This window comes from Nonomuraea sp. NPDC023979 (genome assembly GCF_040639085.1).
Classification (GTDB): Bacteria; Actinomycetota; Actinomycetes; order Streptosporangiales; family Streptosporangiaceae; genus Nonomuraea; species Nonomuraea ceibae.
In genome coordinates this window covers 109,742-167,412 of record NZ_JBEZZG010000017.1, presented here as the reverse complement: position 1 = coordinate 167,412, position 57,671 = coordinate 109,742, and the positions used below count along the sequence as shown (strand labels likewise).

Here is a 57,671-nt window from a genome sequence, read left to right as displayed (position 1 = left end):
GGCTCCACACAGACGAGCTGGCCGGACGGCACCACGCGGGTCGACGAGCCCGACGGCCGGGTGATGGTGACCTTTCCCGACTTCTCGGTGCTCAACATCGAGACCGACGGGACACGCACGCTCAACGACGTCAACGGGGCGCCGCTGGATCTCACCACCGGGCAGCCGCTGTCAGGCACGCCCGAGGGGGAGCCGGCGCCCACGCCGCCGCCGACCACGGTGGACCAGCTCAACGAGATCGTCGACGGGGCCGGCGCCCTCATCGACCTCGCCGGAGCCGAAGGGGTCCTGCGGGCGTTCGGCGTCGCCGCCGTCGTCGACAAGGAGTACGCGGCGCTGTCGGAGCTCGCGATGGCCTTCGGCGACGCCCTCAAGGGGGAGATCTCACCGGTCGCCTGGTTCACCCAGCCGGTGAAGATGCTCCTGGCCGTGATCAAGGCCATCGAGACGGAGGAACGCGGCGTCAGCATGCGGTCCTGGGTCTACACGGTGGCCTACGACGCGATGGGCATGGGCACCCCGCCGGAGCCCGCCTTCTCCGGCAGCCTCGGCGGCCCCGACCAGGACGCGCGGAACAGGGAGGCGTGGATCGACGGCCAGGGGCAGGCCCAGCAGCAGCTGGCCGACGGCCGGAACGGCGTCGCCCTGCACAACCGCGTCGTGCTCGTCATCGCCAAGTGCGGTGCGAACCCGGCCACGGCGGTCACCGAGCTGTGGGCCGCCGCGTGCCGGCAGTCGGGCGACGACGGCGACGCCGGGCTGCTGGCCGCCTATCCGCAGCTGTCATGGCCGGAGCCGACAGGCGCCTGAGCAGGCGCGATCAGGAACGGTGCGGGGGTCGTACGGCTCCCGCACCACCCAGGGGGAGTGCCCACCATGACCGAAGACATCGCCGCCCTGCTCGAGAACCTCATCGACGTGACCTTCGACGCGCTGATCTCCGGCGGGTCCACGCCGTGGCTGGTGGCCCGGACGGGCGCCGGCATGCCGTCCGCGAGCGCCGAGCGCGCCGAGATCCCGGCGGGCGCGGCGGACCTGCCCCGGCTCGAAGGGGGAATCTTCCCCGGCCTGCTGCATCCCAACTGGTTCATGCCCGAGTTCGCGCTGCCCGCCGAGGCCGACGCGGCCTTCGGGTTCAAGGTGACCCAGGCCGGGGTGGACCAGGACGGCGGGCCGTTCAACCGGGCCGCGCTGACGATGTCGCTGCGGGCCGCCATGCCGTCCCAGCTCGCCGCCCTGGCCGAGAGCGAGCCCGTACGACGGGTGCCGGACCTGGCCATCGAGCCCGTGCTGACCGTTCCCGTGGCCGCGCCCGACGGCTCGATCCAGCGCAGGCCCGTGCCCGGGACCGCGACCGAGGGCGCCGACGGCGGGTTCCTCCTGACCTTCGAACTGGTCGGCTCGCTGGTCGAGGCCGCGTACGTGCACCTGATGAGGGAGGGCGGGGTCGGGCTGGAGATCACGGCGAAGTACACCGCGTACCAGACGGCGCTCGTCGCCCCTCTCCAGATCGAGACGCTGCCGGTCGCCACCCCCCAGGTGCGGATGGAGCTGTTCGGTGACGGCGGCAACACGCCGGGCTTCCCCTTCGAGCCCGTCAGCCCGGCTGGAACGTACCGGTTCTTTCCGGTTGTCGCGCGGTTCAGCCGGTCGCTCCCGATCGGCGTGGTGTTCGCCACCGACGACTACCGGAGCCGCTACACGATCACCGCCGAGAACCTGACGCGGACCGTCATCGACGCCAACGACCTCAACGCCTTCGCCGGGCCGCGCTCGGAGTACCGGGAGCTGACCTCGCTGGGCGACGTCCCGGCCAAGTACCCGTCGCTGCGCCGCCTCTATTTCGGCGCGGTCAGCGGCACGGTCGTGGCGCTGCCCGCCGCCTACGGCATCCAGCGGACCGCGCAGGGGCTGCAGGCCAGTTGCGACTCCATCGTGGACACCACGCCCGGGGACGTCACCGGGTGCCGTTTCCACTTCACGTTCACGGTCTTCCCGATGGCCGACCCCGTCGACCTCGCTCAGGTGCGCGCCGACGTGCTCGGCATCCCCGAGGCCAAGGGCCGCACGTTGCGGGTCGTGCTGCCCGGCGGGCTGGACTCGCGCACGCCGCCGTCCCTGGAGGGGTTCGCCTCCGCGAAGACGGCCTTCAGCGACGCGCAGGTCCCGGCGATCAACGTCGGCGTGGAGATCGCCGACGCCGAGGGCAGCCCGGCGGTCACCAACGTCAACCTGTTCCTGCAGCAGCTCGGGTCGGCCGGGCCGCCGCCGCTGTTCGGCACCGTCGCCGTCAGGCTCGACGACGTGTTCCCCAGCCCGGTGCAGACGCAGGTCGTGCTCAACCTGCGCCAGACGGCCAGCGGGGACGAGCTCGTGACGACCGGTCCTCAGGCCGCCAACCGGGGGCCGCTCGACCTGGTGCTGCGCCGGTTCGCCGCCGTACAGGGCAACCAGGTCACGATCACCGCGCTCGGCGACCAGGCGCTGCCGGCCGGCGGCTCCGCCACGCTCGCCGGCGTGCCCGTGGGCGCGTCCGTCGAGGTGTCACGCACGCTCGCCGTGCCCACGCCCTTCCCGAAGACGCAGATGGCGAAGTACGTCGCCTTCCACACCCACACGGTGCAGCAGATCCTCCACCCGCTCACCGTCAACGCCGCCGGGCTCGACTTCGCCGCCGCCGGGGTCACCGCCGTCGACGTGCAGATCACCATGACGGCGAACCCCGCCACCCCGATCCCGTCGATCTCGCTCAACCCCTCGCACGCCGTCGACTTCCGCCACGTCGCGATCCCCGTCGAGTCCGCCGTCACGGGCCTGGACTGCTCGGTCGCGCTCACCCTCACCGCGGCCGCCGGCCTCAGGACCGTCACCGTCCGCCACGACTTCATGGAGACCCCCATCCTCATCCTCACCCCGAACACGATCGCGTGAGAGCAGGAAAGGAGGCAGCGATGCCGGAGAGACCGTCACCGGCGGGGCCGATCTTCGGGCCCGACACGGTCGTCGTCGAGGTCGACGGCCCCACCGGGGGTGTGCACGTGCGCCCCGACGCGGGAAACCCCGCGCTGCGGGCCGCCGGACTGCCCGCCCGGTACTACGTCCAGCCCGCCCGGATGGCGCTGGCGCGCCGCCAGGCGTCGCCCGACCTGGACTTCTCGGCGAGCGTCCTGGTCAAGGGGGCGCCCGGGACGCCGGAGTACGTCGGCGGCTCCTGCACGTTCGGCGTCGCGCTCGCGCTGCCGCCTCCCGCCCTGGAGATCGTCACCCGCAAGCTCGCCCACCACGACCACCCGGATCCCGCGCCACGGATCGCCGAGCTGTTCGAGCGCGGCGCCAAGGAGCCCGCCCCCTCGCTGACCCCCGTGCAGGTGACCCGGAGCGTGCTGTCGTGCGTGATCGAGGGTGAGCCCCCGCTGGTGATGACCGCCCAGCACGGGGCGACGGGCAGTGTCGAGGCGCAGGGACACAACACGTTCCTGGTGTCGTTCACCCCCGCCGCCGCCGAAGCCGTCGTGAGAAACCTGCGGGACGGCGCGGCGCCGCCCTTCACGATCCGCAACCGGCTGACCGAGCAGTTCACCACCGGACCGGCCGTCCTCACCGCGCGGGTCGACGTCGACGCCGACAAGCTGTACGACCTGCTCCGGGACGCCGCGGGGCCGGGCGGAGCGCTGCCCGAGGACGTCGCGCTCGACGCCGTCCACACCGCGGCCCTCGCCCGCGGCGCGGTCACCACCCGGATCACCGACGCCGGGCACGGAAGCCTGGACGCCAGGACGACCCGCTGGCTCGGCGAGACCGACGAGATCAAGGCGGCCGTGCTCGGGCTCGTCAGGCAGGAGCTCTTCGACCTCGGCGGCGGACCGGGCACCGCCACGCTGAAACGGGACCACCCGCGTACGGGAACGGCGCTGAGCCAGGTCGTGACGCTGCACGGGCCCGTGTCCGCGGCGCGGACGGTGGAGGGCGACCTCCAGGAGCTGGCCTCCGCCGCCAGGACGGACCTCGGCAAGTACCTCGTCGTCGTCGACGCGGGCGCCTTCTGATCGGGACCTCAGGAAAGGAACGGCAGATGACTCAACTGCCCCAGGTACGCCGGACCGTCTTCGGCGGCGAGAAGATCGGCATGGGCTTCAACAGCGAGTCCGGATCGGCCCTCCCCTCCCCGTTCGAGGGTTTCACCCTGCAGGCGGGCGCCCCCGGCGGGGCGGGGCAGCAGGTCATCCCCACCGTCACCGTCGTCACCACGCACGAGGAGCTCCAGAACGCCCTGGGGATGTCCTTCACGGCCAACGGCCGCTACGGATTCTTCAAGGAGTCGCCGAAGGGCATGTTCGCGCAGAGGACGCGGTACAACGCGCTGTCGTCCTTCCTCGTCGCCCGCGTGGTCGTGAAGAACCCGATCGAGCACGGGAAGGACTTCCGGCTCTCCAAAGAGGCGACCGACCTGCTGCACCCGACCCGCCTGCCGGAGTTCAGGCAGAAGTTCGGCGACAGCTTCGTCCGCGGGCTGCAGGGGGGCGGGGAGCTCTGCGCCGTCGTCCGCATCACCTCCATGTCCGTCGCGACGCAGGCGTCCCTCGCCGCGACTCTGCAGGCGGAACTGGACGGGCAGCAGGGCCCCGGATCGTTCGACGCGGCGTTCCTCCAGGCCAACACGGCCAGCGACACCAGCGCCGAGAGCGCGGCCGTGATGTTCCGGCACACCAGCCTGGGCCCGGAGACCTGGTCGCCGGAGTCCGTCGACGAGGTGATCCAGCACTTCAGGGAGTTCCCGGAGTTCGCCAGGAGCCGCCCCACGGCCTACGAGACCGAGGTGGCCACCTACGACACGGTGCCCCTGCCGATCCCCGTGCCCGACGAGTCGGCGGCCTTCGTCGCCGCCCTCGCCGACGCGCGCGCGAAGAAACTGCGTTATATCCAGCTCAAGAACGACCTGGAATTCGCCCGGGACAAACCCGCGTTCTACGACGCCGTCCCGGACGCGAACACGGTCACGGGGTCGATCAATCTTTATGACCAGTTGATAGACGCGGTCACGGAATACGCGGTCAAACTCACTACGAAAGAAATCGCCGTGCCGAATCCCTTCAATCCGGCGCTGCTGACGCCCCCTCTCGCGGAGCCGGCCCCGGTCACGCTCGCCAGGAAGACGTTCAGCAGCACCCCCGATTTCTCGCACGTGCGCCTGCACCGCATCATCCACGACCTGCAGCCGTTCAGGAGCGGGGAGCGCCCCATGTGATGGCGTCAGCCGTTCGGCCGCACCTCGTAGGTGACGTAGTAGTAGGAGGTCTCGGTCTCCGACTTGGCGAGCTTGGCGATCGACCCGGCGCCCGCCTCCGACTCGAGCACGGTGATCGAGCCCAGGAGGTCGTTGTCGGAGACGTCGTCGAAGTCCCAGAGCGAGATGTTCTGCGAGAACTCCACCGGCACGTCGACGCCCGGCGCCTGCGTCTGGTCCGCCTGCATGTCCACGGTGGTGTGGTCCGGCGGCCAGATGGAGTCGTCCAGGTCTCCTGACGTGGTGGTCGTGACGAAGAGGTTGTCCGGGTCGGAACGCGCGCTGTCGATGGCGTTCACCACGTTGGGCAGCCCCTTGACGAAGTCGGCCAGCGAGCCGCCGTCGAGCTCACTGAGCAGCTTCACCGGCGCGAGCCCGGCCAGGCCCTCGACGACGCCGGCGTCCGTTCCCGTCGCATGACGCAGGCACCATATCTGCTGGATTGTTGCGGTCGCGGTCATGTTCTCCTCCTGGATTATCCGCCGCCTTGATTTCTGAAGTCAGTTATCCGGAACAAATGTCATGCACGCTCAGTTACAAATCTATCGGGCGCCTCTGCCAGGGCAACCATGCGGGCGCAAAGCGGCACACAATATCCGGCGCGCCGCGAAAAGGCCTAATTTCTCGCCGTTTCCGGCCTCGGCAGGGGCCGAGCAGCTTCCTGAGGACGGCTTGCACGGCAGGCATAAGCTGTTGCCCATGACGCAAGAGGACGAGGATCTCGACCACCTGGTGCGCACGCGCATCCGCGCGCTGCGGGTCGCGCAGGGCTGGTCCCTGGAGGAGCTGGCCACCCGCGCCCGGATGAGCCAGTCCTCGCTGAGCCGCATCGAGAACGGCCGCCGCCGCCTCGCGCTGGACCAGCTCGTCACCCTCGCCCGCGCCCTGGACACCTCCCTCGACCAGCTCGTCGAGACCGCCGCCGACGACGTCGTCACCAGCCCGACGATCGACGCCGCCCACGGCCTGATGCGCTGGCCCGTCAAGGCCGATCCCGGCATGACCGTGATGCGCCGGCGCATCACCGAGCCGCCGCCCGCCAACCCGGCCCGCATGCGCGCCCACCCGGGCCGCGAATGGCTGGTCGTCCTGTCCGGCACGGCCGTCCTCATGCTGGGCCACCGCCGCCTGCGCCTGGAGGCCAACCAGGCCGCCGAGTTCCCCACGATGACGCCGCACGCCATCGGCGCCGAAGGCGGACCGTGCGAGATCCTGGGCATCTTCGACCGTGACGCCCAGCGCGGCCACCACCGCGAGGGCGGCGACCGGCGGGACGACGTCCCCGCGTGAGGAGGATCCGATGCTGACCGTTCGCGGCGTGTCGTACCTGGTGGACGACGCGCCACCCGGCGAGGTCGGGCGGGACCTGCGGGTGATTCGCGAGGAGCTGCACTGCACGGCGGTGATGCTGATCGGCACCGACGAGGAGCGCCTGATCCGCGCCGCCGAGCAGGCCCTGGACGCCGGTCTGGAGATCTGGGTCCGGCCGCATCTGCGTGACCGTCCCCGGCCCGAGGTGCTGGCGCACCTGGAACGGGTGGCCACGGCGGCCGAACGCCTGCGCGCCGCGCATCCCGATCGGGTGACCCTGCTGGTGGGCAGCGAGTTCTCCCACACCGCCCCGGGGATCGTGCCGCTGCCCTGGTCCTACCTGCGGCTGCTGGCGATCCTGCGGGCCCGCCGCCTGCTGCGCCGCCGCATCACCCGGAAGCTGGACGCCTTCCTGGACCGGGCGGCGCGGTGCGCGCGGCAGGTCTTCCACGGCCCGCTGAGCTACGCGGCCGCCGCCTGGGAGCAGGTCGACTGGTCCCGCTTCGACGTGGCCGGGGTCAGCCTCTACCGCTCGGGCGACGACCACGCGGGCTACGAACGGCGCCTGCGGTCACTGGTGCGCGACCAGGCCCGGCCGGTGGTCGTCACCGAGTTCGGCTGCGGCGCGTTCACCGGGGCCGACCTGCGCGGGGCGGCCTCGTTCCGCATCGTCCGCTGGTTCGCCGAGCAGCCCGAGATCCGGGGCGACCACCCACGCGACGAGCGCACGCAGGCGGCCTACCTCGGCGAGCTGATCGGCCTCTACGACGACGCCGGCGTGCACGGGTGCTTCGTGTTCACCTTCGCCATGCGGGGCTTCCCGCACCGCGACGACCCGAGGCTCGACCTGGACAAGGCCGGGTTCGGCATCGTGAAGGTGGCGGACGGCGACGACCCGGCCTGGACGCCCAAGGCGGCCTTCCACGAGGTGGCGCACCGCTACCGTTCCCTGTTACGGGAGAACCGGGCGAACAAGAAGAAGTAGAGCCGGATGTACTGCCCGACGAGGATGCCGTTGATGATGGTGCCCTCGCGGATGAAGTGCGGTGCCCCGAGGAAGATCAGCCCGATCGCCGCCGAGGTGACCAGCAGCGTGCAGTCGAAGGCCGTCTTGATGTTGCCCCACTTCCAGCCCGTCCGCTTGAAGATCGTGTTGACGAACATGTCGATCGGCATGAGCACCAGGTTGGCGCGGATCATCAGGAACAGGCCGAACGCGAGCGTCGCGTCCGCGAACACCAGGAGCGCGAACCGGCCGGCGTACGGCTCGACCACGATCCAGTCCGTCAGCATCAGGTTCAGGTCCAGGAACGAGGCCAGGGCCAGGGCCGGGATCAGCGACAGGAAGCTCCTGGCCTTGAAGTCCTTCGGCATGACCAGGTACGTCAGCCCGAGCATGACGAGTTCGAGCAGGAAGTTGAACGTGCCCTGGCTGATCGGCGGCAGCACCAGGGTCATCGTGCGGGTGAGGCTGCTCTGCGGCGAGATGCCGATGCCCGCCCTGATGGCCAGGCTGACGCCGAGCGTCAGCACGTAGATCCCGGCGGCGTAGGTGATCCAGCGCCGCACCAGGCTTCCGGTGTCAGCGACCCCGGCATCGTGTTCGTTCTGTAGCACAGTCTCTCCTCGGCTACGTGTCAGGTGACCGGCACCCGCTGACACTCGGTCGGATACGGAAACGCTGTCGTCAGACCATGAAGCCGAAGCGGTCCAGCGAGATGAACAGGGTCAGGAGCTTGTTGACGACCGGCTCGCCCTCGTTGCGGTGGCCCAGCTTCTCCAGGGCGGCGTCGATCGAGCGGGTGGCGTCCACCAGCTCGGGCAGGTCCATGTCGGCCATGACGCCGTAGATGTCCAGCGGCAGCGAGGCCCGCACCTGCCCGTCCTCGGTGACGACGCAGCCGCCGACGTAGGCGTCGAGCCGTTCGAGGTTGGCGCACATCTCGCCGCTGTCGGCGCCGACGACCACGAAGTACGGGAAGGGGGCCGGCCAGAACGTGGAGACGGCGCCGCGGTCGATCGAGACGCCCTTGAACAGGCCGTTGACGATGTGGCGCGTCCCGTCGGCGTAGCGCTGCACGACGGAGATCCGGTTCAGCCGGACGCCGTCCACCTCGGGGACGACCGCGCCGTCCCGGAACGGGACCCACACCTCCTGGGCGAACTTGAGGTGGCCGCGCCCGTAGACGTCGAAGAGCAGGACCTTGGCCCGCTCCCCGTCGGCGGAGACCTCGATCGGCGTGAGGTCGAGCTGGTCAGGGGTCAGGCCGGTGAGGCCGGGCCTGGGCTGCTTCACCATGCCGGAGTAGTCGAGGCCGGCCCGCCTGAGGAGCTTGCGATCCTGGGCCACCAGCTCGCCGCCCTTGAACACGTACCTCGGGTTGATCTTCGACAGGCTGTCGGTCAGCACGATGTCGGCGAAGCGGCCGGGGGCGAGCGAGCCGAACTCGTGGTCCATCCCGAAGGAGCGGGCGGCGTACAGGGTGCCCATCTTGATCGCCTGGATCGGCGGGACGCCCATCTCGACGGCCAGGGAGATCACCCAGTCGATGTGGCCCTTGGTCAGGACGCGGTCCACGGAGATGTTGTCCGCGCAGAGCTGGAAGTTCTCGGCGGGCCAGCGGCGCCTGACGATGGCGCGCAGCATCGTCCTGATCACCTCGGGGCTGCCCACGCCGAACTTGATCTGCGTGTGGAACCCGTACCGGACGCTCTTGTCGATGTCCTCCTCGTTCCAGACGTCGTGGTTGTTGTGGGCGCCGATCGCGGGCAGGTAGTTGAGCAGCATGTCCGGCAGCGCCGTCACCCCCCAGTGGGCGTTGACGAAGCCGCCGTTGGCGCGGCCCAGCGCGGCCTTGCGGAAGTCGTCGTCGTTGCCCGTCATGTACGACAGGTGGGCCAGCTCGCCGAGGCCGATCACCGGGTCCATCCGCAGCATGGCGGCGGTGACGTCGACCGACGTCTTCTTGCCCGGCGCGAAGGCGTAGATCCGGTACGGCAGCTTCTCGTGGTCCTTGAACAGGGCCTGGGCAGCCTCGATCGCCTCGTCGCCGGCGGCGCTGGCGAAGTCCAGCGTCTCGGCGAAGATCGTCGTGGTGCCGCTGGGCACGATCGCCTCGCCGAACGCCGCCGGGTGGGCGAGCTGGGCGTCGAAGTGGAGGTGAGCGTCGATCAGGCCGGGGATCGCGTACAGGCCCTGGCCGTCGAAGACCTCCCGCACCCGCACGACCGACTCGTCCGGGTCCAGCGCGATGATGCGCTGGTCGTGGACGAGGATCGAGCCCTGGTGGACGGCCTCGCCGTGCACGTCCAGGACGTTGAGGTCGCGCAGCAGCAGATCCGCCTCCCGCTCGCCCCGCAGAATGTCGAAGATCATCCGGACGTGGTCGTAGTGGGCCGGCAGGTCGGCCGTCTTGTCGTGGGGCATGCGTTTCCTCACTTCATCGCCGCTCTTGTCGCGTTGAGGACATGAAAGGGCACGCCACCGTTGCTGACAAGCAGCCGTTTTCGCACGGACTGTACGCTTTTTGCGTACAGTCGGGACGAGGAGGCCCCATGCTCCATTCACGCCTGCTGCAGTACCTCGACGAGGTCGCGCGGCACGGCTCCATCCGGGCGGCCGCGGCGAGGCTCCACATCGCCCCGTCGGCGATCAACCGGCAGATCCTGGTCCTCGAACAGGAGCTCGGCGAGCCGCTGTTCGAGCGGCTGCCGCGCGGCATGCGGCTCACCCCCGCCGGAGAGGTCCTGCTGGCGCACGTGCGGCGGACCATGCAGGAGTACCGCGAGGCCGTGACCGAGATCCGCGACCTGCACGCGCTCCCGAGCGGCGACGTGGTGATCGCCACGATGACCGGCCTGGCCAGCGGCATCGTCTCCGCCGCGACCGTCAGCTTCTACGCCCGCCATCCCGCCGTGCGCATCTCGATCCGGGCGCTGTCCACCCACGACATCCTGCGCGCCATGGTGGACAGCGAGGCCGACCTCGCGCTCGGCTTCAACATCCCCGCCTCCCCGCAGCTGGAGACCTGCTGGCAGCTCGACACCCGGCTCGGCGCGGTCGTCGCGCCGCAGCACCCGCTGGCCCGCCGCGAGTCGATCCCGCTGGCCGACTGCGCGGCCTACCCGCTCGTCTTCGCGGACCGGTCGATGCTCATCCACGGCATCATCGCCGACACCTTCGCCGAGGCCGGGCTCAGGGTCGAGCCCGCCTTCCACACCAACTCGATCGAGACGATGAAACGGCTCGCCGCCTCGGGGGCGGCCGTCGCGTTCCTCAGCCGGTTCGACATCGCCGAGGAGCAGCACAACGGCAGCCTGGCCTACCGGCCGGTCCGGGACCGCGCCTTCAGCAACAACATCCTCTCCCTCGTCCGGCGCGGGAAGCACGGCCACGGCCCGGCGGCGCTGCTGTTCGCGGAGGAGATCGTGGCGACGCTGGAGTCGGTCGTCTCCTCGGCGGGCTGACCCGGCCGGGCACGACGCGCCGACGCGGGCCTGGGGGCTGCCCGCCCGCCCGTTCGTCGGCTACGGTCGGGAAACGCATGCCGAGTGCCGCGCTGCGCAACCTCGCGCCGCCTCGCGCCGCCCGCCGTGGCCGTTCCCCAGCCCGTTGGAACGTGCCACCAGACCCCCCCAAGCAAGGAACGGAGCCCCGACGTGACGAGCGAGCCACGCCCCATGACACGCGAGGACCGCAAGGTCCTCGCCAGCACCCTGGCCGGCACCACCATCGAGTGGTACGACTTCTTCATCTACGCCCAGGCCGCCGGCCTGGTGTTCGGCCCGCTGTTCCTGGCCCCGGTGAACGAGCAGGCCCCCGGCCTGGCCACGCTCATCTCGCTGGCCACGATCGGCATCAGCTTCCTGTTCCGGCCGCTCGGCGCGATCATCGCGGGCCGGTACGGCGACCGGCTGGGCCGCAAGCGCATGCTCGTGCTCACGCTGCTCATCATGGGCGGGGCCACCACCCTCATCGGCCTGCTGCCCACCTACGCCGACATCGGCGTGGCCGCGCCCATCGCCCTCATCCTGCTGCGCATCCTCCAGGGCTTCTCCGCGGGCGGCGAGTGGGGCGGCGCCGCCCTGCTGTCGGTGGAGCACGCGCCGCGCGAGCGCCGCGGCTGGTGGGGCGCCTTCCCGCAGGTCGGCGTGCCGATCGGGCTCATACTCGCGACCGGCGTGCTGTGGGTCATGAGCACGGTGACGACGCCGGAGCAGTTCCAGGCGTGGGGCTGGCGGGTGCCGTTCCTGCTCTCCCTCACGCTGATCGTCATCGGGTACCTGGTCCGGCGGGCCGTCGAGGAGAGCCCCGTCTTCCAGGAGCTCCAGCAGCGCACCAGGACCTCCTCCGCGCCGCTGCGCGACCTGTTCCGCCACAACAGCAAGAACGTGGTCCTCACCGCGCTGATCTTCGTGGCGAACAACGCCGCCGGATACCTCCTCATCGCCTACTTCATCAGCTACGGCACCACCACGCTGGGCCTGTCCCGGCCGTCCGTCCTGCTCGCCACCGTCGCCGGTTCGGTGGGCTGGCTCGGCTTCACGCTGTACGCGGGGGCGCTGTCCGACAGGATCGGCCGCGTGCGCACCTTCCAGATCGGGTACGCGCTCGTCTTCGTCTGGATGATCCCGCTCTTCCTGCTCATGGAGACCCGCAACATCTGGCTCTTCGCCACCGCGATCCTCGTCCTGACCCTCGGCCTCGGCCTGTCGTACGGGCCCATGTCGGCCATGTACGCCGAGATGTTCCCCGTCTCGGTCCGCTACTCCGGCGTCGCGATCGGCTACGCGCTCGGCGCGATCCTCGGCGGGGCCTTCGCGCCCACCATCGCCCAGGCCCTGGTGCAGAGCACGGGCACCACGATGTCCGTCGGCGCGTACATCATGGCGCTCTGCGTCGTCTCCCTCGCCGCCGTCACGGCGGTCAAGGAACCGAAGGGCGCCGACCTGGGCCTGACCCGGCCGTCGGCGCCCTGACGCGAGGCGGCGACCGCGCTCGATCGGGGCGGCGGCGAGTGGCAAGATGATCGGAATGCCGATCGATTCGCACCTGCTCGCCGTGTTCACGGTGACCACCGTCGTCGCTCTGATCACCCCGGGTCCCGACATGCTGTTCGTGCTGGGCTGCGGCGTGCGGGGCGGCGCCCGCGCCGGGCTGCTCGCCACGCTCGGCGTGATCACGGGTGACGCCTTGTACGTCGTCGCCGCGGCGGCCGGGCTCTCCGTGCTGCTGACGGCGTTCCCCGTCGTGTTCACCGTGCTGCGGCTGGCCGGGGCCGCGTACCTGATCTACCTCGGCGTCCAGATGTTCCGCAACCTCAGGAAGGGCTACGCCGACGACGCGCCCGGCGCCGGGATGACCGGCCGGAGCGCCTTCCTGAACGGCGTGGTGTCGTCGGCGGCCAACCCGCAGACGTTCACGTTCATGGTGGCCTTCCTGCCGCAGTTCATCGACCCGGGGGCGGGGCCGGTCTGGCTGCAGTTCGCGATCCTCGGCGCGATCCTGATCATCCTGGAGTTCCTGGCCGACGCGACCGTCGGCGTGCTGGCCGGGCGGATCGGCGGCTGGCTGCGCGCCCGGCAGGCGGTGCGCCGCCGCCTCGACGCGGCGACCGGCACCCTGTTCATCGGCCTGGGCGTCACCCTCGCGGCCCAGCGCTAGCCGCACGGCGGCCGGTGGGGCACGCCGGGGATGTGCCGCTCCCACTGCGCCCGGGTGATCGCCGGGTGGGCGCGCTCGCACACCCGGGCGGCCACCCGCCCGGCGTCGGTGTCCCACAGCCGCGCCGCGGCGTCGGCGCCGCCCGAGGCGAGCAGGCCGTCCGGGCCGTACGCCACCGTGTAGATCCGGTCGGTGTGGCCGCTCAGCACGACCGGGACGCCGGGGCGGCGCGGGTCGTCGAGCCGCCACAGCCGCACCGTGCCGTCGAAGCTCGCCGTGGCGAGCGTCCGGCCGGCCGGGGCGAACGCGACGTCCGCGACGGCGTTGGAGTGCCCGGTCAGCGTGGCGAGCGGCTTCGGCCGGCGCGGGTCGGCGACGTCCCACAGCCGGGCCGTGCCGTCGAAGCCGGCGGACGCCAGCAGGTTCCGGCCGCCGAACGTCACGTCGTTGACGGCGTTGGCGTGACCGCCGAGCGTGGCCAGGGCCACAGGCCGGCGCGGGTCGGCGACGTCCCACAGGCGCACGGTGCGGTCGGCCCCGGCGGTGGCCAGCGTCGTCCCGTCCGGGCCGAACGCCACCGAGTAGACCGTGTCCGCGTGAGCGGTCAGCGTGGCGAGCGCGGCAGGCCGGCGCGGGACCGCGATGTCCCACAGGCGGACGGTGCGGTCGGCCCCGGCGGTGGCCAGCGTCGTGCCGCCCGGGGCGAACGCGACGGAGTAGACGTTGTCCGTATGGCCGCCCACCGTGGCCAGGTGGACGGGCCGGCGCGGGCCGGACACGTCCCACAGCCGCACGGTCCTGTCGAGGCTCGCCGTGGCGAGGGTCCGCCCGCCGGGCCCGAACGCCAGCCCGACGACGCCGTCCGCGTGCCCCGGCAGCGTGGCCACCCGGACGGGCCCGCCGGTGTCCCACAGCCGCACCGTCCGATGGCTCGCCGCGGCCAGCAGGCCGTCAGAGCCGAACGCCACCGCGTACACCGTCCCGCTGTTGCCCCCGAGCGCCGGGCCGGGGACGTCCCAGAGCCGGGCCGTGGCGTCCCTTCCGGCGGAGGCCAGCGTGCGGCCGTCCGGGCTGAAGGCCACCGCGAAGACCGTGTCGGCGTGCCCGCGCAGCGTGATCGGGTCACCGGCGTCGCGCGCGTCCGCGACGTCCCACAGCCGGACGGCGAAGTCGTAGCCGCCGGTGGCCAGCGTGCGCCCGTCCGGGCTGAACGCCGCCGCGGCGATCCCGCCGCCCTCCTCGGTCAGCGTGGCGAGCGGCTTCGGGCGGCGCGGCTCGGCGACGTCCCACAGGCGCAGCGTGTCGTCGAAGCTGCCGGTGGCCAGCGTGCGGCCGTCCGGGCTGAACGCCGCCGTCAGGACGGGCCCGGTGTGGCCGCGGAGCGTGCCGAGCGGGACGGGACGGCGCGGGTCGCCGAGGTCCCACAGGCGTATCGGACCGTCCGACCCGGCCGTGGCCAGCGTGCGCCCGCCGGGAGCGAGCGCCACCGCGGGTGAGGCCTCCTGCCTGCCGTCCAGCGCGGTCAGGAGCTCCGGGGCGCCCGGATCGGTCACGTCCCACAGCCGCACCAGCCGGTCGTGGCCGGCGGTGACGAGCGTGCGCCCGCCGGAGCCGAACACCACCCGCCGGACGTCGCCGGTGTGCCCGGCCAGCGTGGCCACCTGCCGCGGACGCCCGGGGACGCTGACGTCCCACAGACGGGCGAGATCGTCCTCCCCGCCGGTCGCCAGCACCCGCCCGTCCGGGCTGAACGCCGCCGACAGCACCCCCTCGGCACGGGAGCCGGCCGTGGCCAGGAGCGCGGGGCGGTGCGGGGCGGACAGGTCCCACAGCCGCAGCGTACGGTCGGTGCTCCCGGTGGCGAGCAGCCGCCCGTCCGGGCTGAACGCCGTGGCGTAGACAGCGTTCGTGTGGCCCGCCAGCCGGGTCGCGTACGGGCCGGCCAGCGCGCTGAGCAGGCTGCCGCGCGCCTCCGGGCCGGGGACGAGGCGGTAGGCGGCCAGGCTGAGCTGGGCGGCCAGCGCCGGATCGGTGGCGCGCAGCGCGCCGGTCTCGGCGCTCAGCTTCAGCGACAGCGCCTCGTCCCGCTGCTGGGTGGCCGTGCGCTGCGCCTGGAAGGCGAGGCCGGAGGCGCCGAGCGCGAGGACGAGCAGGACGGCCAGCGCCACGATCACCTGGCGCATGCGCCGGGCGCGGCGGCGCGCGTGCCGGGTGCTGGCGTCGAGGAAGGCCCGCACCTGCGGCGGCAGGCCCCGCCCCGCGGCCCACTGCTGGGCCGCCAGCAGGCGCGCCCCGCGGTAGAGGGCGTCGGGGTCGCGCCGGTCGCGCTGCCACGCGGCGGCGGTGGCGGCGAGCTCGCGCCCGGCGACCAGCCCCGCCCGGTCGGTGCCGAGCCATTCCCGCAGCGACGGCCAGGCCGTGAGCAGGGCCTCGTGGCTGATCTCGACGCTGTCGGCGCTCGCGGTGACGAGCCGCTGGGCGATGAAGCGGTCGAGCACGTCCTCCGCCTCGTCCGGCCGGTCACCGCCGTGCCTGGCCAGCAGCTCGGCGGTGGCGACCCGGCGCCGGGTGTCGGCGGTGTCGGGAGCGACGTGCACCAGGTCGAGAAGCAGGCGGCGCGCCGTCTCGCGCCCCGACGGCGGCAGCGCGCCGTAGACCTGGTCCGCGCTGGCCGCCACGGCGCCGTCGAGGCCGCCGACCTCGTGGTATCCGGCGACCGTGAGCTTCCTGCCGTTCCCCTGCCGCCAGGCGGCGTGCAGCACGTGGGAGAGCAGCGGGAGGACCCCGGCGTCGTGCGCCGCCCGGTCCGCGCCCCTCGGGGCGACCTCCCGGACCAGGAGCTCGACGAGCCCGTCCTCGACGTCGATCCCGGCCAGGCGGGCCGGCTCGGTGATCGCCTCACGCAGCTCCGCCTCCGTCATGGGGCCGACGGCCAGCTGACCGTCCTGCACCGCGGTGACCAGCTCGGGGAAGCGCAGCAGCGGGGCGTAGAAGTCGGCCCGCAGCCCGAGCACCACCAGCGCGCCGCCCGCGGCGGCGGCGCACAGCGCGGCGACGAACCGCCGCCGCTCCTCCTCGTCGGCGCAGAGCGTGAACACCTCCTCGAACTGGTCGACCACCAGGACGAGCGGCCCGCCGTACACGGCGCAACTCCCGGGGTCCGCCCGGATCGCCGCCGCGACCTCGCCCCCGGGCGTCCCGGTGACCGCCGCCAGCCGCGCGGCCAGCTCGTCCACCGGGCGGGCGCCGGGCACGCAGAGCACCACCGGCCAGTCCCCGGAACCGGGCAGCTCGCCCGCGCGCAGCGCCGCGATCAGGCCCGCGCGCAGCAGCGACGACTTGCCCGACCCGGACGGCCCCACGACGACCTGCACGCCGCCGCCCCGCTCCCGCAGCCGGCCCACGCGGGCGACCAGCCGGCGGGTCAGCTCGCGGCGGCCGAAGAACCACCGGGCGTCCTCGACCCCGAAGGACGCCAGCCCCCGGTACGGTTCCGGCCCGGCGGGGCGGCGGCCCGGCGAACGCCGCGTCCTGCGCCAGGCGCTCAGCCACTCCTCCAGCGTCCGCGCGTCGGTGACCCCGCACGCCTGCAGCACCCGCGTGAGCAGGTCCCGCGACGCCGCCGACGGCAGCCCGCGGCCGGCGAACCAGTCGCCGAGGGTGCTGTGCGCGCCGTGCCCGCCCGCCTTCGCCGCGACCTGCCGGACCGTCAGGCCCGCCTGCTCGCGGAGCAGGGAGAGCTCGCGCGCGAAGTCCCGCCGGTCGCGCACCCGCCCGGGATCGGGCGCGTCGGCTCCGGATGCGTCGGCTGCGGGCGTGTCGGGTTCGGGCGTGTCGGCTTCGCGGGCGGCGTCGGGGCCTTCTCGGGTCGGCACACCAGTACGTCGCCGCGAGGTGGCGGAGGGTTACAGGCCCGGTGTCCGATACGTCGTGTACGGCCTTGTACGGACAATTCCGCACTGCTTCCCAACCGCCCAGGACTCCGTGATCGTCGACTCGGCGGCGTCCGCCGAGGCGCCCCCGTGCGCGGACGCGCCTCCACCTCACGTTAGGAGCAGCCGTATGCGACCACCTCCAGGAGCCACCCGCACCCGGCGCCCGCGGGCGTCCGCCGTGCTCGCGGCCGTCCTGCTCGCGGCCGCCGCCCTGGCCGGCCTGTCGCCCGTCACCCCCGCGGCTCCGGCGCACGCCGACGCCGGCCAGGTGTGCCGGGTGACGTTCTCCGTCACCACGGGCGGGGACGGGCTGCGCGACGACTCCACCGAGACCGTGACCCTGGGCGGCCAGGCGTTCCTCTTCGAGGACTGGAACGGCGACGGCGCCGAGGACACCCCGCCCGAGCGGTTCCACCTGGGCGGCACCGGCGACCTCGCGCACACCACGTTCACCTGGCACGCCCACCTGTCGCCGTGCGTGCCCGCCGACGCGCTGCTCGACGGCTTCACCTTCCACCACCTGTCCACGGCGCCCGACCTGAACGCGGACAACTGGGACCTGAAGGCCCTCAGGATCGTCGACCGCGACAGCGGCGCCGTCTACGCCGACCGCCCCGCCTCGGCCGAGCTGCTCCACCGCTTCTACAAGAACACCGACCAGACCTGGAACACCAGGGAGGGCCTGCCGGACGCGGACACCGACGGCGACGGCCTGACCGACCGCGTCGAGCTGCGGGGCATCCCGCGTCCCGACGGCACCCGCGACACCTGGCTGCCCGAGCACGGCGCCGACCCCTGCCGCAGGACGATCGCCGTGGAGATCGACTGGCTCGACGACGGCACGGACTCCGACCGGCCCACGCCCGGCGCCCTGGCGGAGGCGCGGCACATGTTCGACAGCGCGCCGGTCAGCCCCGCCGGGGCCTGCCCGTACGGTCCCGTGTCCAGGACGGGCATACAGCTGCTGATCGACGAGTCGACCGCCATCGCGGTGACGCCGCAGGAGCGCAGGCGCTACCTGTTCGCCGAGGAGCCGGACGGGCGCACCGTCTTCGAGCACCACCGCGACGGCAACTTCCCCGCCGCCCGCCAGGGGTTCTTCTTCTACTCCCTGTGGGGCTACCAGTACAGCGACAACCACAGCGGCGGCCACTCGCACGCGGGCGGGAGACGTACCGACTTCATCGTCACGCTGGGATCGTGGGGCGACGTCACCGACCGCGAGCGGAGCGCGCTGTTCGTCCACGAGCTGGGGCACGCGCTCGGGCTCGCCCACGGCGGCGGCGACGGCGTCAACCACAAGCCGAACTACCTGTCCGTCATGAACTACGCCTACGGGCTCATCGGCGTGCCCGACTACAGCGCCTGGCAGGCGGCCGTCGGCGGCATGGGCGACGCCGACGCCGACGTCTGGAGCGACCGCGTCCGCGCGGTGAGCTCGATCGACTACTCGCGGGAGAAGCTCACGGACCTCCAGCAGTCGAAGCTGGTTGAGAGCAGGGGAGTCGGGGCCTCGACCGACCTGCTGGTCACCTGGCTCGACCCCCGCCTGGTCCAGCGGGTCGCCGACGCCTCCCGGGGGATCGACTGGGACTGGAGCTCCGGCGGCGCCGCCGACCCCGACCCGTCGCACGAGGTCGGCGTGAGCCTGCTGAGCTGGAGCCAGGTGTGCGTCTCACCGGAGGACCCCGCCGGCACGCGGCCCGGCCTGGACACCACGCCGCACGACCTCGACCGGCGCTACGGCAACCTGATCGTCACCGGGAACGACGACGAGTGCTCGACCATGGCGGAGCCCGGCGACACGCAGGTCCGCGACCCGGGCTTCCGCTACCCGGGCAAGGACGAGACGCTGAGCGGCTTCGACGACTGGGACGCCATCACCTTCCCCATCGGGGTGTCGCCCGACGCCGGCGCTCCCTCCCCGCAGCCGCAGGAGCCCGAGCTGACCGAGAAGGAGGGCAGACGCCTCGTCGCCCGCCTCGTCGACGCGATGGTCGCCGCCGCCGCCCCGGCGCCGTCGGCCACGCCCCGCTGGGGTTACGCGTACATGGACCAGGCGAGCGCGCCGCTGGGCGCGGACACGGCGCTGAACCCCGCCTACCAGTGGACCACCGGCAGGCTCGACCCCGCCACCGCGAGCCGGCGGGCGAGCGTGAGACGCACCGGGACCGGGGACTACGAGGTACGCCTGCCGGACGTCGCCTCGCAGACCGGCGTCGCCCACGCCACCGCCTACCGCACGCACTACCGGGGCCGCGTCTGCTCGGTGGCCGGTCAGCAGCCCGCCGGGCCCGACGAGGTGATCCGGGTGCGCTGCTTCGACCAGACCGGAGCCCCGGTGGACTGGTGGTTCACCGTGTTCTTCGCCGCGCCCGCCGCCGGTGACACCCCCTACGCCACCGTCCGCTACGACGCGCCCGGCGGCGCCGGTGACCTCGCCCCCGCGCGCAACGACGGCACGTTCAACTCGGCCGGCCTGGTCAACCACGTGCGCCACGAGGGGACCGGCCGCTACACGGCGGTGCTCAAGGGCGCGCCGTACGCCGCCGACAAGGGATACCTCCAGGTGGGCGCGTACGGGACGGGAACGCCCGCGCGCTGCCACGCGGAAGGCACCGCGCCCGCCGGGGAGGGCCTGGAGGTGAGCGTCGGCTGCTACGCGATCGGCGCGGACGCCACGCCCCGCCGGATCGACTCCCCGTGGGTCCTGTCCTACACGCAGGACGCCGGGCTGCACCGGGACGCCTCGACGCCCGCCGCCTACGTCACGACCACGGGCGACCCGGAGAACCCCGGGATCGACGCCCGCCGCTCCCACAGCACGAGCGCCGAGACCCCGGCGGTCACCCGCCTCTCGGCAGGCTGGTACCGGATCGCGTACACGGGGATCGGCAAGCCGGGCGACAGCGCTCAGGTGTCGTCCCGGAGCGCGGGCCGCTACTGCCATCTCGGGAACGTCAACGCCCACAGCGCGCCGCCCGCGCTCCTGATGGACGTCTACTGTCACTCCGGGGCGGGCACCCTGGCCGACGCCCACTTCGGCGTCGCCTACCTCAGGGCGCCCTGACCGGGAGCCCCGTCCCACAGCCGCGCGCCGCGACGGAAGGAACGCGTGTTGACCAGTTCGGAAACGGCCGGCCCGCCCGCCCGGACCCGTGAGGCCGTGCTGTTCACCGGGCTCGGCCTCGTCGCGGACACGGCCGCCGTCGCGCAACTGGCGGTCAGCGGCTCGGTGACGGGCATCCTCGTCACCGGCCTTCTGGCCGCCCTGCTCGGGTTCGTCCTGCTGCTGCGGCGGCTCGGCAGCGCCCTGCGCGTCGCCGACCTGCTGGTGGCCGTGCTGATCGCCGTCGGGGCCGGGACGGCGGGCGCCGCCTTCGACCGCCTCCTGACAGCGCCCGAAGCCTCCGCCTCCATCCCCGCCGTCACCCCAGCGTCCTCGGCCGGCGGCGAGAACGTCACCGTCCCGGCGACCCCGTCACCCTCCACGACGGCGACCGGCGAGGGCGAGGTCACGCTCGCCGACAACGACTACCTCGACCTGGAGAGCGGCGTCGTCAGCGAGGCGAATGCCACCGCCGACATCGTCTACAACGCCCCGTACACCGACCTCTGGACCAAGGGGGGCGGCGAGCTGCGGATCACCCCCTTCGACGGGACCCCCACGAAGGCCGCGTGCGCGGCGCGGCTCCAGCGCCGCCACTACGGCAGCGTCGACGCCGAGAAGGGCGCCTGGTACTGCCTGGAGACCACCGAGCGGAACGTCGCCGCGGTGCGGGTCACGGACGTCTCCCGGCCCGACGGCAGCGTCACCGTGTCCTACCTCGTCTGGAAGCCCTGACGCCGTCACGAGCCCAGGTCGTCCCACTCCTGGAGCAGGTGGGCCGTGGCCGCCGAGGGAGCCGTGAACGACCAGCGGCCCGGCGGCAGGCTCAGCGCGCACCCCCCGCCGGCCAGCCTGGTGACCGGCAGCTGCTCGTTCAGGCCCATGAGGAAGGTGCCGTTCACGGTCATCCCGTCCCACGCGCCGCGTACGGGCAGCACCGCGCGGGCGCTCACGCCCTCCGGGACGGCGAAGGTGAACTGGACCCCGCCGGGCCCGGCCCGCCAGCCCGACTCGACGGTCCCCGAGGCGCTCGCGTAGCGGGCGTGCGCCTGGCGCAGCAGCGGGACCGGGCCGGGGCGCAGCAGCAGCTCGCCGAAGCCGCCGCCCGTCCCGCGCGGGTCGTCGCCCAGGCCCGCCACGTGCCGGAACAGCCAGTCGCCCACGCAGCCGTAGGCGTAGTGGTTGAAGGAGTTCATCGCCGGCGTCTGCAGGCCGTGGCGGTGGTGCCAGGCGTCCCAGCGCTCCCACATGGTCGTCGCCCCGGCGCGGAGCTGGTAGCGCCAGGACGGGTAGCCCTCCTGGTTGAAGATCCGGCACGCCAGGTCGTGGTGTCCGGTCTCCGACAGCACCGGCAGCAGCAGCGGGGTGCCGACGAAGCCCGTCATCAGCCGGTGCCCGTCGGCGCGGACCAGCTCGGCCAGCGCCCGCGCCGACGCGGCCCGGTCCTCCGGCGCGACCAGGTCCCAGGCGAGGGCGACGGCGTAGCCGGTCTGCGTCTCGGTGCGCAGCCTCGGCCCGTCGAGGAAGGCCCGCCGGAACGCGCCGGACACGCGGGCGGACGCCTCGGCGTACTCCGCCGCGTGCGGCTCGCCGAGCACGCCGGCCGCGTGCGCGATCAGGCGGAGGCTGCGGGCGAGCGCGGCGGTGGCGATGAGGTTCCTGGGCGTCTCGACCGTGCCGGGGGCCAGCCAGTCGCCCAGCGCCCGGCCCGGCCGCACGCCGTCCTCGGCCTGGGCCAGGCAGTAGGCGGCCCAGCGCCGCATCGGGTCGTACGCGCGGCGCAGCGTGCGGTCGTCGCCGTAGCGCCGCCACAGCAGCCACGGCACCTCGACCAGCGCGTCCGACCACACGGGGGAGTCGTAGCCGTACTCCGGCAGGACCGGCGCGACGTGCGGGACCGCGCCGTCGGCCCGCTGCCCGTCGATCAGCGACGTCACCCACCCGGACAGGAACGCCTGCGTGTGCCGCAGGAAGCTGAGCGTCGAGCCGAACACCGAGATGTCGGCCGTCCAGCCGGTCCGCTCGTCGCGCTGCGGGCAGTCGGTCGGCACGCTCACCAGGTTGCCGTCCGCCGACGCGCCGATGTTGGCGACGAGCTGCCGGACGGCCGGATCGCTCACGGTCAGCGAGCCGGTGACGGCCATCGCCGACGACAGCAGCACCGCCTCCAGGTCGTCCGGCGTCAGCGCGCCGGGAAAGCCGGTGATCTCGGCGTAGCGGAACCCGTGCAGCGTGAACGCGGGCTCCACCTCGTGCCGGCCGGGCCCGAGCAGGAACTCGTCGCACTGGTCCGCGGTGCGCAGGTTGTCGGTGTAGAGCCGCCCGGTCGCGGTCAGCTCCTCCCCGTGCCGCACCACGATCCGCACCGGGCCCGGCGCGTCGACGCGCAGCCGGACGCGCCCGACGACGTTGCGCCCGAAGTCGGCCACCTGGACGCCCGGTGCGGGCTCGGTCACGCACACGGCGGGCACCGTGCCGATCACCCGCACCGGGGGAGCGGGGTCGGCCTCCACGAGGACCCCCGGGACGGCCACCGGCTCGGCCGCCCCGCCCTGGGGGAACGGGGTCTGCACGGTCTCGCCCATGATCAGGTCGGCGCGCGGGCGGCCGAGGTCGTGCCGGGTCCAGGCCGCGTCCGTGGCGCACACCCGCCGGACCCCGGCGCCGTCCCGCACGAGCACCTGGGCGCTGACGGCCGGCCGGTCGCCGTAGCGGCCCGGCCCGCCGCCGGCCACGTGACCCGCGTACCAGCCGGGCGCCAGCCACAGCTCCAGCTCGTTCTCACCCGGCACGAGCAGCCGCGTGAGCTCCAGCAGCCGGTAGCGGACCCGGTGACCGTAGTCGGTCCAGCCGGGGGCCAGCTCCTCCTCGCCCAGCCGCACCCCGTTGAGCAGCGCCCGGTAGACGCCCAGCGCGGTGGCGGCCAGCCAGACGCGCCCGGGCTGCGAGGTGAACGACCCGCGCAGGCTCACCGCCGCCCGCGGATCGCCCGCCAGCCACGGGGCGTCCCACCCGCCGCCCGCCCGCAGGCCCGTCGTGAACGCGCCGGCCGCGTGACCGTCCACACTCCACGTGTACGGCGTCAGCGGCGCCAGCAGGTCGTCCGGCACGTCCACCAGGTGCGACCCGGCCGGGACGGACGACCGCCACACCTCGCGCCCTTCGGCGCGCACCGTCACGGCGGCCTCCTCGGCGAGCCGGGCGTTCCACGACAGCCGGGGCGACGGCTCGTCCACGCCCACGGGATCGGCCAGACCGCACGTCAGGCCCGCCTGCGGGCCGGGCGGGACCGGACGGATGAGCGGCGCCTGCGCGCCCGAGACCTGCGCGCCGAGCACCCCCGATTCCCCGTTCACGCATCGAGCCCGGTGGTGAAGGCGTTGTGCAGGCCGTCGACGTCGACGCCGGACAGGCTCGGCGCCATCACGTTGATCAGCAGCACGAAGCACGCGTCCTGCTCCGGGTACATCCACCACTGGCAGCCCGAGGCGCCGCCGTGCCCGTACAGCCGCCGTTCGAGCAGGCCGGGAGCCGAGTGGCGCAGGTTCCAGGTGAGGCCCCAGTCCTGCCCGGCGTTGACCGGGTCGGGCTGCAGCTTGACCAGGCCCGTCGTCTGCGGGGTCGTCATCGCGGCCAGGGTGGTCGGGTGGATCAGCGCGCGGTCGCCGCGCAGCAGCGCCCCGCCGAGCGCCAGCAGGTCCTCGGCGCGGGAGAACAGCGCCCCGGCCGGGTGGCGGAGCCGGACGAACGCGTCGAGGTCGAAGCTGGGCCCGAGCAGCTCGACGCCGTGGACCTCGGCCGGGTCGCAGGCCGGGTCGAACGTGATGCGCCCGCCGCCCGGCACCAGCGCGTTCAGGTCGGAGTCGACGACGCCGGCCACGTCGCGGCCGGTGACGTCGCGGATCATCTCCGCGATCCCGGCGAAGGCCAGGTTGGAGTAGTGGCTGAGCGTGCCCGCCTCGAACAGCGCCGGCGCGGTGACCAGGTGCTCCACCAGGTCGTCGGGGGTGAGCGTCTGCTCGGCGATGCCGGCGGTGTGGGTGAGCAGGTGCCACAGGGTCACGTCGGGCCGCGCGAAGCCCGGCAGCACGTCCCGCAGCGGGCGGCGCAGCGACAGCAGCCCGCGCTCGACCTGGCGCAGCGCGGCCAGCCCCACCAGCGGCTTGGTCACGGAGAAGAGCGCGAAGTGGTCGTCGGTCCTGGTCGCGCGGCCGTCGTGCGTGCCGAACGCCTCCAGCACCTGGATGCCGCCGGAGGTGGCGGCGCCGAACACCGCGCACGGCAGCCGCCCCCCGTCGATCTCGCGTCTGACCCAGTCGAGCGCGATGTCGTGCGTGGTCATCCCTTGAGAGCACCTTCCGTGAGACCGGCCAGGACGCGCTTCTGCGCGGCGACGTACACCGCCACGAGGGGCAGCGTGGTGAGCAGGACGTGGGCGAAGACGAGGTTCCAGTTCAGGCTCTGCAGGGTGCCGGAGGCGAACTGGAACAGGCTGAGCGGCAGCGTGGCGTTCGCGCTGCCCTGGAGCAGGAAGAGGGCGAAGAAGAAGTCGTTCCAGACGCTGATGACGAGGATCACGCTGCCGACGAACAGCACCGGCCGCAGCAGGGGCAGCAGGATGCGGACGAAGACCTGCGGGCGGGAGGCGCCGTCGATGGCGGCCGCGTGCTCCAGGTCGGGCGGGAACGCCCGGACGAACCCGGTCGCCAGGAAGACCACGATGCCCACGCGGCAGCCGGTCATCGTCAGCACGTAGCCGAGCGAGCCGCCGTCCAGCGACAGGGCGCGCAGCAGGTAGACGGTCGGGATGATCGACGGCGGCAGCAGGATCGACAGGCCCATGACGAAGTAGGCCGCCTGCAGCCAGCGCGACCGGCTGCGCCCGAACGCCCAGGCCGCCGCCGCGCCGAGCAGCACCACGGCCGCCACGATCGGCACGCTCACCTTGAGGCTGTTGAGCAGCCCCGTCAGGTAGGCGCCCCGGTCGAGCACGATGCCGTAGTTCTCGGCGACCGCCCACGTGCGGGGCAGGCCGAGGCCCAGCTCGGCGGCCTCGCCCGCGGGCTTGAACGAGTTGACGACCACGAGCCACACGGGCACGATCACCCACGGGATCGCGAACAGCGTCAGCGCCGCGTACTTGAGCGCCTGCCTGAAGGCGGGCCTCATCCCGTCACCTCCCTGCGCCGCAGCCACCACACGAGGGGCACGGCGGTCGCGATCACCAGCAGCGTCACGGTGAAGCCCAGCGCGCTCGCGGTGCCGAAGAAGCCCTGACCCCACTGCTGGCGCATCACCACGTTCAGCGCCCGCGTGTGGTCGCCGGGCCCGCCGCCGGTGGTGGCGGCGATCACGTCGTACGCGCTCAGCGCGCCCACCAGCGTGACCGCCACGTTGAACGTCAGCGCCGGGGCGAGCATCGGGAACACCACCCGGCGGAACCGCGTCCACGCCCCGGCCCCGTCGACGGTCGCCGACTCCAGCAGCGACTTCGGGATCGAGTTGAGCCCCGCGATGTAGACGAGCGTGATCAGCCCGCTCCACTTCCACGCGTCGATGAACGCGACCACCACCAGCGCGGTGGCCGGTTCGCCCAGCCACGCCCACTCGATGCCGAGGAAGGAGTTGACCGCCCCGTCGGGGGCGAGCAGCCCGCGCCAGATGTAGCCGGCGGCCAGCGGCGAGATGAGCGTCGGCAGGAAGAACGCCGAGCGGAAGACGGTGTTGACCCGGCCGGTCCGCTGGAGGGCCAGCGCCAGCGAGAGGCTGACGGCGTTCTGGATGGCCATGCACAGGATCGCGTACAGCACGGTCACGGTGACCGCGTTGGCCAGCAGGTCCTGGTCGATCAGCGTGCGGACGTTGTCCAGCCCGTTCCAGGTGATCTCGGCGCGGAAGCTCGTCCACGAGGAGAACGCGAACCGGACGTTGAGCAGGAACGGGGCGACGAAGAAGACCGCGACCAGCACGATCGCGGGCAGCGCCCACGGCAGCCAGGCCGCCCTGGCCCGCGTCATGTCCCGCATCACCATCCGGGCAGCCCCGCCGCCTTGGCCGCCTGCTCGACCTGGCCCTGGAGCTGGGTGGCGGCCTTCTGCGGGTCCTTCTGACCGGCGATCAGCTCGGACATGAGCTGCGCCAGCCCGCCCATGCCGGGGATGTCGGAGTTGAAGGCGATGACCGCGCCGGTGTCGTACGCCTTCTTGACGTCCTGGAGCACGGATGGGACGCCCTGCGGGCCGGGTACGTCCTTGAGCACGGGGAAGGTCTTGGACGCGGCGATGTACTCGGCGTAAGCCGGGCCGGTCATGAAGCGCACGAAGTCGAGCGCCGCCTTCTCACGCGCCGGATCGCCGGTCTTGGGCAGGTAGAACGTGCCGATCGGGCCGGGCGCGTAGGTGACGAGCGGCTTGTCGCTCGACAGCCCGGCGAAGCCGACGGACTCGTCCACGGTCTTCTGGTCGCCGCCCGCCGCCGCGAGGAGCGCCGGGAGCATGTCGGAGTGCTGGGCGACCATGGCCGCCTTCCCCGTGACGAGGGCCTTCATCGAGTCCTCGAACTTGGCGGTGACGATGTCCTTGTTGAAGCAGCCGTCGGCCTGCAGCTTGGCGTAGGCGCTCAGCCCGGCGACGAAGGGCGAGCCCGCGTCGGCCAGCGTGCTGGTGTGGCTCGCGATGGCCTTGCCGTACGCGTTGCCCTGGTTGGCGCCGGCCAGGTAGAGGATGGGCAGGATCTGCACCGGCCAGATCGACCCGCCCGACTCGAAGACCGGCGTGACCCCGGCGGCCTTGAGCCCGGTGCAGGCGGCGGACAGCTCGGCGAAGGTGGTGGGCGGGGTCAGCCCGGCCTCGGCGAAGACCTTCTTGTTGTAGTAGAGGCCGAACACCTGGGGGAAGCCGGTGATGGCGGCGTAGACCTTGCCGTTCACGGCCCCGGCGGCCTGGTAGAGGTCCCCGGACCTGGCGATGTACGCCTCGCCGGTCAGCTCGCGCAGGTTCTCGGCCGGGTTGAGGGCCAGCAGGCCGCTCACCGTCGCGTGATACTCCAGGATGTCCGGGCGCTCGCCGGTGGCCCACTTGGTCTGGGTGGTGTCCTCGAAGCCGTCGGACGGGATCGACACGAGCTCGATCGTGTGGCCGGACTGCTTCTCGAACTTCTCGTACATCTCCAGCAGCGCCGCCGGGTCCGCGCTGTTGTGCCAGAGGGTCAGCTTCACCTGACCGGTCCCCTCCGGGGCGGACGACCCGCAGCCGGAGACGGACAGGGCGAGGACGGCGCCGATCGCCGCGCCGAGCAGACGGGATGGTGCTCTCACGCCCGTGCTCCTGTTCACATAGGGGGGTTGATTGTGTAGAACGTTCTCCATTGTTAGGGCACAAGATAATCGCCCGTCAAGAGGTAGACCTGAGCATCGATCCGAGTTAGCCTCCTCCCTCAGAAAGATCGTGTAGTTCGTTCTACGAGAGAAAGGACGGCGTGTGCCGAGCGGACGGGTGACGATCGCCGACGTGGCCAGGCGGGCCGGAGTGTCCACGGCGGCCGTGTCCAAGGTGGTGCGCGGCGCCTACGGCGTGAGCGCGGAGATGCAGGCCAAGGTGTCGCAGGCCATCGACGAGCTGGGCTACCGCCCGCACGCCGCGGCCCGCGCCCTGCGCGGACGCACCTACACGCTCGGCGTCATGCTCTCCGACACCCGCAACCCGTTCTTCCCCGACATCATCGAGGGCGTCACCGGGCACCTGAGCGACACCCAGTACCAGGTGCTGCTCGGCCCCGGCGGGATCGAGCCCAGGACGCAGGCCCGGATGACCGACGCCATGATCGACCGGAGCATGGACGGGCTCATCCTGATCTCCCCGGTCATGACGGACGCCGAGCTCACCGCCATCGCGACGGCCGTCCCCGTCGTCGTGGTGGGGCGGCACGGCGGCTCCGCCGCCTACGGCGCGGTCGTCGACGACGACGTCATGGGGGCCAGGCTCGTGGTCGACCACCTGGTCGGGCTCGGGCACACCCGGATCGCGCACATCACCCACCTGGAGCGCGCCCGCGCCCAGGGGCTCCCGCACACGGTGCGCGCCGAAGGCTACCGCCAGGCGATGCGCGCCCACGGGCTGGCCGACGACGTGCTGGCGACCTCCTTCACCGAGGAGGGCGGCTACGAGGGCGCGCGGCAACTGCTCGCCCGCGCCGACCGGCCCACCGCGATCTTCGCCGGGGCCGACATCGCGGCGCTCGGCGTGCTGCGCGCCGCCGACGAGGCGGGCCTGTCGGTGCCGGAGGACCTGTCGGTCGCCGGCTACGACAACATCGGCATCGCCTCGCTCAAGCGCATCTCGCTCACCAGCGTCGACCAGGACGGGCAGGCCATCGGGGCGATCGCCGCGCAACTGCTCGTCGAACGCATCGAGGGCCGGACCCGGTCGGTGACCTCGTCGGTCTCGCCGACGCTGATCGTCCGGGGCACCACAGGCCCGCCCCGCCACTGAGAACGCCCGGCCGCGCATCGGGGGACTGTCGCGGACCACGTATTAAAACGTTTCGTTGGAAGGACCCCCGTGAGACGACTCGCCCTGCTCGCCCTTCTCCTCCCCCTGATCACACCAGCCCTGCCGGCCGCCGCCCAGGCGGCCACCCTGACCTGCCCCGTCCGCGTCGACCCCGCCGCGTTCGCCACCGAGGCCCGCCTGGGCGAGCTGGCCGAGCAGCAGGAGACGTTCGGCCCCAGGCCGACCGGCTCCACCGCGCACGCCGGCTACATCGACTGGCTGGAGGACGAGCTGGCGGCCGTCCCCGGCCTCCAGCTCTCCTCCCTGCCCTACGCCATAGACCGCTGGGACAGCCTCGGCGCCACCCTGACCGTCGGCGGCACGCCGGTGCAGGTGGCCGCCCCGGTGCCGTTCTCCGCCGCCGCCGGCGTCACGGCGCCGCTCGTCCACCTGCCCGCCGGCACGGGCATCACCGCGGCCAACGCCGCCGGGAAGATCGTCGTCCGGGACCTGCCGTGGACCAACGTGCCGAACCTGCTCTTCTATCCGCCCACGCTCGGCTACTCCATGTACGACCCCGGCCTCACGATCAACATGCTCGGCTCGGAGTCGATGGAGGCCCCGGCCGCGGCCGACGCCGACCTGAAGGCCGCCGCCGCCGCGGGCGCGCTGGGCGTGATCGAGATCAGCACGCTCCCGCACGCCCAGATCGAGGGCATGTACGCGCCCTACGAGGGCCTGCCGTACGGCGTGCCCGGCGTGTACGTCGGCGCCGACCAGGGCAAGCAGATCAAGGACGCGCTGGCCGCCGGGCAGCAGGTCCAGGCCGCGCTCACCGTGAACGCCGCCTGGACGCCGACGACCACCCGCACCCTGCTCGCGACGCTCCCCGGCGGCGCCGCGCAGAAGATCGTCGTCGAGAGCCACACCGACGGCATGAGCCCGGTGTGGGACAACGGCCCGCTCACCATGATCGAGATGGCCCGCTACCTGGCGTCGCTGCCGGTGGCGTGCCGCCCGCGCACGGTGCAGTTCGCCTTCGTCACCGGTCACCTCTACCAGCACCTGACCGGCCCGGACGTGCGCGAGGGCGGCGCGGGCCGGCTCGCCGCCCAGCTCGACGCCGAGTACGACCAGGGCGGGGTCTCCTCCGTCGTCGTCCTGGAGCACCTGGGCGCCCGGCGCTACGACGCGGTCGCCAGGCCGGGCGGCCTGCCGGGCCGCCAGCTCGTCGCCGACCCCGCGCTCACCGAGCTGCTGCTGGTCCCCGTCAGCGAGAGCACCCCGCTGCGCGAGCTGGTCAGGGGCCACATCGAGCACTGGGACGTACGGCGCACCGCGATCCTCAAGGGCCTGTCGGCGGCCGACCTCACCAAGGTGCCGCGTCACTGCTCCTTCGGCGGCGAGGGCACCCCGTACAACCAGCACCTGCTGCCCGTGATCGCGCCCATCGCGGCGCCGAAGACGCTGTTCTCGCCGAAGTTCGGGGCCGAGGCGATCGACCTGGCGGTCATGCGCAAGGCGTCGCTCGCCTTCACCGACGTCGTGCTCGACCTCGGCCCGATGGCGCAGTCCGCCGTCGCGGGCGACGTGACCGCCATGCGCCAGCAGCGCGCCTCCGGCACCCCCGGCTGCGCCTGACCACCGCCGTCTATCCAACGGCACGCCCACCGGCACGGCCGCGCGGAGCCCGCGCACCGTGCCGGTGCTTCCCCCCACCCCAGGAGACGCCCGCGTCTCCGGACCACCCGTGAGGTGCCCATGAAGAACATCACCCGTCGCCAGGCCCTGCGCGCAGGGACGCTCGGCCTCCTGCCGGCCGCGTTCCTGGCGTCGGCCGCCGAGAGCGCCGCCGCCGCCTCCGCCACCATCGAGTCGGCCTACCAGGCGACCGGCCCGTGGCCGGTCACCACCGGAACCTCCGGCGGCCACCGCCTGTACCACCCCGCCACCCTGGGCGCGGGCGGCGTCACCCACCCGATCGTCACCTGGGGCAACGGCTCGTGGGCCACCCCCGACAACTACCCGGGACTGCTCAACCACCTCGCCTCATGGGGCTTCGCGGTGATCGCCTCCACCGACACGACCACCGGCACCGGCGCCGAGATCCTGGCCGCCGCCCAGCACCTCGCCGCCCTCGGCGACGACCCCGCCAGCGTCTTCCACGGCAAGCTGGACGCCACCCGGATCGCCGCCGTCGGCCACTCCCAGGGCGCGGGCGGCTCGATCAACGCGGCCAACGACTCCGCCGGGCTGATCACGACCGTCGTGCCGATCGCCGTGCCCGCGCAGTGGATGGCGAGCCCCGGGGACGAGTTCTCCGTCGCCGACCTGACCTGCCCGGCGCTCTTCCTCAGCGGCGCGAACGACTGGCTGATCTCCTCGGCCGCGACCGTGCGCGGCTACTACGACCAGGCCACCGCCGGGGCGGGGATGGCGCTGCTCAAGGGCGCGGGACACAACGACATCCAGAACACCGGCGGCGCCTTCCTCGGCTACGTGACCGCCTGGCTGCGCTATCGCCTCATGGGCGACACGCAGGCCCGAGGGGCGTTCGCCGGAGCCGCCCCCGAGCTGACGGCCAATGCCGCCTGGCAGAACCAGGCCCTCAAGAACCTCGTCTAGCTGGTCACCCGGCCACCCCGTGGTCTTCAATGAATGCACCGATCGGAGGTTTTGACATGTGGTCCTATTCGAGCGCGGTCGCGCCGGCCCCGCTGCTGGGCGAGACCATCGGCGACAACTTCGAACGGACCGTCCGGCGCTTCGGCGACCGCGAGGCCCTCGTCGACGTGCCCACCGGCCGCCGCTGGACGTACGCGGAGCTCGACGCCGACGTGAACCGGCTCGCCCGCGCGCTCCTGGCCGCCGGCATCGCCAAGGGCGACCGGGTCGGCATCTGGGCGCCCAACTGCGCCGAGTGGGTGATCGTCCAGTACGCCACCGCGAAGATCGGCGCGATCCTGGTCAACGTCAACCCCGCCTACCGCGCCCACGAGCTCGACTTCGTCGTCAGGCAGTCGGGGATGCGCCTGCTGTTCAGCGCGCGCACGCACAAGGGCAGCGACTACCGGGCGATGATCGAGGAGATCGGCTTCTCCGGCGTCGTCTACCTCGGCGAGCCCGGCCCGCTGGAGGCGCTCGCCCCCGAGGAGGCGCTGCGCGAGCGCATGGCCGCACTCAGTCCCGACGACCCGATCAACATCCAGTACACCTCGGGCACGACGGGCTTCCCCAAGGGCGCCACGCTCTCGCACCACAACATCCTCAACAACGGCTACTTCGTCGGCGAGGGCATCGGCTACACCGAGCACGACCGGGTCTGCCTGCCGGTGCCCTTCTACCACTGCTTCGGCATGGTGATGGGCAACCTGGGCGCCACCTCCCACGGCGCCTGCGTCGTCATCCCGGCGCCCGGCTTCGACCCGGAGGCGACGCTGCGCGCCGTCCAGCAGGAGCGGTGCACCTCCCTGTACGGGGTGCCGACCATGTTCATCGCCGAGCTCGCCCTCGCGGGACGCTTCGACCTGTCCAGCCTGCGCACCGGCATCATGGCGGGCTCGCCCTGCCCCGTCGAGGTGATGAAGCGCGTCGTCACCGAGATGAACATGGCCGAGGTCGCCATCTGCTACGGCATGACCGAGACCTCGCCCGTCTCCACCATGACCAGGTCCGACGACGACCTGCGACGCCGCACCGAGACCGTCGGGCAGGTGATGCCGCACGTCGAGGTCAAGATCACGCACCCGGAGACCGGGCTGACCGTGCCGCGCGGCGAGCCGGGCGAGCTGTGCACGCGCGGCTACTCGGTGATGCTCGGCTACTGGAACGAGCCGGAGCTCACCGCCCAGGCCATCGACGCCGCCCGCTGGATGCACACCGGCGACCTGGCCACCATGGACGCCGACGGCTATGTCAACGTGGTCGGCCGGATCAAGGACATGGTCATCAGGGGAGGGGAGAACGTCTACCCGCGCGAGATCGAGGAGTTCCTCCACCATCATCCCGGCATCGCCGACGTGCAGGTGATCGGCGTGCCTGACGAGAAGTACGGGGAGGAGCTGATGGCCTGGATCGTCATGCGGGAGGGGAGCGAGCCGCTGACCGCGGCGGCCGTGCGCGAGTTCTGCGCGGGCAGGCTCGCCCACTACAAGATCCCGCGCTACGTCCACGTCGTCGACGGCTTCCCGATGACGGTCACCGGCAAGATCCGCAAGGTCGAGATGCGGGAGGAGAGCGTCCGCCTGCTCGGCCTTACGTGATCTACAACGTAAAGCCCGCTGATAGAGCGATCAGCCGGTCCGGGCCAGGAGAGCCCGCACGGCGGTGCGGATCGGCTCGCTCGGGGACTCGGGCACGCCGGTGGTGAGGGCGGTGAACAGGATGCCGAGCACGCTCATCTCCAGGAGCATGGCCTCGTCCTGGCCGATGTCGATCCCGGCGGCGCGGCACTGGCGGACGAGGAGATCGCTCCGGCTGTGCAGGGCGCCGGTCAGCACGCGCCGCAGCCGGGGGTTCCTGGTGCTCTCCAGGTGCAGCTCGAACAGGGCGAGCGGGTCGTGCCGGTCGCTCAGCATCGTGGTCAGGACGCCGACCAGCGCCTCCTCCAGGTCGGCCGGCGAGATCGGCCGGACGGTGTAGGAGTCCACGCGTTCGCCGAGCCGGTGGGTGATGCGCTCGATGACCCCGTCGAGCAGCGCGTCGCGGGTGCGGAAGTAGCGCGAGGCGGTGCCGGCCGGCACGGCGGCGGCGGTGTCGACGGCTCGGTGGGTCAGCCCGCGTGACCCCTGCTCGGCCAGCACGGTGATGGCCGCGTCGGCCAGGTGGTCGCGGCGCTGGGGGTTAGGCGGTGGCATGGTTTCCTTCCCTGGTGGGGTGGCCGGCCGGACCGCACCATTTCACCAGAGCCGCTTCGACGCCGGTGTGGTCCCCGGCCCAGGCCACGTACCCGTCGGGGCGGATCAGCGTCGCCTCGGGCCTGGTGCTGGTCAGGGGTCTGGCGTGCCGGACGCGGGTGCGCCACGGGGCCGGGACGCCGTGGTCGGAGAGCAGGACGAAGGTGCCGGCGCGAGCTCGCAGGCGGCCATCAGTCCGGTGGGGCCGGCTCCCACGATGACGACGTCGTGCATGACTCGACTCCATTCGCTACATCTGTATCGCTACATGTATAGCGCATGGTGGGTCGGCCGCGTCAACGCAGGCGTTCGAGCCTGGTCCAGCCCGTCCAGCCGCGCTGCCTCAGGAGCTCGATCAGCCGCCGCGCCGGCGGCACCGTCGCGAACGCCAGCGTGTCCATCAGCGCGGCGAGCGGCAGCTCGATGCCGGTGTCGTCGACGTAGTCCTCGCCGCGCTCGTCGGCCAGCCGCGTGAGGTAGGCGGCCAGCCTGTCCGCCAGCCCGGCCAGCAGCGGGTCGTCGTCGGCCCGGTCCAGCGCCTGGCTCAGGGTGAGGAGGAAGTCGACGAACCGCGGGTCGCCGAGCTGCTCCCGTTTGCGCGCCATCCACTCCGGCACCCGCCCGGGGGAGTGGGCCGCCAAGGGGATCCAGCCCTCGCGCTCGGCCTGGACGATCCGCTCGTCGACCCCGAGCTCCCGCAGCCGGTCCAGATACGCGACCACCTCCGGGGGCAGCACCAGCAGTTCTCCGGCGGCCAGGCGGGCGATCCGCTCGCGATGCCGCTGCCGCTCGCGGATCTCCGCCCGCAGCCTCCGGTCGATGTCCGCGATCGCCGCGGCGAACTCCTCCTCGCCGGCCCGCAGCAGCTCTCGCACCCGTGCCAGCGGGACCCCGGCCTCGGCCAGGGTCCGGATCCTGATCAGCTCGACCACGGCGCCGCCGTCGTACCTGCGGTAGCCGGACTGGTCCCGTTCCGGCTCGGGCAGCAGCCCCTTGGCGTGGTAGTGCCGCACCGCGCGGACCGTCACTCCCGCGTACGACGCCAGTTCGCCGATGGTCAGCATCAGAGCACTCTCCAGGAATCGCTTCAGAAGCTCGCCGTCGCCCTGCCGATGATCCGGGCGATCTCGTGGGCATGGGTGAAGACGAGCTGGTGGTCGGCGTCGAGCCAGGTGGTGGTGATGTGCGGGTGCGCGCGGACGAGCCGTTCGACGCCCGCCCGCCAGTTCAGGTTGAAGCCCGCCGCGGGTCCCTCGCCGTCGCCGCCGGCCATCGAGGTCGACATGATCATGGTGATGGGCCGGTCGATCTTCTTGTACCGGTCGAGGATCCCTGCCCGGATCGCGTCGATCTCGAGGTTCAGCTCGGCGATCTCCTGGGCGGTGAGCAGCACCTGGCGCGCGGTGCCCCGCAGGGCCTCCTGCTGGGCCGCCAGGCCCTCCCACATGGCGCGGAACCGCGGCAGGAGGGCCTCGGTGACGAACGGTTCCGGCACCGGGTTCGCCCCGTCGACGAGGACGAGCCCGGCGACGGCGCCGGGATGCTCGCAGGCGTAGTGCACGGCGAGGTCGGCGCCCAGCGAATAGCCCGCCAGCACGGGCGCCTCGGCCAGGCCGCGCCGCCCCAGCTCCGCCATCACCGCGCCGAGATCGCCGAGGAACGCCTCGAAGGAGTAGCGGCCGGCGGCCGAGGCGAGGCCGTGGCCGCGCAGGTCGAAGGTCACCACCTCGTGGTCGCGTCGCAGCAGCTCGGCCAGCTCGCGCAGGTCGGCCTGGGTGGAGTTCAGCCCGGGGCACAGGACCAGCGGCCGTCCCCGGCCCCCTTGGGACACCGGGATCGTGACGCCGTCGTGCCGGATGGTGAAGTGCCGCATGGTCGTGTCGTCTCTCTCCGCCCGCTCTTCATCGGTCATGCCACCATGCTGAAAGCTTGACCCAGCGTCAGGGTCAAGCCGTCCCTCGGGCCGGGCCGGAGGGTGAGTTGCGGCCGGGATCCGGCCGCATCTGTTCGTACGGTGGCGGTATGGAGATCGCTGTCACTGCACCGGCCGGCAACGTCGGTCGTTTTCTGGTCGGGCATCTGGTCCGTGCCGGGGTCCGCCCCCGGCTGCTGAGCCGTCATCCTGAGCGGCTGCGCGCGGCCTGGGGTGACCTCGTCGACGCGCGAGAGGTCGATCTGCGGGACGCCGGGGCCGTGTCGCAGGCTACGCGGGGCGTGGACGCGCTGTTCCTGGTCGTGCCGCCGGGTGACGGCGACGATCCGGTGGCCGCGTACGCCGAAGTGGGGGAGGTCGTGGCCGCCGCGGTGGCCCGCAACGGCGTGCCGCGAACGGTGCTGCAGAGCAGCGTGGGGGCGGAGCTGCGGGAGGGCGCCGGGGAGATCGACGGGCTGGCGCGGGTGGAGCAGACGCTGGACCGCGTCGTCGTCGGGGAGGCGGGTCTGGCCGTCACCCACCTGCGGTGCGGCTTCTTCTACAGCAACCTGCTGTACGAGCTCGACGGCATCCGGGCGGGTGAGGTGTCCGTGCTGCTGCCGACCGGGATGCCGTTCGCGTGGGTGGCTCCGGCGGACATCGCGGCGGTGGGCGCGTCGCTGGTGCTGAGCCGTGACTGGTCGGGGCGGCGGGTGCAGGCGGTGCACGGGCCGGGGGACCTGTCGTGGGAGGAGGCGGTGGCCGTGGTCGGGGAGGTCGTGGGGCGTACGGTCACGGTCCGCCGGGTGGCCGACGAGGACATGCGGGCGGCGCTGACGGGCGCGGGGCTGTCGCCGGCGCGGGTGGAGGCGGTGATGGGCATGTCGACCGGGTTGCGTGACGGCTTCGTGCCCGAGCAGCCGCGGACCGCGGTGACGACGACCGACACGACGCTCGGGGCGTGGGCGTGGGCCGAGCTGCGCCCCGCCCTCGGCGCGACCGGCTGAGCCGCGCCGTGCGAACTTCGCGGGGCCGTTGATCGTTGTCAGGGTGTGTCGAGCTCAGGGGGAACCTTGGTGGAGCAGGTCTTCGCGTATTTTCCGTTGCTGTTCGTGGCGTTCGGCGCGGTGATCGCGTGGGGGTCGGTCAGGGGGATCGTGAACGGCAGGCGGTTCGTGCGCGGGGCGCGGCGGGTGCCGGGCGTGGTCGCCGACGTGCGGACGACGTTCGCCGGGCGGGGTGAGCATCTGCGGGCGAGCCGGCGGCCGGTGCTGACGTTCACGACCGTGGAGGGGCGGGAGGTGACCACCGAGTCGTGGGCGGTGTCGGACCTGGGGGTCGGCCGGGAGGTCGAGGTCCTGTACGACCCGCAGGACCCGACGCACGCCGCGCCCGCCGGCGCCGTCGGCGGCGGCTACGGGGGCATCGTCCTCGGGCTCGTGGCGGCCGTCGCGGGTCTGGCGTTCTTCGCCGTCTTCTCCGAGTTCTTCGGCTCGTTCGGCGGCGGTGGTTTCTAGGCCGGTGGTTTCCAGACCGGTGGTTTCCAGGCCGGCGGGTTCAGCCGAAGATGCTGAGCCGGGCCAGCTCGCGGCGGGAGGTGACGCCGAGCTTCGGGTAGGCCCGGTAGAGGTGGTGTTCGACGGTCCGGCGGCTGAGGAACAGCCGGGCGGCGATCTCCCTGCTGGTGTGGCCCTCCGCGGCCAGCCGGGTGACCTGCAGCTCCTGCGGGGTCAGCCGGTCCAGGGGGTTGGGCGCGGCCGGCCGGGCGGGGCCGGCCGGGGCGCCGATGGCGCGCAGCTCGCCACGGCTGCGTTCGGCCCAGGGACGGGCGCGCAGCTCCTCGAAGATCCGCAGCGCCGTGGTGAGGTGCTCGCGCGCTTCGGCGGCGCGGCGGTCGCGGCGGAGCCGCTCGCCGTACAGCAGGGCGGTCCTGGCCCGCTCGAACGGCCTGCCGCCCTTGGCGTGCAGGGCCAGCGCGTCGGCGTACAGGTCGGGGGAGCCGGTGAGCAGGGCGCGGCAGCGCAGCGCGACGGCTTCGGCCCAGGGCCGGCGGCTCGCGTGGGCCCATGCCTCGAAGCGGCGCAGCGGCTCCTCGGCCCGTTCGGCGGCGCCGATCCGCACGGCGGCTTCGACGAGGTCCGGCATGGACGTGGTGAGCACGGTGACGTGGTGGCCCGGCCCGGCGTGGGCGGCTTCTAGCCGCCGCAGGGCCTCCTCGTCGCGGCCGAGCCCGAGGTCGAGGAGGCTGAGGGCGCAGGCCGCGGCCACGCGGCTGGTGTCGGTGGCGTCGGCGACGAGCTCGCGGCAGCGGGCTTCGTCGCCTTCGGCGGCGGCGATCCAGGCGAGCGCCACCTCGATCTCGTCGATGCGTCGGAGCAGGCCGGTGTCGCGGGCGATCGTGACGGCCTCGGCGGCGGCCGCGGCGGCGTCCTGGGGGCGGCCGGCCCGGAAGAGGGCGGTGCACCGGTTCTGCAGGACCTTCGGCAGGCGGCCGATGAGCCCCTGCCTGCGGTACTTCTCGATCTCGGCGGCGGTGAGCTCCAGGACGGCGTCGTCGTCGCCGAGCAGGGCGGCGGCGTAGATGGCGTGGATGCGCTCGGGGTCGCCGCCTGCCGAGAGGGTGCGCCGTACGTGGCGTTCGAGCCGGCGCACGCCGGCCGGGTAGTCCTGCTCGATGAGCAGCGCCATGCCGGTCGCCGTGTCGTCGGGCAGGCCGAGGGCGTCGAGGCGCGCGGCGGCGGTGTGGACGGTGGCGGGGTCGCCGGAGAACCAGCCGTAGCCCGCGGCGAGCCGGAGCATCTCGGCCGCGTCGTCCGGTTCGGCCCCGGTGGCGCCGTCGATGAGCAGGAGGGCCGCGTGGCCGGGGTTCTCGCGTTCGAAGGCGACCGCGGCGCGGACCCGGGCGACGCGGGCCCGGTGGGGGCCGTCGGCCGTCGTGGTGGCGGCGTCGGCCGCGAGGGTCTCGGCGTGGTCGGTGTCCCCCGCGGCGAGGGCCTGCTCGGCGGCTCGCGCCCGGCGTTCGGCGCGGCGGCGCGGGTCGGGGGTGAGCCGGGCGGCCCGCTCGTACAGGTGGGCGGCCGAGGCGTACGCGCCCCGGGCGTGCGCCCGGCTCGCGGCTGCGGCGAGGTCGGCGGCGGTCGGCTCGTGCGGCTCGGTGGTGGCGGCGGACAGGTGGCGTACGCGCAGGTCGGGGTCGTCGATCGCGGCGGCCAGGGCGGCGTGGACGGCGAGCCGGCGGCTGGGCGCGAGGGCGTGGTAGGCGGCGTTGCGGATCATCGGGTGGCGGAAGACGACCCGGTCCGTCGTGATGCAGATCAGCCCGGCGCGGTCGGCCTTGTCGAGGTCGCTCAGGGTCGCGCCGAGCGCTCGCCCGGCCGTGGCGAGGGTGGGCAGGTGGCCGCGGCCCTCGGCGGCGGCCAGGGAGAGCATGGTGCGGGTGCGCTGGGGGAGGCCGGCGATCTGCGCGTGGAACAGGCCGGTGAGCCGGTCGGGGACCGGCAGCGGGGCCGCGGGGTCCGGCTGGGGGGCGGGCGAGGCGGCGAACTCGACGAGCGCGAGGGGGTTGCCGCCCGATTCGGCGATGATCCGTTCCGCCAGGGCCGCCGGGAGCTTGCGCACGGCGAGGACCCGCGCCGCGTCGGCGTCGCTCAGGCGTGACAGGTGGAGTTCGGCGAGGCCGGCGGCGTCGAAGGAGCCGGTGCGGGCCGAGAACACCATGACGACGCCCTCCGCGGCCAGGCGCCGGGCGGTGAACAGCAGCGCCTCCGTCGTGGCGCGGTCGACCCAGTGGGCGTCGTCGACGAGGCAGAGCACGGGCTGCCGGTCGGCGAGCTCGGTGAGGAGGGTGAGCACGGCCAGGGCGTTGAGGAAGCGGTCCACGCCGGTGGCGCCACCGGTGCCCAGCACCGCCCGCAGGGCGTCGGCCTGGGGCCGGGGGAGGGCGGCGATGTGCTCCTGGACGGGCCAGAGCAGCTGGACGAGGCCCGCGTACGCCAGGTCGGCCTCGCTCTCCACGCCGGTCACGCGCAGGATGCGGAAGCCGCGCGCGGCGGCGGTGGAGGCGGTCCAGTCGGCGAGCGCCGACTTGCCGATGCCGGCCTCGCCGCGGATCACCACGGCGCCGCTGCGCCTGCTCGCGGCGGCGGTCAGGAGCGCCTCGACGGCTTCCTGCTCGGCTGCCCGCCCGTACAGCACCGGTCCTCCGTCCGTAGGTGTGTCAGTACCCATACGTAACCCTGCCCGGCCAACCGCAATTCCGTAATTTTTACCGATTCGGGGGATGGGGTGTGGTTCCTACGGTCGGGATCATGACTGTCACGCAAAGCAGGCCGGGCCGGTTGGCCGGGCTGACCCTCGCCCTCCTGGCGTTCGCCAATCTGATCACGTCGCTGGACTTCACCATCATCTATGTCGCGCTCCCGCACATCGGGCAGGACGCGGGCTTCACCGCGCACGGCCTGCAGTGGGTGGTCAGCGCCTATGCCGTCTTCTACGGCGGGTTCCTGCTGCTGGGCGGCCGGCTGGCCGACCTGCTGGGGCGGCGCAGGACGCTGAACGCCGGATTGATCCTGTTCGGCGCGGCCTCGGTCCTCGGTGGCCTGGCCTCCTCCCCGGCGCCGCTGATCGTCGCCCGGGTGTTGCAGGGGATCGGCGCGGCGCTCGTGTTCCCCGCCACGCTGTCGCTGGTGAACACGGTGTTCGCCGAGGGCAGGCAGCGCAACCGGGCGCTGATGTGGTGGGCGCTGGCCGGGGCGGGCGGGCTCAGCCTGGGCGCGCTGCTGGGCGGGCTGCTCACCCACGCCTTCGGCTGGCAGGCCGTGTTCTGGGTGAACCTCCCGCTGGTGGGCGCGGCGCTGATCGGCGCGTTCACGCTGCTCGACGCCGACCGTCCGCAGGCGCGCGGCGCGTTCGACATCCCCGGGGCGATCACCGGGACGGCCGGGGCCACGCTGCTGGTGTTCACCATCGCCCAGGCCGGTGAGGCCGGGCTCACCACGACGGTGGCCGTGGCGGGGGTGCTCGCGGTGCTGTCGCTGGCCGGGTTCGTGGCGATCGAGGCGCGCAGCCGCTCGCCGCTGATGCCGCTGCGCCTGCTGGCCAACCGCAACCTCAGCGCGGGCATCCTGGTGATCGTCCCGTTCGGGGCGGCCATGAACACCGTCATGTTCTTCCTCACGCTGTACTTCCAGGACGTGCTCGCCTACACCGCGCTCCAGGCCGGGCTGGCGTTCCTGGTGATGTCGCTGGTCATCGCCGCCGGGGACTTCTGCTCCGAGCGGCTCATGCACCGCTTCGGCACCCGTACGACGCTGATCGTCGGACTGCTCGCCGGGGTGGCCGGGAACGTCCTGCTCGCCGCCTCGATGGGCGCCCAGGCCGGCTTCGTCGCGCTGCTTCCCGGCGTGGTCGTCTACGGGCTGGGGATGGGCATCGTCTTCCCCGCCATGTTCGCCGCCACCGGCACGGGGGTGGCCGATCACGAGCAGGGCACGGCGAGCGGGATGGCGTCGACCGCCTTCCAGGTGGGCATCGCCACCGGCCTGGCGGTCCTGGTCGCGGTCTCCGCCGCGTGGGGGATGCCGGCCGCGGTGTACGCCGCCGCCGCCGGCACCGCGCTCGGCCTCTTCGCCGCCGTCGCCCTGCCCTCCCGCACGCCGTAGCCCGTCAGCCCGGACGGCCGCCCATGACGTACCGGCCTCCTCGCCCCCGGCCCGGCCGTCACACGGGGGAGAGGGCCGGTTCGGCGGCCTCGTCGCGGTCGCCGGTGCGCAGGTAGCGGCTGGCGAGCGCGGGCAGGATCGTGAGGATCGCCAGGACGGCCAGCACGACGCCCAGCACGATCGGGGCGCGGAGCCCGTAGCCGGGGATGAGCGCCGAGCCGATCGCGGAGCCGAGGACGACCCCGAGCGTGATGAACGAGGCGTGCACGCTGTTGACCAGCGGAGCGGTGCTGCCGGCTCGCTGCACGCGCACGGCCATCGCGGGGTTCATGGTCACGCCGGTCAGGCCGATGCCGAGCATGAACGCCACCGCCGCGGCGGGGACGTCGGTGAAGAGCGCCAGCCCCGCCAGGGAGACCGCGTTGAGCGCGGTGCCGGTCAGCAGCGTGGCGACGGTGCGCCGGTCGGCCAGCCGGCCGACGATCGCGTTGCCGATCAGCGTGGCGGCGCCGTAGGCGAGCAGGAGCAGCGGGACGGTGCCCTCGCCGAAGCCGGTGACCCGGGTCAGGACGGGGGTGAAGAAGCTGAACGCGGAGAAGGTCGCGCCGATGATCAGCGTGCTGGAGACGATCGCCAGCAGGAACTGGGGCCGGCGCAGCACGGCGAGCTCGTCGCGCAGCGACGCCGGCGGAGCCGCCGCGGCGTCGGGCCGCGCGGGGTCGCGGACGTAGGCGACGGTGAGGATCGCGGCGATCACGGTGAGCGCCGAGATGGTCCAGAAGGCCGCCTGCCAGCCGAGCCGCCCGCCGACGAACGTCGCCAGCGGCAGCCCGAGCAGCGTGCCGAGCATGAGCCCGCTCATCGCCACGCCGACCGCCCGGCCGCGCATCCGCTCGTCGACCACGCGGGCGCACATCGACACGGCGATGCCGAAGAACGCCTGCGAGGCCACCCCGCTGACGACCCGCGCGACCACCATGACCGGGTACGAGGCCGCGAGCGCGGCCAGGACGTTGCCGGCGAGGAAGACGGCGATGACGACCAGCAGCGCGGTCTTCGGCGGTACGCGCAGCAGCGCCATCGTCAGGACCGGACCGCCGACCGCCATCGCCACGGCGAAGATCGTCACCAGGTAGCCGATCTGCTCGATGCCGGTGCCGAGTCCCTCGGCGAGCTGGGGCATGAGGCCGGCGACGGCGAATTCGCTGGTCACCATCGCGAAGATGCCGGCGGCCAGGACGTAGACGACCAGGGGAACCGTTCGGGTCATGTCATCGGCTTTCTGTGATTGAGAATCCAAAATGAGGGCATGCGGAAGCCCTTCGAGGGCCGGGGCGGCGGGTCAGCCCAGGAGGGCGTGCAGCCCGGCCAGCGCGATCCGCCGCAGGGTCTCGGGGTCCGTGCCGGCCTGCGCGGTGACCCGCAGGCCGGAGATGACGGTGCTGACCAGCAGCGCGCCGTCGTCGGGGTCGACGCCGGGGAAGATGCTGCCGTCGAGCTGCCCGGCGCGGATCGCCTCCCCCACCAGGGCGCGCCGCTCGCGCAGGTCGCGGTCGAGGAGGCGGGCGACGCGCTCGTCCCGCTCGCGCAGGCCGGGGTCCATGAAGCCGTGCACGACCATGCACCCGGCCGCGTGGCCCCTGGCGGCGGCGTCGTGCTCCTCGGCGACCACCACGTCGACGAGCCTGCGCAGCCGCTCGGCGCCGCGCACGCCCTGGTCGGTGAGGATCGCGGCCTGCCGCGCGCCCGTCACCTCGACGTAGCGCTCCAGCGCGCGGACGTAGAGCTCGTCCTTGGAGACGAAGGTGTTGTAGAGGCTGCTGCGCCGCACGCCCGCCGCCTCGCACACCTGCTCGGTCGACGTGCCGGCGAACCCGCGCACCCGGAACTCGCCCGCCGCGGCGTCGAGCACCTTGACCTCGTCGAACATCCGTGGCCTGCCCATGACGGACACCCTAACATGTAATGGACTCTGAAATCCAAAACGGTTCAGGCAGGGGCGACGCCCTCGTAGTCGACCAGCAGGTGGCGCGGCCCGCGCAGCACGGCGCTCGGGCGGTACGGCGGCGGGTCGGCGACCAGGCGCGGCCCGCGCAGCCTGCGGACGAGCTCGGCCAGCACGATCTGCGCCTCCAGCCTGGCCAGCGGCGCGCCGAAGCAGTAGTGGACGCCGCCGCCGAAGCCCAGGTGCTCGTTGCGGGCACGGCACGGGTCGAAGCGGTCCGGGTCGGCCACGTGGCCGGGGTCGCGGCTGCCCGCCGCCAGGGCGAGCACGATCGGCGATCCGGCGGGAATCGTCGTGCCGGCGACCACGATGTCGTCCAGGGCGATTCGCGAGGACACCAGCTGCACCGGCGGCTCGTACCGCAGGAGCTCCTCCACGGCGGGGACGATGAGGCCGGGATCGGCGCGCAGGCGGTCGAGCAGGCCGGGATCGCGCAGGAAGGTGAGCATGCCGTTGGCGATGAGGTTGATCGTGGTCTCGTGGCCCGCGATGAGCAGCAGCACGGCGGTGGAGACGACCTCCTCGGGCGACATGCCGCCCTCGGGCCCCCGGTACGTGACGAACCCGGACAGCATGTCGTCGCCCGGCTGCCGGCGGCGCTCCTCGGCCAGCCCGCCGAGATAGCGCTCCAGGTCCCGCGCCACGGCCAGGCGTTCGCGCTCGCGCTCGGCGCGGTTCTCCTCGCCCGGTCCGAGCGTTTCCACGATCTGGTCGGCCCAGGCGTGGAACTGCGGCTCGTCCTCCTGCGGGACGCCCAGCAGCCGGCAGATCACCGCCACGGGCAGCGGGTAGGCGACCTCGTCCACCAGGTCGGCCCGCCGCTTGCCGGCGATGCCGTCGATCAGCTCCGTGGTGATGGCCAGCATCGCCGGCCGCAGCCCGTCCACGACGCCGGGGGAGTGCGGCGGCCCGAAGTGGCGCATGGCCAGCCGCCGCAGCCGGTCGTGCGCGGGCGGGTCCAGCCCGATGAACGAGATCGCGCCGTCCTCCTTCCCGCTCGCGCCCGGGTCCGTGTCCGGGCCGCCGAGGTTGCGGCGGTCGGAGCTGATCCTCGGGTCGTGCAGCAGCGCGACGATCTCGCGGTACGTGCTGACGACGTACGTGCCGTCGGGCTGGCGCGCGACCGGAGTGCGGCGCAGCTCGCCGAACAGCGGGTAGGGGTCGGCGCGGCCCGAGGGGTCGAGGATCCGCTCGAAGGCGCTGGACGAGGTCGTGGTCATGTCTTCTCCTGCCGGGGCGATCAACTCTGCGGCGCGTGCAGCAGCGAGGCGCGGCGCTCGGCCGGGTCGTGGCCGGTCACCACGACGGTGGCCCCCGCCGTGGCGACCAGCCGTTCGGGCACCCGCGCGGGCACCGGCGCGCCGTCGCCGTCCTGATCGACGTGGCGGAACTCCGGCGGGAACGGCGCCGCCGACTCGATCAGCCGCTGGTAGAACTCCAGCCACAGCCCCTGGTCGAACGTCACCGCCGCGGTGACGCGGCCCCGGTAGCCGTAGACGGCGGCGAAGCGGCGCTCGGCGACAGAGCCCTGCGTGATGACGACCTCGTCGGCGAAGGTCGGCACGCCGACCGACTTGATGTTGACGCCGAACTGGGTGGACCAGAACACAGGCACCGACAGGTGCGGCCACCGGTGCGCCTGGTCGCTGACCATGTTGTGGGCGGCGATCTCCGCCTGGGCGACCGCGTTGCCCCAGTGCTCCAGCGTCATGAACTGGTAGTCGTAGAGCGGGTGCGGGAAGCGGGCGATGTCCCCGGCGACGAACACGTCGTCGGTGACCAGGCCGTTGGTGTCCACGGCACGGCAGCCCGCGTCGCAGGCCACGCCCCACACCCCGGCGGCCAGCCCGGAGTCGCGCAGCCACTCGACGTTGCGGATCGAGCCGAGCGCGACGACGGCCACGTCCGCCTCGACGGTGCTGCCGTCGGACAGGCGGGCCCCGCGCAACCGGCCCTGCCCGTCGCCTTCCAGCGCCGTCACCGTCGTGCCGCACCGCAGGTCCACGCCGTGCTCGCGCTGCAACGCGGCCGCCACGTCGCCGATCACGCCGCCGAGCGCGTTGACCAGCGGGGCTGGGCCGCGTTCGACGACCGTCACCGGCAGGTCCAGCTCGCGGCAGACGGAGGCGATCTCGCTGCCGGTGAACCCGGCGCCGAGCACGAGCACCCGGCCGGGCCGGGCCGCCAGCGCGGCGCGCAGCCGCTCGGCGTCGGCCGTGGTGCGCAGCGTGTGGACGCCCTCCAGCGCGGCCTCCGCCTCGTCCGGCCACGGCCGGGCCCGGGTGCCCGTGGCGAGCAGCACCCGGTCGAAGCCGATCTCGCGGCCGTCGGCCAGCCGCACCTGCTTGCCGGCCATGTCGAGCCCGGCCGCCGGGGTGCCCCACAGCCATTCGGCGTCGACCTCGCGCAGGTGGGGCAGCATCGTGTGGCCGGGCGCGACCTGGCCGGTGAGCACCTGCTTGGACAGGGGCGGCCGGTCGTACGGCTCCTGCCGCTCGTCGCCGATCACCGTGAGCGAACCGGCGAACCCCTCCCGCCTGAGCACCCCCGCGGCCCTGGCCCCGGCCAGCGACGCGCCGACGATGACGATGCGGCCGTCGGTCATCTTCCGGCCGGACGGCCGGGGCTGTCCCTGGGTGGCGTACGTCTCGGTCCAGTCGAGATGGATAGCCTGGACCGGGCAGGCCGCGGCCGCCCGCAGCACGTGCCCGCGCTGCTCGTCGCCGGGGTCGAGGTCGTACAGGAGCGCCTCTTCGCGCATGCTGAAGACGTCCGGCGCGAGAAAGGCGCACTGCCCGTATCCCTGGCAGCGCGTCAGGTCGACGACGACTCTCACAGGCACTCCCCGTTGAGCGGGCACGCGCCCCCGCTCCTCGGTGGCGGCCCGGCCTGTGAGGGCCTACCCCGCCCCGCTCGGGCCGTAGCCCACCCGGCCCCGTTCCTTCCCGTCTCTTTGCCGTCCCGCCCCCGCCCCCGCCCGGGGATGATGGGGGCATGACACGCAGAAGCCCGTCACCCCGGCCGCCTGCGTGCTCGGCCGGCAGGGTCTCGCCGTTCTGGCGCTGGTCCTCCTGGCTGCCCGGCTCGGGACCTTCGTGCTCGTCCGCGCCCGCAGGGCCGGGTAGAGGCGCGATCACCAGTTGGTGAAGGCGCCGTCGGGGGTGCGCAGGTGGGGGCGTTCGGCGGCCGTGGCCTGGTAGGCGCGGGCCCGGGCGCGATCGAGGTCGACGCCCAGACCGGGCAGGTCGGGGATGGCGAAACGGCCGCCGCGCACCACGGGCCGGGCGGTGAAGACGTCGGCCAGCTCGGGCAGCGCCTGGTGCTCCTGCACGCCGACGTACGGCGAGGCCAGGTTCAGGTGCAGCGAGGAGGCGGCGGTGACCGGGCCGAGCGGGTTGTGGGTGGCCAGCTTGACGTAGTGCGTCTCGCACATCGCGGCGATCTTCCTGGCCTCGGTGAGCCCGGCCGCCACGGCGACGTCCACCCGGGCGTAGTCGACCAGGTCCTGCTCGACGAGGCGCTGGAACTCCCATTTGGACCCGAGCTGCTCGCCCGCCGCGAGCGGCACCGCCGTGCGCGATCGCAGCGACCGGTACACCTCGAGGCTCTCGCAGCGCAGCGGGTCCTCCACGAAGTACGGCTTGGCCGACTCGATCTCGCGGCACAGCGTCACGGCCTCGGGCAGGTCGAGCCGCGTGTGCACGTCGAGGATCAGCTCCACGTCGTCGCCGACGGCCTGGCGTACGGCGTGGAACAGCTCGATGCCCCAGCGCATCGAGGCGCGCTGGTCGAGCGTGCCGTCGCGGTCGTGGGGCACGGCGAAGCGCAGGTGCCGCCAGCCGTCCGCGATGAGCACCCTGGCCCGGTCCAGGAACGCGTCGAGGTCGTGGTAGTCGTCCCCCAGGTGCGCGTAGGCGGGGACGTGGTCGCGCACCCGCCCGCCGAACAGCTCGTAGACCGGCACGCCCAGCGTCTTGCCCCGGATGTCCCACAGCGCGACGTCGATCGCGGCGATGGCGGAGGACAGGATCCGGTCGGCGGGGAAGAAGCCGCGGCGGAACATCACCTGCCACAGGTGCTCGATCCTGGCGGGGTCCTCGCCGAGCAGCAGGTCGCCCAGGTGGTCGATCGCCCCGGCGACCGCCTTCTGCCGTGATCGGATGCCCACCTCGCCGATGCCGTGCACGCCCTCGTCGGTGTCGATGACGACGAGCATCATGCTGTCGCCGTGCTCGGGGAGGGTGAGCACTTCCCAACCAGTGATCTTCACAGGCGAACTCCAATGAGAACGTTACCGGGATTTTCGCAACAAATCATGCAACATCCCGACTGGATTGACCAGGGGCGGATTCGGGCCGGTCAGAAAGGTGAAGAACACTCTTGACGGTTCCCGGGAACGTTTGCGAGCATCCTCCGTACCGATGACGAGGAGGGCGGCGTGGCAGTGACGATCCGGCAGGTGGCGCAGGCGGCGGGGGTGTCGGTCTCGACCGTCTCCCGCGCGTTCACCGCCCCCGACCAGGTGCAGCCGCAGACCCTGCGGCGCATCAGGGACGCCGCCGCGCAACTGGGCTACGCGCCCAACCCGGCGGCCCGCTCGCTGCGCGGCGGGAAGACCGAGTCGCTCGGGCTGATCATCCCCGACATCGCCAACCCGTTCTTCCCGCCGATCATGAAGGCGATGCAGGCCCGCGCCAGGAGGCTCGGCTACACCGTGCTCGCCGCCGACACCGACGAGCGGGAGTCCGACGAGCTGGAGACCATCGCCGCGGTCTCCAAGCGGGTGGACGGCATGATCCTGTGGGCCTCCACCCTGGCCGAGGACCGGCTCGCCGAGCTGGCCGCGACCATGCCGGTGGTGCTGGTGAACCGGCACGTGCCCGGCATCCCGGAGGTCCACATCTCGCTGACCGCCGGCATCTCCCAGGCGGCCGAGCACCTGAAGGCCTACGGCCACTCCCGCTGCGTCTTCGTCAACGGCTCGCGGCCCGAGCTCAGCCGGGGCAAGTCGATAAAGGAGGCGTTCGAGGCGCACGGCCTGTCCCTCGTCGAGTTCGGCCCGTACGAGCCGCGCTTCGAGACCGGCGTGCACGCCGCCACCCTGGTCACCTCCTCGGGGGCCACCGCGGTGCTCGCCCACAACGACCTGGTCGCGCTCGGCGTGCTGCACCAGCTCGCCAAGCTCGGCGTCAGCGTGCCGGGCGACGTCAGCGTGATCGGCATAGACGACACGCTGCTGGCCGAGACCTCCACCCCGTCGCTGACCACCATCCGCATCTCGGCCGAGGAGCTCGCCACCCAGGCCACCGACCTGCTGCTCGACACCATCGCCGAGCGGGGCGGCGGGCGTGTGGTGGAGATCGGCTCCCGGCTCATCCCCAGATCCTCGACCGGGCCCGTGCGTCACTGACCGAAGGGTCTCCCGCGGTGCGGCGTGCCGTACCGCCATCCCGTCATGCCATCTTTAACACCATTCATCCTGCTATGACCTGAATGCGGGAGTTCAGATGAAGAAGACCACCGCTGCCCTCGGCGTCGCCGCCCTGGCCACGGCCCTCGCCGCGTGCGGCTCGTCCTCCGGTTCCGGTCAGGAGTCCGGCACCATCACCCTCAGGGTCCAGGGCATGCCGCCGGCGACCGACAAGCCGGGCCTGGCCGCGTTCGAGAAGATGGCAGCCGACTTCGAGAAGCAGAACCCCGGCATCGCCGTCGAAGGCTCCTCGGCCGACTACGACCCGCTGACGTTCTCCGCCAAGCTGGCCGGCGGCAAGGTCGAGGACGTGATCAAGGTGCCGCTCACCGAGCCGCAGGGGCTCATCGCCCGCAAGCAGGTCAAGCCGCTCACCGCGGAGCTGGCCAGGTGGCCGCACTACAAGGAGTTCAACCCGCAGGTGCTGCGGCCGCTGAGCGACAGCGCCGGCCAGGTGTACGGCGTGCCCCAGTCGCCGTTCGCGATGGGACTCGTCTACAACCGCGACCTGTTCGAGAAGGCCGGCCTCGACCCCGACCGGCCGCCGGCGACCTGGGACGAGGTCCGCGACCACGCCAGGCGGATCGCCGAGAAGACCGGCAAGGCCGGGTTCGTGCACGAGTCCAAGAACAACCAGGGCGGCTGGCAGCTCACGAAGCTCACCTACGCCTTCGGCGGCGACATGGAGAAGCAGGACGGCGGCTCGTGGGTGGCGGCCTTCAACGCCGAGCCGGCACGCCAGGCCCTGACCCTGCTCAAGGAGATGCGCTGGAGCGACGACTCCATGGGCGACAACCAGCTCATCGACCAGAACGACGTGATCAAACGGTTCGCCGCCGGCGAGATCGGCATGTACCTGGGCACGCCCGGCACCTACCGGCTGGCCAAGATGACCTACGGCATGAAGGACACCGACGCGTTCGGCGTCGGCCCGATGCCCCAGGCGGGCGGGAACGCCACGATGACCGGCGGCGACGTCTACATGGTGCCCAGATCGGCCTCCGCGGAGAAGACGGCCGCGGCCGTGAAGTGGCTGCTGTTCGCCTACGCCCAGCCGCAGTACGACACCGCCGCCGCCGCCGAGCGGGCCAAGGCGCTGGCGGCCGACCCGAACGCCGCCGTGGGCGTGCCGACGCTGCCGATGTTCGACGAGGCCCAGCAGGCCAAGATCGACGAGGCCGTCAAGCCGTACGTGAACGTCAAGCTCGAGCACTTCCGGCCGTGGGTCGAGGGCACGCCCGAGCTCGAACTCCGCGCCGAGCCCCCGGTGCAGGCCCAGGCCGTCTACGCCGTGCTCGACAGCGTGGTGCAGGCCGTCCTGACCGACAAGGACGCCGACGTCAGCGCCCTCCTGGCCCAGGCGGAGACCGACGTCAACACCAAGCTCGCCGCGAGCCGGCAGTGACCGTGGCGCCACACGCCAGGAGGCGGGGGAACCCCGTCATGGCGTTCCTCTTCCTCATCCCGGCCTTCGTCGCCTTCGGGGCGTTCTCCTACTGGCCGATGATCAGGGGACTGCTGATCTCCTTCCAGGAGACGAACCTGGTCGACCCCGCCACCTGGGTGGGACTGGACAACTTCACCGCGCTCCTGCGGGACCCGCTGCTGTCCACGGCGATCGCCAACACCCTGCTGTTCGTCGGGCTCGGCCTGCTGATCGGGTTCCCCGCGCCGCTGATCCTGGCCACCGTCATGTCGACGGTGCGCAAGGGCGCGGGGATCTACCGCTTCCTCGTCTACCTCCCGGTGGTGATCCCGCCGGTGGTGGCGATCCTGCTGTGGAAGTGGTTCTACGACCCCGGCCACGGGCTGTTCAACGAGCTGCTGGGCCTGGCCGGCCTGGGCCCCTTCCCCTGGCTGGAGTCGCCCAGGACCGCCATGCTCAGCCTGGTCATCCAGTCCACCTGGGCCTGGATGGGCAGCACGGTCCTCATCTACCTGGCCGCGCTGGTCACCATCCCCGCCGAGCTCTACGAGGCGGCGCAGATGGACGGCGCGTCGATCGCGCGCAGGCTGTGGCACATCACCCTGCCCCAGCTCCGCCCCACCATCGGCCTGCTGCTGCTCCTGCAGCTGGTCAGCACCACCCAGGTGTTCACCGAACCGTACGTGTTCACCGACGGCGGCCCGGAGAACAGCACGCTCACGGTCCTCCTGCTGATCTTCAGGTACGCCTTCCGCGACGGCGACTACGGCCAGGCCGCCGCGCTCGCCTTCCTCCTGGCGATCTTCCTCGGCCTGCTGTCCACGATCTACCTGCGGGCCACCCGCAGCTGGAGTTCCGCATGAGCCTGATCTCCCACGTCGAGGAGCGCCGCCCGGCCGTCAGGGCCGCGGTGCGCACGGTCCAGTGGCTCACCCTGGCCGCCCTGGCGGTGATCGGCATCGGCCCGCTCTACATGACCGTCAAGGGCGCGGTCTCGCCGGCCACCGACCTGATCGCCGAACCGCTCCAGCTGTGGCCCGGCGACCCCCGGCCGGAGAACTTCGGCACCGCGTGGAACGACCTGGGCATCGGCCACTACCTGCTCAACACCCTCCAGGTCGTCGGCGGCTCCTGGGCCGTGCAGCTCGTCGTCGCGGTCACCGCCGGCTACGCCCTGTCGGTGCTGAGACCCCGGCTCGGCACCGTGATCTACGGCGCGATCCTCGCCACCATGTTCGTCCCCTACACGGTCTCCATGACCAGCCTCTTCCTGACCATCATCGACCTGGGCCTGGTCGACTCCTACTGGGCGATCTGGCTGCCCGCCGGAGCCAGCGCCTTCAACGTCCTGCTGGCCAAGCGCTTCTTCGACGCGCTGCCGCCCGAGCTGTTCGCCGCGGCCAGGGTCGACGGCGCCAACTCCTGGCAGCTCCTGACCAGGATCGTGCTGCCGATGAGCCGGCCGATCCTGGCCGTCATCAGCCTGATCGCGATCATGCACAGCTGGAAGGACTTCATCTGGCCGCTGGTGGCCATCACCGACCCGGCCAAGCAGCCCATCAGCGTCGCCCTGGCCACGCTGGCCGACCAGGCGCCGCAGGACATCCTCATCGCCAGCATGGCGATGGCCCTGGCCCCGCCGGTCCTGCTCTTCCTCGTCTTCCAGAAGTACGTCGTCGCCGGACTCGGCTTCACCGGCGTCAAAGGCTGACCCGCAACGCCGATCACGAAAGGCAGTCCCCCCATGCCTGAAGTCTCCCGCCGCACCCTCATCCAGGCCGCCGCGATCACCGGCGCGGCCTCCGCGCTCACCATCACCCCCGCCCACGCCGATGCCGATGCTGGCAGCCTCTCGATCACCGCCGACGGCATCACGCTCGTCGCCGAGGCCGACGGCTCGATCCTGGTCCGCGACGGCTCCGGGACCGATCGTCTCAGGATCGGCCACTTCATGATCAAGGACAGCGTGCTCGGCCAGCAGCGCACGTTCGGCGGCACGCCCAGCCTGACCACCGTGGACGGCCGCCCCGCGCTCCAGGTCGCCTACAGGATGTCGGCCGGCGCCTCGGCGGTGACCGTGCGCGGCACGTTCACCGTCGCCGCCCGCCGGGCGAGCCTGCGCTGGGAGGTGACCGGCAGCACCACCCTGACCCCCGGCGGCTACATGTTCTCCCGCGCCCTCATCGGCAACACCGCCCCGGAGCGGTACGTGCCCGCCACGGTCTGGACGAAGGACCCGCGCGGCGGCGTCCCGTACGAGATCAACGCGGGCTCGCTCTACCAGGAGACGTGGGACGGCACCAGCGCCTGCTTCCGGCTGGCGGCCTCCCGGCCGTCGTTCACCAACGCCACCTGGATCCACGCGCCGGCCGACGCCGACGGGACGACCCGGGTGGAGCTGGTGCTCGGCGACATGCGGCCCGGCGCCGCCAACGCCGTGGCGACCGCGGCCCCGCTCGGCGTGGACGTGTGGAGCGAGCAGCCCTTCGGCCTCTACGAGCCCTTCGCGACCCTGGCGGTCAACGCCCAGGTGGTCAACGGCGGCCCGGCCGCCAAGCCGGTCACCCTCACCTGGTGGGCCCGCGACTTCGGCGGCGCCGTCCTCGGCACCGGCACGCTCAGCAGGACCGTCGAACCCGGCGGCGCGTGGCAGGAGACGTTCACCGTGCGCGGCCCCGCGCAGGGCATCGTGTTCACCGAGGTCAGAGCCACCTCCGGAAGCGAGGAGGCGTTCGCGCGGACGAACCTGGCCACGCTCAAGCCGTACGCCTACCGCGGCGACGGCAAGTTCGGCATCGCGAACTACACCTGGCTCCTGGTCCCCGGCAAGCAGCAGATCGGCCGGCTGATGCGCAAGCTCGGCGTCACGTGGGTGCGCATCGCCTACGACGGCGCGCCCGGCATCCCGCCCGCCGAGCTCGACGCGCTCGGCATCAAGCACAACGTCCAGCTCGGCGGCGTCATCTTCAACGGCACGGCGCAGCAGATCGCCGCCTGGGCCGACGACCGGGCGGCGATCGCCAAGCAGTCGGGCGCCGCCTACTTCGAGGTGGCCAACGAGCTGAACCAGCCCTGGATGTCCGGGCAGAAGGCGGCGGAGTACGTACGCGACGGCCTGAAGCCCATCCACGACCGGCTCAAGGACTCCGGCATCAAGCTGATGAACTGCGGGCTGGGCGGCATGGACCACCGCTGGACGACCAACTTCCACGCGGCCGGCGGCTGGGACCTGATCGACGCCTTCGCCTTCCACCCGGGCCGGGGCAACTTCACCGCCGACTACGCGCCGCCGCCGGAGGAGTGGGAGCAGGGCTCCAACGGCTCCTACTGGAACTTCCTCGGCGCGCTGCGCAAGGCCAGGCAGACCCTCGACGAATACGGCGGCGGCAAGGAGCTGTGGCTGACCGAGGTGTACGCCTGCACCCGGCCCAACCACTGGTGGAACGACACCCACCGGCAGGCCGCCGAGAACACGCTGCTGCAGCTCGCGCTCTGCCTGTCGGAGGGCGTGGACGGCGTCAACTGGTACCAGCCCCACGACAGCACCATCCACCACCCGCAGGAAGCCGACCCCGGCAACCCCGAATACCACTTCGGACTGCTGAACCGCGACACCAGCACCAAGCCGGCGCTGCTCGCGTTCGCCACGGCGACCCGCCACCTGGAGGGCGCGACCTTCGAACGCTGGCTCACCTTCGCCGACCCCGACCTGAAGGGCCTGCTGTTCGACACGCCGCGGGGCAGGCTGGCGATCCTGTGGAGCCGCAAGGACGGCTACATCCTGAACCGCGACCACGGCGACGGCCAGTGGTACCCGCACCCGGAAGCCTGGGTCGACCACTGGCCGACCAAGACCCGCGTGTCGCTGAAGACCTCGGGCCGGACGGTCCGGGAGATCGACTGCATCGGGCAGGAGCGCACGATCACCGCCAGGGGCCGCCGCGCCCAGGTCACGCTGGACGGCGCCCCGCGTCTCTACTACGGGCTGGAGCTATGAGATCGGAAACCCTTTCGCACGACGTGACCGTGGTCGGCGGCGGCCTGGCCGGTGTCAGCGCCGCCGTCGCCGCGGCCCGGCTGGGCCGCACGGTCGCCCTGGTCACCAACCGGCCCGTCCTCGGCGGCAACTCCAGCAGTGAGGTGCGGGTCTGGGTGGTCGGCGCGACCGGGCACGGCAAGAACCACCACGCCCGCGAGGGCGGCATCATGGGCGAGCTGTTCCTGGAGAACCAGTACCGGAACCCGCACGGCAACCCGTACTTCTGGGACACGACCGTGCTCGACCTCGTCCGGCAGGAGCCGAACATCGCGCTGTTCCTCAACACCGACGTGCGCGAGGTGGCGTGCGAGGAGGGCCGGATCCGCTCGGTGACCGGCTGGATGATGGGCTCCGAACGGCTGATCACCTTCGCCTCGCCGATGTTCCTCGACTGCACCGGTGACGGGCTGGTCGGCCACCTGGCCGGCGCGAGCCACCGGATCGGCCGCGAGGGCCGCGCGGAGTACGGCGAGCCGTGGGCGCCCGAGGAGCCGGACGCCATCACGCTCGGCAGCACGCTGCTGTTCTACACCAAGGACGCGGGCGAGCCGGTCCGCTACGTCCCGCCGAGCTTCGCCAAGGACATCACCACGACGTCGATCCCCGAGCGGCGCATCATCAGGGCGGGCGACAACGGCTGCGCCTACTGGTGGATCGAGTTCGGCGGCGAGCTGGACACCGTGCACGACAACGACCGCATCCGCGACGAGCTGTGGTCGGTCATCTACGGCATCTGGGACCACATCAAGAACTCGGGCAGGTTCGACGCGGAGACCATGACCCTGGAGTGGGTGGGCGCGCTGCCGGGCAAGCGGGAGTACCGCCGCTTCCTCGGCGACCACGTGCTCACGCAGCACGACGTGCTGGGCCAGACGCCGTTCGACGACCGGGTCGCCTTCGGCGGGTGGTCGATCGACCTGCACCCGCCGCAGGGCATGTACGCGAAGGAGGACGGCGCCCGGCAGCGCTACGCCGACGGGATCTACCACATCCCCTACCGCTGCCTGTACTCGCGCGACGTGCCGAACCTGCTCATGGCCGGGCGCAACATCTCGGCGTCGCACGTGGCGTTCGGCTCGACCAGGGTCATGGCCACCTGCGCCACGATCGGCCAGGCGGCCGGCACCGCGGCCGCCCTGTGCGTGGCCGCCGGGGTCGCGCCGAGGGAGCTGGACGCGCGCGACCTGCGGACGGCGCTCCTGCGGGAGGACGGCTCGATCATCGGCGTGCCGTACGAGGACCCCGCCGACCTCGCCCGTACGGCCGCCGCGACCGCGTCGAGCACGTTGTCCCTGCTGGAGGTGGAGACGCCGGCCGAGGCGTGGCCGCTGGCGGCCGACGCCGGGCTGGTCCTGCCGGTGGACCCGGCGCTGGACGCCGTCGAGCTCCTGCTGGACGCGGCCGCCGCGACCGAGCTGGTCGTGGACCTCTACGACCCGGTGCTGGGCCAGAACTACGTGCCGCGGCGCCTGATCTCCACGCATCGCGTCGTGGTGGAGCCCGGGAAGAACCAGTGGGTCCGGGTAGAGCCGTCCTTCCGGCCGGATCAGGCGCAGAACGCGTTCCTGCTGGTCCGCGCGAACCCCGACGTCTGCCTGCACGTCGCCGACCGGCCGACCCCCGGCGTGCTCTGCTTCACCCGGGTCCCGCTGCGCCCCCAGGACGAGGCGCCGCAGCTCCTGCGCGAGTGGACCGACGCCGGACTGCTGCGCCGCACCTTCTGCTTCCGCGCCGGCCCGACCCGCGCGTTCACGCCGTCCCGGGCGCTCGACGGCTTCCAGCGCCCGCACGCCGGACCGCACATGTGGGTGTCGGGCGAGCTGCCCGCCACCCTCGAACTGACCTGGCCCGCGCCGGTGCCGATCGGCCGCGTCGACCTGCTGGCCGACGACGACGTGAACGAGGACCTGATCAACCTGCACCACCACCGCACGCCGTTCGAGGTCATGCCGACGCTGATCCGCGACTACCGGCTGGAGGCGCGGCAGGACGGCCGCTGGCGGACGGTGGCCGAGGTGCGCGACAACCGCCGGCGCCGCAACGTCCACGACCTCGGCGCGGTCACCGCCGACGCGCTGCGGATCGTGGTCGACTCCGCCAACGGGACGCCGTACGCCCATGTCGTGGCGGTGCGCGTGTATGAGTAGAGGCATGCGACGTGTCCTGGTCACCGGCGCCGCGGGCCGCATCGGCCGGGCCGTGCTCGACCTGCTCGACCGGCGGGGGATCGCGGCCAGTGCCCTCGTGCTGGACGATCCGGGCGACCTGAAGGCCGACCGGGTCGTCGAGGGCAGCGCGACGGATCCGCACGCCGTGCGCCGCGCGCTCGACGGTGCCGACGCCGTCGTCCACCTCGCGGCGATCCCCACTCCCGAGCGGCATCCGGCCGAGGTGGTGTTCGCCACCAACACGCAGGCCACCTGCACCGTGCTGGAACAGGCGGGCCGGGCCGGGATCCGGCGGGTGTGCACGGCGGGCAGCACGGCGATCTCCGGACTGCCGTTCGCCGCGCGCACCCTCCACCCGCCGTACGTCCCGGTGGACGAGGAGCAGCCGTCACAGTCCGAGGACCCCTACGCGCTGTCGAAACAGGTCGACGAGCTGACCGCCCGGACGATGGCGCGGCGCTTCGGCATGTCGGTGGTCGTCCTGCGCCTGCCGTACGTCGGCGGCTTCGACGAGCGCCTGCTCGACTTCGCGCGAAGGTGCGAGCTGGACCCCGGCCTGCACGCGCCCGGCCTGTGGGCCTACCTGGAGACCCGCGACGCGGCGCGGGCGTGCCTGGCCGGCCTCGGCCCGGACGGCTTCCACGTCATCACCGTGGCCGCGCCGCAAACCCTGGTCTCCCACCCCACGGAGGAGCTGCTCCGCAGGTTCCACCCCACGGCCGAGCTCCGCCGCCGGCTGCCCGGGCGCACGGTCCCGCTGGACCTGACCAGGGCCGCCGCCGTCCTCGGCTTCGCCGCGGAGCTTCACGTGTGACGCGGGGCCGCCCTGCCGGAGGCGTAGCGGGAGAACACCTCCCGCACCTCCGGGGGCGAGCAGGCCAGCGCGGCCTCGTCCGGGTCGGCGCCGGTGACGTGGGGCAGGTGGACGACGATGTCGTACGCCTCCAGCGCGTTCACCGGCGCGTAGAAGGCGCCGAGACCGGCGCGTTGCGTGGCCGCGGCCCGCACGGCGCCGGCGTCGGCGGGCGACAGCCGCCGAAGGTCGGCCGCGAAGGGGCCGTCGTGGCAGGCGTGCATGAGGGCGTCGAGGCTGCCGGGCTCCGGGGCGGGCATCGGCGCGAACAGGGCGCCTGCCATGAACGCGGCGGCGTCGGCGTTGAGCATGTGGCCGGTGCCCGACGTGACGCCGATGACCAGGTAGTCCTCGCCCAGCCGGTCCGCCAGGTGCAGGCCCAGCGGGGTCACGGGGTCCATGCCCGGCAGCACGGCGGGCCCGCGCTGGACGTGGGCGTTGTGGGCGGCCA

Annotated in this window: 44 protein-coding genes and 2 pseudogenes (2 of these 46 running past the window's edge); 25 read left to right on the top strand and 21 right to left on the bottom strand. The window is 72.8% G+C overall.

Annotated elements, in window-relative coordinates; genetic code table 11:
• From AB0G11_RS27810 to AB0G11_RS27795, 4 genes are all read left to right on the top strand, one after another.
• Positions 1-810, top strand: the 3' portion of a protein-coding gene (locus tag AB0G11_RS27810) for a hypothetical protein (protein ID WP_357589377.1). Its footprint begins 75 nt before the window's first position; only the last 810 of its 885 coding nucleotides appear in the window; its start codon lies beyond the left edge, outside the window; it ends in the stop codon at positions 808-810.
• 66 nt (positions 811-876) lie between these two features.
• Positions 877-2,931 carry a hypothetical protein gene (locus AB0G11_RS27805; protein ID WP_357589375.1) on the top strand — a complete coding sequence of 685 codons (2,055 nt, stop codon included), beginning with the start codon at positions 877-879 and terminating at the stop codon, positions 2,929-2,931.
• A gap of 20 nt (positions 2,932-2,951) precedes the next feature.
• A complete protein-coding gene (locus AB0G11_RS27800; RefSeq protein ID WP_357589373.1) occupies positions 2,952-4,046 on the top strand; it encodes a hypothetical protein in 1,095 nt (364 codons plus the stop codon).
• A gap of 26 nt (positions 4,047-4,072) precedes the next feature.
• The gene (locus AB0G11_RS27795) at positions 4,073-5,245 is read left to right on the top strand and encodes a hypothetical protein (protein ID WP_357589371.1); all 1,173 of its coding nucleotides are present in this window, start codon (positions 4,073-4,075) and stop codon (positions 5,243-5,245) included.
• 5 nt (positions 5,246-5,250) lie between these two features.
• Here the strand turns inward: AB0G11_RS27795 and AB0G11_RS27790 are convergent, their stop codons facing one another.
• A complete protein-coding gene (locus AB0G11_RS27790) occupies positions 5,251-5,745 on the bottom strand; it encodes a hypothetical protein (protein WP_357589369.1) in 495 nt (164 codons plus the stop codon).
• Positions 5,746-5,983: 238 nt separating this feature from the next.
• Between AB0G11_RS27790 and AB0G11_RS27785 the strand changes: the two genes are divergently transcribed.
• Both AB0G11_RS27785 and AB0G11_RS27780 read left to right on the top strand, forming a co-directional pair.
• Complete coding sequence (locus tag AB0G11_RS27785; protein ID WP_219509050.1) at positions 5,984-6,574, top strand: XRE family transcriptional regulator; 591 nt, start codon at positions 5,984-5,986, stop codon at positions 6,572-6,574.
• 10 nt (positions 6,575-6,584) lie between these two features.
• A complete protein-coding gene (locus AB0G11_RS27780; RefSeq protein WP_357589367.1) occupies positions 6,585-7,580 on the top strand; it encodes a hypothetical protein in 996 nt (331 codons plus the stop codon).
• Here the strand turns inward: AB0G11_RS27780 and AB0G11_RS27775 are convergent.
• The gene (locus AB0G11_RS27775; protein ID WP_219509055.1) at positions 7,535-8,212 is read right to left on the bottom strand and encodes a DUF6198 family protein; all 678 of its coding nucleotides are present in this window, start codon (positions 8,210-8,212) and stop codon (positions 7,535-7,537) included. The genes AB0G11_RS27780 and AB0G11_RS27775 overlap by 46 nt on opposite strands.
• 70 nt (positions 8,213-8,282) lie before the next feature.
• Positions 8,283-10,022, bottom strand: a complete 1,740-nt coding sequence (locus AB0G11_RS27770) for an adenine deaminase C-terminal domain-containing protein (protein ID WP_357589365.1) — start codon at positions 10,020-10,022, stop codon at positions 8,283-8,285.
• Between the two features lie 128 nt (positions 10,023-10,150).
• On the opposite strand from AB0G11_RS27770, the gene AB0G11_RS27765 reads away from it, so the two are divergent.
• From AB0G11_RS27765 to AB0G11_RS27755, 3 genes are all read left to right on the top strand, one after another.
• On the top strand, positions 10,151-11,062 hold the full coding sequence (locus tag AB0G11_RS27765; RefSeq protein WP_219509059.1) for a LysR family transcriptional regulator: 912 nt from the start codon (positions 10,151-10,153) through the stop codon (positions 11,060-11,062).
• A gap of 213 nt (positions 11,063-11,275) precedes the next feature.
• Complete coding sequence (locus AB0G11_RS27760) at positions 11,276-12,574, top strand: MFS transporter (RefSeq protein WP_357589363.1); 1,299 nt, start codon at positions 11,276-11,278, stop codon at positions 12,572-12,574.
• Positions 12,575-12,629: 55 nt separating this feature from the next.
• Complete coding sequence (locus AB0G11_RS27755) at positions 12,630-13,259, top strand: LysE family translocator (protein ID WP_219509063.1); 630 nt, start codon at positions 12,630-12,632, stop codon at positions 13,257-13,259.
• Here AB0G11_RS27755 and AB0G11_RS27750 read toward each other — a convergent pair.
• Positions 13,256-17,134, bottom strand: coding sequence for a helix-turn-helix domain-containing protein (locus AB0G11_RS27750; RefSeq protein ID WP_357589361.1), 3,879 nt, complete (start codon positions 17,132-17,134; stop codon positions 13,256-13,258). The two genes, AB0G11_RS27755 and AB0G11_RS27750, sit on opposite strands and share 4 nt — an antisense overlap.
• 187 nt (positions 17,135-17,321) lie before the next feature.
• Between AB0G11_RS27750 and AB0G11_RS27745 the strand changes: the two genes are divergently transcribed.
• Positions 17,322-20,264, top strand: coding sequence for a hypothetical protein (locus AB0G11_RS27745; protein WP_357589359.1), 2,943 nt, complete (start codon positions 17,322-17,324; stop codon positions 20,262-20,264).
• A gap of 48 nt (positions 20,265-20,312) precedes the next feature.
• Positions 20,313-21,038, top strand: coding sequence for a hypothetical protein (locus AB0G11_RS27740; protein ID WP_357589358.1), 726 nt, complete (start codon positions 20,313-20,315; stop codon positions 21,036-21,038).
• Between the two features lie 5 nt (positions 21,039-21,043).
• Here AB0G11_RS27740 and AB0G11_RS27735 read toward each other — a convergent pair whose 3' ends face one another.
• The 5 genes from AB0G11_RS27735 to AB0G11_RS27715 are packed head-to-tail and all read right to left on the bottom strand — an operon-like array spanning position 21,044 to position 27,618.
• Entirely contained in the window at positions 21,044-23,659 is a 2,616-nt protein-coding gene (locus AB0G11_RS27735) for a family 78 glycoside hydrolase catalytic domain (protein ID WP_357589356.1), read from the bottom strand.
• On the bottom strand, positions 23,656-24,645 hold the full coding sequence (locus tag AB0G11_RS27730) for a serine hydrolase domain-containing protein (RefSeq protein WP_357589354.1): 990 nt from the start codon (positions 24,643-24,645) through the stop codon (positions 23,656-23,658). The genes AB0G11_RS27735 and AB0G11_RS27730 overlap by 4 nt, the downstream gene beginning before the upstream one ends.
• A complete protein-coding gene (locus AB0G11_RS27725; protein ID WP_357589352.1) occupies positions 24,642-25,472 on the bottom strand; it encodes a carbohydrate ABC transporter permease in 831 nt (276 codons plus the stop codon). Before AB0G11_RS27725 ends, AB0G11_RS27730 begins: the two co-directional genes overlap by 4 nt.
• Positions 25,469-26,320 (bottom strand): sugar ABC transporter permease, encoded by an 852-nt coding sequence (locus AB0G11_RS27720; RefSeq protein ID WP_246645848.1) that lies wholly within the window; start codon positions 26,318-26,320, stop codon positions 25,469-25,471. Before AB0G11_RS27720 ends, AB0G11_RS27725 begins: the two co-directional genes overlap by 4 nt.
• Positions 26,321-26,328: 8 nt before the next feature.
• The gene (locus AB0G11_RS27715) at positions 26,329-27,618 is read right to left on the bottom strand and encodes an ABC transporter substrate-binding protein (protein WP_357589350.1); all 1,290 of its coding nucleotides are present in this window, start codon (positions 27,616-27,618) and stop codon (positions 26,329-26,331) included.
• A 163-nt stretch (positions 27,619-27,781) separates the two neighbouring features.
• Between AB0G11_RS27715 and AB0G11_RS27710 the strand changes: the two genes are divergently transcribed.
• The 4 genes from AB0G11_RS27710 (at position 27,782) to AB0G11_RS27695 (ending at position 33,054) form a co-directional block, all read left to right on the top strand.
• Positions 27,782-28,792, top strand: a complete 1,011-nt coding sequence (locus tag AB0G11_RS27710; RefSeq protein WP_357589348.1) for a LacI family DNA-binding transcriptional regulator — start codon at positions 27,782-27,784, stop codon at positions 28,790-28,792.
• A 69-nt stretch (positions 28,793-28,861) separates the two neighbouring features.
• A complete protein-coding gene (locus AB0G11_RS27705) occupies positions 28,862-30,433 on the top strand; it encodes a hypothetical protein (RefSeq protein WP_357589346.1) in 1,572 nt (523 codons plus the stop codon).
• A gap of 120 nt (positions 30,434-30,553) precedes the next feature.
• Entirely contained in the window at positions 30,554-31,417 is an 864-nt protein-coding gene (locus tag AB0G11_RS27700) for an alpha/beta hydrolase (RefSeq protein ID WP_219509075.1), read from the top strand.
• Between the two features lie 56 nt (positions 31,418-31,473).
• Complete coding sequence (locus AB0G11_RS27695; protein WP_219509076.1) at positions 31,474-33,054, top strand: AMP-binding protein; 1,581 nt, start codon at positions 31,474-31,476, stop codon at positions 33,052-33,054.
• A gap of 30 nt (positions 33,055-33,084) precedes the next feature.
• Here AB0G11_RS27695 and AB0G11_RS27690 read toward each other — a convergent pair whose 3' ends face one another.
• The 5 genes and pseudogenes from AB0G11_RS27690 to AB0G11_RS27670 form a co-directional block, all read right to left on the bottom strand.
• Positions 33,085-33,648 (bottom strand): TetR family transcriptional regulator, encoded by a 564-nt coding sequence (locus tag AB0G11_RS27690; RefSeq protein ID WP_219509077.1) that lies wholly within the window; start codon positions 33,646-33,648, stop codon positions 33,085-33,087.
• Positions 33,635-33,880: pseudogene (locus AB0G11_RS27685) on the bottom strand (hypothetical protein); the annotation flags it as partial. The pseudogene AB0G11_RS27685 and the gene AB0G11_RS27690, both read right to left, overlap by 14 nt.
• Positions 33,859-33,921: pseudogene (locus AB0G11_RS27680) on the bottom strand (FAD-dependent monooxygenase); the annotation flags it as partial. The pseudogenes AB0G11_RS27680 and AB0G11_RS27685, both read right to left, overlap by 22 nt.
• A 62-nt stretch (positions 33,922-33,983) precedes the next feature.
• Entirely contained in the window at positions 33,984-34,751 is a 768-nt protein-coding gene (locus tag AB0G11_RS27675; RefSeq protein ID WP_219509079.1) for a MerR family transcriptional regulator, read from the bottom strand.
• A gap of 23 nt (positions 34,752-34,774) precedes the next feature.
• On the bottom strand, positions 34,775-35,599 hold the full coding sequence (locus AB0G11_RS27670; protein WP_357589344.1) for an alpha/beta fold hydrolase: 825 nt from the start codon (positions 35,597-35,599) through the stop codon (positions 34,775-34,777).
• Between the two features lie 110 nt (positions 35,600-35,709).
• On the opposite strand from AB0G11_RS27670, the gene AB0G11_RS27665 reads away from it, so the two are divergent.
• Both AB0G11_RS27665 and AB0G11_RS27660 read left to right on the top strand, forming a co-directional pair.
• Positions 35,710-36,606 carry an NAD(P)H-binding protein gene (locus tag AB0G11_RS27665; RefSeq protein WP_219509082.1) on the top strand — a complete coding sequence of 299 codons (897 nt, stop codon included), beginning with the start codon at positions 35,710-35,712 and terminating at the stop codon, positions 36,604-36,606.
• Between the two features lie 69 nt (positions 36,607-36,675).
• Entirely contained in the window at positions 36,676-37,116 is a 441-nt protein-coding gene (locus tag AB0G11_RS27660; protein ID WP_308125945.1) for a DUF3592 domain-containing protein, read from the top strand.
• A 40-nt stretch (positions 37,117-37,156) separates the two neighbouring features.
• On the opposite strand, the gene AB0G11_RS27655 is transcribed toward AB0G11_RS27660, so the two are convergent.
• Positions 37,157-39,793 (bottom strand): AAA family ATPase, encoded by a 2,637-nt coding sequence (locus AB0G11_RS27655; protein ID WP_357589343.1) that lies wholly within the window; start codon positions 39,791-39,793, stop codon positions 37,157-37,159.
• A 113-nt stretch (positions 39,794-39,906) separates the two neighbouring features.
• On the opposite strand from AB0G11_RS27655, the gene AB0G11_RS27650 reads away from it, so the two are divergent.
• Positions 39,907-41,259, top strand: a complete 1,353-nt coding sequence (locus tag AB0G11_RS27650; RefSeq protein ID WP_219509088.1) for an MFS transporter — start codon at positions 39,907-39,909, stop codon at positions 41,257-41,259.
• Between the two features lie 58 nt (positions 41,260-41,317).
• Here the strand turns inward: AB0G11_RS27650 and AB0G11_RS27645 are convergent, their stop codons facing one another.
• From AB0G11_RS27645 to AB0G11_RS27625, 5 genes are all read right to left on the bottom strand, one after another.
• Positions 41,318-42,529 (bottom strand): MFS transporter, encoded by a 1,212-nt coding sequence (locus AB0G11_RS27645; RefSeq protein ID WP_357589341.1) that lies wholly within the window; start codon positions 42,527-42,529, stop codon positions 41,318-41,320.
• Between the two features lie 72 nt (positions 42,530-42,601).
• Entirely contained in the window at positions 42,602-43,204 is a 603-nt protein-coding gene (locus AB0G11_RS27640) for a TetR/AcrR family transcriptional regulator (protein ID WP_357589339.1), read from the bottom strand.
• A gap of 44 nt (positions 43,205-43,248) precedes the next feature.
• Positions 43,249-44,484 (bottom strand): cytochrome P450, encoded by a 1,236-nt coding sequence (locus AB0G11_RS27635; protein ID WP_357589337.1) that lies wholly within the window; start codon positions 44,482-44,484, stop codon positions 43,249-43,251.
• Positions 44,485-44,504: 20 nt separating this feature from the next.
• Complete coding sequence (locus tag AB0G11_RS27630) at positions 44,505-46,100, bottom strand: FAD-dependent oxidoreductase (protein ID WP_357589335.1); 1,596 nt, start codon at positions 46,098-46,100, stop codon at positions 44,505-44,507.
• A gap of 297 nt (positions 46,101-46,397) precedes the next feature.
• Positions 46,398-47,534, bottom strand: a complete 1,137-nt coding sequence (locus tag AB0G11_RS27625) for a mandelate racemase/muconate lactonizing enzyme family protein (protein ID WP_219509099.1) — start codon at positions 47,532-47,534, stop codon at positions 46,398-46,400.
• A 168-nt stretch (positions 47,535-47,702) separates the two neighbouring features.
• Between AB0G11_RS27625 and AB0G11_RS27620 the strand changes: the two genes are divergently transcribed.
• From AB0G11_RS27620 to AB0G11_RS27590, 7 genes are all read left to right on the top strand, one after another.
• On the top strand, positions 47,703-48,674 hold the full coding sequence (locus AB0G11_RS27620) for a LacI family DNA-binding transcriptional regulator (protein WP_357589333.1): 972 nt from the start codon (positions 47,703-47,705) through the stop codon (positions 48,672-48,674).
• 97 nt (positions 48,675-48,771) lie between these two features.
• Positions 48,772-50,139, top strand: coding sequence for an extracellular solute-binding protein (locus AB0G11_RS27615; protein ID WP_357589331.1), 1,368 nt, complete (start codon positions 48,772-48,774; stop codon positions 50,137-50,139).
• A 38-nt stretch (positions 50,140-50,177) separates the two neighbouring features.
• Positions 50,178-51,023, top strand: coding sequence for a sugar ABC transporter permease (locus AB0G11_RS27610; RefSeq protein WP_219509105.1), 846 nt, complete (start codon positions 50,178-50,180; stop codon positions 51,021-51,023).
• Positions 51,020-51,871 carry a carbohydrate ABC transporter permease gene (locus tag AB0G11_RS27605; RefSeq protein ID WP_357589329.1) on the top strand — a complete coding sequence of 284 codons (852 nt, stop codon included), beginning with the start codon at positions 51,020-51,022 and terminating at the stop codon, positions 51,869-51,871. Before AB0G11_RS27610 ends, AB0G11_RS27605 begins: the two co-directional genes overlap by 4 nt.
• A gap of 33 nt (positions 51,872-51,904) precedes the next feature.
• The gene (locus AB0G11_RS27600; protein WP_357589327.1) at positions 51,905-54,157 is read left to right on the top strand and encodes a hypothetical protein; all 2,253 of its coding nucleotides are present in this window, start codon (positions 51,905-51,907) and stop codon (positions 54,155-54,157) included.
• The gene (locus tag AB0G11_RS27595) at positions 54,154-56,346 is read left to right on the top strand and encodes an FAD-dependent oxidoreductase (RefSeq protein WP_357589325.1); all 2,193 of its coding nucleotides are present in this window, start codon (positions 54,154-54,156) and stop codon (positions 56,344-56,346) included. The genes AB0G11_RS27600 and AB0G11_RS27595 overlap by 4 nt, the downstream gene beginning before the upstream one ends.
• Positions 56,347-56,350: 4 nt before the next feature.
• Positions 56,351-57,181, top strand: a complete 831-nt coding sequence (locus AB0G11_RS27590) for an NAD(P)-dependent oxidoreductase (protein ID WP_219509113.1) — start codon at positions 56,351-56,353, stop codon at positions 57,179-57,181.
• Here AB0G11_RS27590 and AB0G11_RS27585 read toward each other — a convergent pair.
• A protein-coding gene (locus AB0G11_RS27585; protein WP_357589323.1) for an erythromycin esterase family protein crosses the window boundary here: on the bottom strand, positions 57,172-57,671 show its 3' end. 856 nt of this gene lie beyond the right edge of the window; the window shows 500 of its 1,356 coding nt (coding positions 857-1,356); the start codon falls outside the window, past its right edge; it ends in the stop codon at positions 57,172-57,174. The genes AB0G11_RS27590 and AB0G11_RS27585 overlap by 10 nt on opposite strands.

Excerpts from the sequence above, each read along its gene's own strand:
- AB0G11_RS27730 (WP_357589354.1), bottom strand. The coding sequence starts at position 24,645 with ATGACCACGCACGACATCGCGCTCGACTGGGTCAGACGCGAGATCGAC.
- AB0G11_RS27650 (WP_219509088.1), top strand. The coding sequence starts at position 39,907 with ATGACTGTCACGCAAAGCAGGCCGGGCCGGTTGGCCGGGCTGACCCTC.
- AB0G11_RS27640 (WP_357589339.1), bottom strand. The coding sequence starts at position 43,204 with ATGGGCAGGCCACGGATGTTCGACGAGGTCAAGGTGCTCGACGCCGCG.
- AB0G11_RS27675 (WP_219509079.1), bottom strand. The coding sequence starts at position 34,751 with ATGCTGACCATCGGCGAACTGGCGTCGTACGCGGGAGTGACGGTCCGC.
- AB0G11_RS27590 (WP_219509113.1), top strand. The coding sequence starts at position 56,351 with ATGCGACGTGTCCTGGTCACCGGCGCCGCGGGCCGCATCGGCCGGGCC.
- AB0G11_RS27670 (WP_357589344.1), bottom strand. The coding sequence starts at position 35,599 with ATGACCGATGAAGAGCGGGCGGAGAGAGACGACACGACCATGCGGCAC.
- AB0G11_RS27690 (WP_219509077.1), bottom strand. The coding sequence starts at position 33,648 with ATGCCACCGCCTAACCCCCAGCGCCGCGACCACCTGGCCGACGCGGCC.
- AB0G11_RS27800 (WP_357589373.1), top strand. The coding sequence starts at position 2,952 with ATGCCGGAGAGACCGTCACCGGCGGGGCCGATCTTCGGGCCCGACACG.
- AB0G11_RS27765 (WP_219509059.1), top strand. The coding sequence starts at position 10,151 with ATGCTCCATTCACGCCTGCTGCAGTACCTCGACGAGGTCGCGCGGCAC.
- AB0G11_RS27700 (WP_219509075.1), top strand. The coding sequence starts at position 30,554 with ATGAAGAACATCACCCGTCGCCAGGCCCTGCGCGCAGGGACGCTCGGC.
- AB0G11_RS27645 (WP_357589341.1), bottom strand. The coding sequence starts at position 42,529 with ATGACCCGAACGGTTCCCCTGGTCGTCTACGTCCTGGCCGCCGGCATC.
- AB0G11_RS27720 (WP_246645848.1), bottom strand. The coding sequence starts at position 26,320 with ATGACGCGGGCCAGGGCGGCCTGGCTGCCGTGGGCGCTGCCCGCGATC.
- AB0G11_RS27760 (WP_357589363.1), top strand. The coding sequence starts at position 11,276 with ATGACACGCGAGGACCGCAAGGTCCTCGCCAGCACCCTGGCCGGCACC.
- AB0G11_RS27745 (WP_357589359.1), top strand. The coding sequence starts at position 17,322 with ATGCGACCACCTCCAGGAGCCACCCGCACCCGGCGCCCGCGGGCGTCC.
- AB0G11_RS27755 (WP_219509063.1), top strand. The coding sequence starts at position 12,630 with ATGCCGATCGATTCGCACCTGCTCGCCGTGTTCACGGTGACCACCGTC.
- AB0G11_RS27605 (WP_357589329.1), top strand. The coding sequence starts at position 51,020 with ATGAGCCTGATCTCCCACGTCGAGGAGCGCCGCCCGGCCGTCAGGGCC.
- AB0G11_RS27785 (WP_219509050.1), top strand. The coding sequence starts at position 5,984 with ATGACGCAAGAGGACGAGGATCTCGACCACCTGGTGCGCACGCGCATC.
- AB0G11_RS27695 (WP_219509076.1), top strand. The coding sequence starts at position 31,474 with ATGTGGTCCTATTCGAGCGCGGTCGCGCCGGCCCCGCTGCTGGGCGAG.
- AB0G11_RS27595 (WP_357589325.1), top strand. The coding sequence starts at position 54,154 with ATGAGATCGGAAACCCTTTCGCACGACGTGACCGTGGTCGGCGGCGGC.
- AB0G11_RS27795 (WP_357589371.1), top strand. The coding sequence starts at position 4,073 with ATGACTCAACTGCCCCAGGTACGCCGGACCGTCTTCGGCGGCGAGAAG.
- AB0G11_RS27770 (WP_357589365.1), bottom strand. The coding sequence starts at position 10,022 with ATGCCCCACGACAAGACGGCCGACCTGCCGGCCCACTACGACCACGTC.
- AB0G11_RS27805 (WP_357589375.1), top strand. The coding sequence starts at position 877 with ATGACCGAAGACATCGCCGCCCTGCTCGAGAACCTCATCGACGTGACC.
- AB0G11_RS27665 (WP_219509082.1), top strand. The coding sequence starts at position 35,710 with ATGGAGATCGCTGTCACTGCACCGGCCGGCAACGTCGGTCGTTTTCTG.
- AB0G11_RS27635 (WP_357589337.1), bottom strand. The coding sequence starts at position 44,484 with ATGACCACGACCTCGTCCAGCGCCTTCGAGCGGATCCTCGACCCCTCG.
- AB0G11_RS27790 (WP_357589369.1), bottom strand. The coding sequence starts at position 5,745 with ATGACCGCGACCGCAACAATCCAGCAGATATGGTGCCTGCGTCATGCG.
- AB0G11_RS27600 (WP_357589327.1), top strand. The coding sequence starts at position 51,905 with ATGCCTGAAGTCTCCCGCCGCACCCTCATCCAGGCCGCCGCGATCACC.
- AB0G11_RS27610 (WP_219509105.1), top strand. The coding sequence starts at position 50,178 with ATGGCGTTCCTCTTCCTCATCCCGGCCTTCGTCGCCTTCGGGGCGTTC.
- AB0G11_RS27615 (WP_357589331.1), top strand. The coding sequence starts at position 48,772 with ATGAAGAAGACCACCGCTGCCCTCGGCGTCGCCGCCCTGGCCACGGCC.
- AB0G11_RS27725 (WP_357589352.1), bottom strand. The coding sequence starts at position 25,472 with ATGAGGCCCGCCTTCAGGCAGGCGCTCAAGTACGCGGCGCTGACGCTG.
- AB0G11_RS27780 (WP_357589367.1), top strand. The coding sequence starts at position 6,585 with ATGCTGACCGTTCGCGGCGTGTCGTACCTGGTGGACGACGCGCCACCC.